Genomic DNA, 57671 nt, shown 5'->3' on the forward strand with positions numbered 1-57671 from the left:
TGCACCTGAACATCGACAAGCTCTACCAAGGACAACTCCACCGCCCCGCAGCCTAAAATCGTGTCCCACATGTATCAAGACAGCACACCCGGCCCCGGAGTCCTTACGACCAACTAGGCGAGACCTAAGGTGGGACGCGGTTCACGTCCTTCCGGGCGACCTGTCAGGTGTTCTAGTATCCATATTCTGGGTCAGGACGGGCGTCCATGGATCACCTGCGTGCGAGCGTGGGTTTCGTCGTCAGCCCAGTTCGACCCGATGTCGACGTACAAGGACGGCTCAACATAGCCGTGGACATCTCCTGGTTTGGGAGTGTCCGATTAACGGTGGATCCGACCTCGGCGTCGGTTAGTTACCGTTCGGGGTGATACGTCCTTCGAAGGTGATCGCGAACGCATTGAGCGCCGGCTTCCACCTGATTGCCCATCGTGCCTTACCTTTCCCCGTGGGGTCCAGTGCCCGCGTGGCGAGATACAGCCACTCGAGAGCCGCCTGCTCTGTCGGGAAGTGCCCACGAGCGCGCACGGCACGCCTGTAGCGGGCGTTGACGGACTCGATCGCGTTCGTCGATCAGATCACCCGCCTGATCTCGACGTCGTAGTCCAGGAACGGCACGAACTCGCTCCACGCGGTGTTCCACATCTTGATGATCGCCGGATACTGCTGACCCCACTTCGTCGTGAACTCCGTGAACCGTTCCCTCGCAGCAGACTCCGACGGAGCGCTGTAGACCGGACGCATATCGCGCAACATCTCATCCCAGTACTTCCGGGAAGCGAACCGAAAGGTGTTGCGTATTAGATGAATAATGCATGTCTGGACCACCGCCAACTCCCAGACAGTGTTGATCGCCTCCGGCAGACCCTTTTAGTCCATCGCAGACCACGATGCAGACATCGCCGACACCGCGGTTCTTGATTTCCGTGAGCACCGCACCCTCTCCGCCGTCGCCCGGCCCAGATCCGAGAATGTCGCGTTCACCATTGACGGTGACACCGATCGCGACATACATCGGCCGGTGCGCGGGCCTGTCCGTCCCGGACTTTCACGTGCACCGCGTCGATGAACATCACCGGGTACACCCGCCCGAGTGGCCGGTTCTGCCACTCGGTCATCTCCCCAACAACTTGTCGGTGATACGGGAGATGGTGTCCTCTCGATACTGTCACCCCTGGGGGCACCTCCCGCTTGCGGGGGAAGATACCGGCGAAGTGCGCGGACACTTCGCCGGTCGTCAAACCCTTTGCCGTCAAGGACAATACGATTTCGTCGATACCTGTCAGGCGTCGTTGCCGCTTTTTGACTATCTGCGGCGCGAACGAGGAGTCGGTGTCGCGAGGAACGTCGATCTCCACCGGCCCGATCGCGGTGAGCACCGCCTTCGAGCGGGTGCCGTTTCAGGAGTTGCCGCTGCCTCGGCCTGCGGCATCGTGCTTGTCGTAGCCGAGGTGCTCGGTCATCTCCGCGTCCAACGCGGCCTCGAGGACATTCTTGGTGGGCTGATTGAGCAGCCCGTTCGGGCCCATCAACTCGATTCCTTGTTCCTTGGCCTGAGCCAGGAGCTGCTCGGCCAATTGCTTCTGATCCACCGCATCCGCCATGGGATCCAGTGTTTCGGTCATCATCGATCCTCCCCGCCAAGCACAGCTCGGCGTGTCGAACCAAGGACCAGATCCACCGTTATTCAGACAGTCCCCCTGGTTTGCCCGTCCTGGTCGAGTCGCTTTTGCCCATGCCACTGATGCGGCGTCGCAGCCGTACATGCACTTCCGCGACCATGGCAGTAGACGATTGCTTTGGACGGTAAGCCCCGAGCAAGCCGCGCAGTCGACTGCTGAAACCGACACTTGGGCTGTGAGATTCGGGGTACGACCGCACTATGCCGGATGCGCAGTGCTCGGGAGCCCGTCGCACCGGTGTAGAACACCAGCCTGTACGTGCTCGAGGCCTCGTTGTCCAAACGATGACGATGCGGGCGGTGGGCTAATTCACGTTGGGGAAGAAGGGGTCGACAGGGATGCACGGCACGGGTGTCGTGTGGGTGGGGTCGAGGGCATTGAGGACGTGGTACCAGACGCGCCGACTGAAGAGCGTGGAGAGATGTTCGGAGCGGTCCAGCTCGCAGTCTTGTTGCAGGAGAATGTTCCTCACGTCGGGTCCGTCTAGATATTGCTGGGTGAAAGGGGTGACGATCTCGTCGTATTTCGTGATGAGTGTGGTGTAGGTGGGGCCGGGTCTGGTGTCGCCGTGGGCGTAGGTTTCTTGGACGAGATCTGATCCGATGGCTTGCTGGGTGAAGGCCGGAGCCAAGGCGGCGAGAGTGTCATAGATCGCTCGCCCTACAGGCGGGATCAGGCTGCGCCCGTACACGACTTCGCTTGCGGTGGTGCCATGATGGCTCGGTGAGATACCTACGAATTTGTCGACTTTGTCGGCACCGTCAAGGACGTTGATGTAATAGCTGGGTAGTAGTCCGCCGCCCTGCGAATGACCGACCAGGTCCACCTTGTGCGCTCCGGTCGAGGCGAGGACACGAGCCACTGTCGCGGACAGTGTTCGTGCGGACGATCGGATGTCGTCGGTGGCTTGAATCGGTGATGTCGAAGCCCAGGCTGGGTTCCCATAATTGAAGGTGAACACGCAGTAGCCGTTGTTCGCCAGGAACGGGGCACCGGTCTGCCAAGCGATGGCCTGGGTGGTGGCCGTGGGGTTGATCAGAACCACCGGGTTGGGGTGCTCGGGGCTGGGCGTGCACTGCGGATCGTTCGCGCCCGGCGGCGCAACGTTCGGAAACAGCGCTGCCGGAACAGCGTTCAGGTCGAACGGGACCGGTAGCGGGCCCTCGACAGGTTCTGCGTCAGCGATGCCCGTAACGGCAAGGATAGCGGCAATAGTTACTGTGATCGTCGCTGCTGCTCGGGTGAGTGTTCTCGGCACAAGGTGCTCGCTTTCTCGATGTGATGTCCCGTATGGACATTGCCGGGTAGGCGTCGTGGGTACGTTCACCGGGTGGTTGCGTATCGCAGGAGTCGCCGATACAAGGTGGGATCAAGGTCGAGTGCGCTCTGACGAGTCAGTGCGCTTTGCAGTCGTGCCCGGTATTGGTCCACGCTGAGTCCAAAGCACACCAGGATTTCAGAGGCATCGGCACCGCCGTAGGGCTCCCACTTGCGGGCGAACTCCAGAACAATCTGGTCTTCTGTATGTCGTTGCATCGTCAGGTCGGCCTCTGTTCGTGAGATGTGGAGTTGTGTTGCGGTCCGGTTGTTTTGGAGGCATACATGAGCAGATCGGCACGCGCGACCAGATCGGCATCAGCCTCTCCCGAGTGTCGGGTGACGGTCCCGACGCTCACCGACAGTGGCAGCAGATGCCCGTGCCACGGCACCGGTTCGCGGCACGGGATCGGTGAGCTCGAACGTCGTCTGGGTGAATGCCGCGACCTCGACCTTCGAGAGCGCGAACGACACACTCTGCCCGGGCTTGAGTGCGTTCTTGAGGACGGGTGAAATTCTGCTCGCCGGGTAATGAGCAGATACCGAGCGAACCTCTCACTTCCGCTGTCACGCAACCCCAGGAGAATACGTTTACGCTGCTGAACAGTGCTTTCCAGGTGGTTTACGACCCGCCCGACGAGGTCACGACTCGTAGCCACCACGTAGATGTGATGTACCTCACAAGTACGTTGATTCGGCCCCCGAACCCGTAGAGCGCCAAGGTTCGCGGCTTTACAGCTCGTCCCACCCTCCGATGGCCGCTGAAGCCGACTCCACTCGAGCACCGATCTCGCGACTGGCGGCTGGTTCCACGGCGCGCGGCCGGACGCTGCCGACCGCACTTGCCGTACGGGAGTCAAGCCGGGCGGGGAGCCTACTTCACGGGGAGCAAACGTACCGGGACCGGCCACTGAAGGCGTCGCTAGCGGGAGGATGTGACCGTCAATGCCGCTAACACCGACGCAGTGAGGACCGTGAGTGCGATCATCGCCGCCGCGACATCGGGTGTCGGGGATTTGCTCAACACGATTGCGGCCGATACCAATGCCGTGACCGCTGCCACCGCGGTCACCACTGCGATGGTCTCGCGGGGATCGAGCCACCCACGACGAACGAGAACCCGCTCTCGCACACTCGACGGCAATCGATGCCTTTCACCCGGAGCGAATATCGCGCCAAACCACCGTACCGAATCACGTCCGAGGCTGCAGTGAACCAACTTGGTAGCGATTTCGGTCCGTCGCGGTAATATTCGAGGTCCCGTGCGCCGAGAATGACGGTGTGGCCCTGATCGATCAGTCGTCGGGCCGTTTCGTAGCCAAGGCCCTTGCCATGAGGATGGCTCCGGGATCGGCGGTGATGCGTTTCTCGATCTGCCGGGACCGCGGTACCGACGAGATGTTGTTCGTCGACCCCAACACGCCTTCGCGTAACTCACCGAACCAGACTTCTCGCAACGTAGTTCGCAAATCTGCGCGGTCTGCGAAATTCTCGGATCCCGTGGTTACCACCGCCGGTCGCCAACTGCCGGGCCACGCGGTCACCCCCCCCCCCCCGGCTACAGCGCGGAGTTCTGACGGGCGCGCCGTAGTTCGATGAATCAGGCAGAGCTGGTGAATGCCTTCACTTCGGTCGAGATCACCGGAGGCGACCAGCCACGTCAGAGCAACGCGACGAGTCGAGGACGTGGCACCCAGATTCGAGACCATATCGGCCACCGACCCCGTGACGGATGGACACCGAGCAAGACATTCGAGATCGCAGACCGCGCCGTCAACCGACGGATCCGCACCGAGTACTCACCCACCGACCGATCCCAACTGCGCGCCCCGCCCACATCGAGGTTCGGACTAGGACGACTCCGGTCGGGGCACGTCGTACTGCGTCACTTCAGGATCGGGCAGGAGCCGGGCGATCAATGATCGCCCGGCAGCTGCGACAAGATCCCTGTGATGGGTCAGCGCGTACTCGAAATGCCCGGGCATGCGGTGTAATTCGCGCACTATCAAAGCCGTTGCCTGTTCGGTGCCGATGATGACCAACGACCACTCGGCGGGGCCGTCGCTGCTGCGTTCCGGCACCGCCGAGCGCAGGCCCGGAATGGTCGCTGCGGCCGTGGTCCCCAGCACTGCAACGAACGGATGCACGGCGGCCATCGCCGTGAACCGTGCAGCAGCTTCTGAAGTGAAGAATTCGTCGCTGTGAAAATCGGCCAACACCGTCACCGGATTCGCCGACTCGATCGCAGCCGACTCCAGCATCAGAGCCAATGCGGTGACCACTCCACGATGAACCGTGCGAGGCCGAAGAACATCTCCCAGGAGCACCGACGGACGCTCAGGCACGATCGCATCGACGAGAAATGGTATCGGGCAGGGCACCCTCGACTTCAGTTCTGATCGTGGCCGAGCTCGTCCGGTGGCCGCCTACAATCGAACTGCGGCTCGTCGCATGCTCGACCGTAGGCAGTGCAGCAGGTCGCCCACAGTGCCAGCCTTGCCCCAGAGCCGCGCCAAAGGACAATGCGCGATGCACATGGTCGGTGCTCTCGATGCCCTCGGCGAGAATCACGGCTCCGGAGTGTTCAGCATGCGCCACACTGCAGCGAGTGTTCTGGCCGCGTCTCGGGTGAGATCATCTTGAACGAGCGCAGCATCGAGTTTGATGACGTCGGGGTAGACGAACGGGAGCAGCGCGACGGTGTTCGGGTTCGCCCCGACATCGTCGAGCGCAATACCGCAACCATGCCTGCGGGCCCAGGACACCGTCGCCAACAGCGCAGCGGGGTTCTCGAGCAGCGCTCGTTCGGTTATCTCGATCACCACACGCAGTTCGGTCGACGCGCGGTGCAGGATACTGGTGATCAGTGGAGGTGGCGGCCAGCCGAGGCTCACACTGGCAGGTTCGACGTTGACAAACAACGTCGCCTGGGTCCCCAGTGCTGCGTCGAGAGCCCCCATGAGTGCCGCGCTGCGGCATGCCCATTCGACTTCCATCAACGTCCCCATTGACTTCGCGGCGGCGAACACTGCTCCCACGTCGACGCCCAACGCTGCCAGCCACCGCGCGAGCGCCTCGAACCCTACGGCAAATCCTGTGGCGAGTTCCACGATCGGCTGATACACCGCCTCGACAGCGTCCACGTCACGTAGCGCCGCATCCACCAACGCGACCAACGAGCCCTTGCCACTCATTACGCCACCCTATCCACCTCACACCGAAATGCCCGATTGGTCCAAATCGAGGGTCTCTGAGGCGTCGATGACCCGGCGACGACACTTCCGGACCTCCGCTCCCCTTCACCGGCCATCGGGTGCACGTGGACCTAACGCCTCACAACCTCTGCCAACCGGCTGCAAGCGAAGCCCCGCATCGAACAGAGTCGAGCCTCGGAGCCAACGGTTCCCCGATCCGTCGTGCAGGGAGTCCTCGCGGAACACCCCATCCAGTTGTGCTGCAGTTTGCCAGGGTACGTCCAGCATTCTCGGAGCGTTTGCGGAGGATTCCTGGATAAGGTACCCAGCATGACGATCGACAACTTCGCCACCAAGTCCCCCAGCAGACGTGATCGCACGCGGACCGCAATCGTGTCCGCACTGCTGGCAGGCGGCCTGGTTCTGAGCGGATGCACAAGCGCGGCAACCCCATCGAGCTCGACGGCGACCACGTCGGCGCTGACCACCTCGAGCACTGCGTCGGCATCGACCGCCGATGCGACCACTACCGCTCAGACGATCTCCGATTCAGCGCAGGCCGCCGCCGCCTTCCTCGCGACTCTGTCGGACGAGCAACGCGAACAGCTCACCTACGCCTACGACGACGAAACCAAGACCACGTCGTGGTCGAACTTCCCAGTGACCTTCGTCGACCGGGCCGGGTTGAATCTCGCAGACCTGACCGAAGAACAACAGACTGCCGCTCTAGCGGTGCTCAGCGCCCTGCTCAGCGACGAAGGCTACGAAACCGTCACCGGCATCATGGGCGGCGATGAGTACCTGCACGAGAACAGCAGTTCGACCGAAGAGTCGTTGGGGCAGTACTACATTGCCTTCTTCGGCGACCCCTCCGATACGACCGCATGGGAGATCCAGTTCGGTGGACACCACCTCGGAATCAACGCGACCCTCGACGGCTCACAGGACGCGATCACGTTCGCCCCGACACACCTCGGTATTCAACCCGCCGCCTACACCGGCTCCGACGGCAACGAAGTGCAACCCTTCGACGGCATCTACACATCGGCATTTGCGTTCTACGACAGCCTGACCGACGAACAAAAGGCAACGCTGTACCAGGGAGAAACAGTGGCGAACATGGTGTGCGCTCCTGGTTCGACCTGCGACTTTCCCACAGGTAACGGCATTTCCGGAGCCGACCTCACCGACGAACAGAAACAACTCCTCCTCGACGTGATCGCGAACTGGGCAGGATTGGCGGACGAGCAGACAACTTCCGACGCACTGGCGAAGATCGAGGCGACCCTCGACTCCACTTACGTCAACTGGTCCGGCGCAACCACGTACGACATGACCCAGGGCGACGGAATCTACTTCCAGATCTCCGGACCGAACGCGTACGTCGAGTTCGCAGCACAACAGGGATCCGCCGGTGCCGACGTCGAAGGGGTCACGACCTCCGGATGGGGACACGTGCACACCATCTACCGCGACCCGACGAACGACTACGCCGGGAGTGCAACCCAACAAGCAGCCACCGGCGGCATGGGCGGCGCGGCCCCGAGCGGATCAGACGGACCCGGCGCTACCGAGACACCCTCCAGCACCACCCCCGCCGGTAGCTGACTATCAACAACCTTCCAACCCCGAAACGGAGCCCGCCCTGCCCGCCGTCACACCCGGCCGGGCACGGCAGCCATCAGTAACCGCGCCGAGGTCGTGCGACTATTGACGCCGAACGCTGCCACCTCACGCTGTCACCTCACTCAGTAAACGAAGTCCTGGCTCCGGCTTCGGCTTCGTCGTCGACAACATGCATGTCCACTTCCGGAGCATGCAATGGGCGACTATTTGCCACTACTCGAATTACCGACACCGTGACAGATCAATCAATCGATTTAAACGACCACGGTGTCGACCGGTGGAGTGTCCGTCGAACCCACCAAGCCTGCACCGTCGTTGTCGAGTCTTGACAGCTGCGAGGTCCGAACCGGAGGCCGCAACCCCCTACGGAGTGCAGCGAGCGCTTCGGACCGGCCACGTTTGCTGGTCTCGGCTGTTGTGATCATGGCTGATCCGTGGAATGTCCCCGGGAAGGAATGCAACTCGACGCTGACGCCCGCCCGGAGCAAGCGAAGCGCGTAGTCGATGCCCTCGTCACGAAGCGGATCCAGCTCCATCGTGCAGACGTACGTCGGAGGTAAACCGGATAGGTCACCCGCGCGAGCAGGAGCCGCATAGATCGACACGTTCGCATCACCGGGGCCCTCATAGTCCCTTCCCAGGAAGCACTGCCATGACAATATTGCATTGGGTCGGTGCCACATCGGTGTATCTACGAAGTTGGTCATCGAGGTGGTAATCAGCCGGTCGTCGAGTGCGGGAATATCCAGAAATTGAAAGGCAACGGGGATCTTGGCCTCGTCACGAGCCTTGAGGACTGTCCCGGCCGCGAGACACCCTCCCGCACTTTGCCCGCCAACTGCGATGCAGCCTGGATCGATACCCAGTTCGTCTGCATGAGTATGAACGTAGGTGAGCGCCGCGACGCAGTCATTCAACGGGCCTGGGAACGGAGTTTCTGGCGCGAGCCTGTACTCCACGCTCGCAACCGAACAACCGAGTTCCCGCACGACGTCCAAGCAGAACGGATCGCTGGATTCGGCAGAGCCGGCCGCGAATCCGCCTCCATGGATCCAGAGTAGACACGGTAGAGGCCCCCCGGCATTTTCAGGTGTGAAGAATCTGAAGGTCACGTCCGGGTCGCCGTCGACTCCCGGCGCAGCCACGACCCGCAGATCCACACCGTCGTACGGTAGGTCGGTCAAGATTGCGCCGAGCATTTCCTCGAAAAGAGCTCGAGTAGCTGCGATATCGCCGAAATCAACCTTTGGGAGCATCGCTGTCGCGGTTGCCAATTCGGGGTCGAGAGTGGGGAATGTGGTCATGAGGTCCATTCTGACTAAGCCTTGCCCTGCGTGACCGGTTGCGTCGAGGGCCACTGTGTATATGTGTCCGACGATTTCTCTAACACACGAAAATGAACATGCGGCCCGGTAGGTCGGCCGGCTCCAGGTAGACCTGGTGGCCGTGGGTGAGTCGGTCCGGTAGGGACCCGAATTCTCTAAGGGCCCGTACGTTGCCGAGGTCTCCTCATAGGGACGCGCGGACGGTCACTCGGATCGAATCTTGAATCGTCGAATCTTTCCCACGCTGGTGCGGGGAAGCTCATCGATGATGTGCCAGTCGCGGGGACGTTCTTTGGGAGAGAGAGCGCGCTCGGCCCACGAGGCCAACGCTGTGATGTTCGGAGGGTTGGCCGGGTCGTTCGGGACTACGTATGCAACGGGGACATGATCGCGGATGGGATCCTCCATGCTCACCACAGCTGCTTCGAGCACGCCGGGAGCTTGCGCAACGGCGGCCTCGACCTCGGTCAGGCTTACGTTTTCACCGGCCACCTTGATGACGTCATCAATCCGACCCACGAACCGCAACGCGCCCAATTCCGTTTTGACCGCCAAATCGCCGGTGCGGAACCAGGTTCGGTCGCCGTCGGCGAAGAACGATCCGGCTGTCACGGAGGGCTCATCGAGATACTCGCTGAACAGATCCTCACCACGGCTGCCGGCGACCACGATCATTCCGACCTCGCCGTCGCCTACATCGGCGTCGGTGACGGGATCGACGAGGCGAACCGCACGACCGTGGACCGGCCGTCCGATGACGTCGTGCGTCGGGAGTGCGTTGTCATCTGCCGTGACGACCGCGACAGTCTCGGTCATACCGTACAGTTGACGTGGTCGGCACTGCACCAGATCGGTGAACCGAGAGTAGTGGTCTTCGCCCAGGCTTTGCGCGAACCAGACGAGCTCGAGTCGATGCGCCACTGCACCTTCCGGGGTTCGAGCCAGAATCATCCGCATCGGCGCGGCGAAGAGCGAGGCATGTGTGGCGTCCAGGACGCGCGCCTGTTCGAGCCATCTGCTTGCAGAAAATTTGGACGTCAGGGCAACGCTCGCTCCGACCGCGATCGCGGATGCGAAACCGTAGAACTGAGCGTTCGCATGAAACAAGGGTAAAACGATCAGCCAACGATGCTCAGAACGCAAGCTGGCGGCCGCAGCCATCGCGCCGGCGACATGTGAGTAGTTGTGCTGAGTGAGAACGACACCTTTGGGTTCGGACGTTGTTCCTGAGGTGAACATGACAGCCAGACGATCGCTGGGCATCACGTGAGAGTCGAAATATGCGACCCTAGCTCCATCGAGGAGTGCGTTGCCGTTAGCCACGCCGGCGATGTTTTCCTCGACTTCGATGACCATGATGTCGAATTTCGATGCCGCGCTCAGGTAGACCGCGTTGCGAGATCGCGCGCAGATCCCCACCGTTGGGTGGGTACGTTCGAGCTGACGGGAGATATCGCGTTCTGTCGATGCCGGATCGACCGGTACGAACCAAGCTCCCAGCTTGCTGGCTGCAAGCCAGATGGCGACGAATGCGGGACTGTTACGCAGACATACGTGTACAACACCGCCGTGGCGAACTCCGTTGGCATACAGACGGTTCGCGAAGCGGTCGACGATGGTGTCGAATTCTGCATAGGTCCACTGCCCTTGCGTTCCATCGTCTTCCTGGAAGAGCAAGAACGTGTTCTCGGGATGCGCGCCTACTGACTGTTCCCACCGACGCAAGAAGGTATCAAAGCTACCCGGCTGCGCTGTAGTCACGACGTCGCCCCGACCGAGTCGGCGACCGTCGGTCCGCTGGAAGTGATCGAAACCTGACTCGCAGCTGCAAACGACGAAAGTCCGGCATCCACTGGCAATACAACGCCGGTGATCCACCTGGCGGTGGATCCAGCAAGGAACAGCACGGCTTCGGCGACATCCCAGGCAGTGCCTTCTGTTCCCAACAGATTAGACGATGCGCGAAGTTTGCGGAGACGATCGTCGATGCCCTTGACTGCGACCATGGGTGTATAGACGAGTCCTGGCGCGACTGCGTTGACACGTATGCCGTCGGCTCCGTGCTGGCTGGCCATAGCGTGCGTCAGGCTCACCACGGCACCCTTGGTGGTCGAGTAGGCAATTGCCGCGTGTCCGCCGCGAATACCGGCGATGGACGACATGTTCACTATCGCCCCGCCTCCGGATGCCTTCATTTTGGGTATCGCGTATCGCGACATGAGGACCATCGAGGTGACATTGATGTCCAGGCATCGATGCCAAGCATCCATGTCGACGTCGATTACTGTTCCCGCTGGTCCGGCAACCCCGACATTGTTAACGAGGATGTCCAGCCGGCCCCACCGGTCGTAGGTCTCCTCGACTGCGCGCGATGTGGACACCGGATCGGTGACATCGCACCGAAGAACCTCACATCGCCCACCCCGTTCCTCGATCATCGCCTTGGTCTCCAAGCTGGAGTCGGTGACATCGAGCAAAGCGACCATTGCACCCTCGTCGGCGAGCCGGATGGCACTTGCGCGACCATTGCCGATCCCGTGCCCGGCCGACCCGGCTCCCGTCACGATCGCTACTGATTCGTCGAGCTTACCCATGTGGTCTCCTGTAGAAATCTACGAACCGGTGCCGAATATGTCCCGCTAACCGATTGAACGAATCACAGCCACTGCTGGACTGCGGTGTGACTCAGCGCACTGCGAATGCTTCGAGTGTGCACTTAGCGCTGATGCACCGCAATGTCGAATATCGCACCCCTAATGTGCAAGCATGCACATATGACACCCAGGAGAAGGCTCAATCCTGATGACCTGTTGGTGCTTCTGGAAGTGGGACGCAGCGGTCGGTTTACCCGCGCTGCAGAGGTGCTGGGCCTAGCTCACACGACCGTCTCGCGGCGCATCGCAGCCCTGGAACGCGATGTAGGCGGCCGTCTGCTGTCTCGGGTGGCAGGCGGGTGGGAGCTGACCTCCCTCGGTGAGCAGGCATTGAGCACGGCGTCGAAGATCGACTCGATGCTCCGCGAGCTGTCTCCTGACAATTCGGCAGGTCCACCGGTCATGGAAGACGTGGTGCGGGTGTCCTGTCCGGATGGCTTCAGCGTGTACGTCGCGGCGCCCGCTGCGGCCCGTCTGCATCGGCGGCACCCAGGTGTGTCGGTAGAGATCGTGTCCTTGACGCGACGCGCGGTGCAGCATCGTTCTGGCGTCGACGTCGAAATCGTTGTCGGCAAGCCTCGCGTCAAGGCCGATTCGACGTACCTGGCCTCGTACTCGCTAGGCCTCTATGGGGCGCGTTTCTACCTGGACGACCATGAACCCATCGTGACTGTTGCTCAGACATCCGATCACAGCCTTGTGTACTTCATCGATTCCATGTTGCAGGTCGATTACGTCGACCTTGGCCGACAGACGCTGCCTCCCACTCGTGACGCTGTGACGTCGACCAACGTCTTGGCGCACGTCGAAGCAACCCGATCGGGCGCTGGCTTGGGCTTGCTACCCACCTTTATCGCGGACCGACACGACGATTTGGTCCGCGTACTGGCAGCGGAAGTATCGCCGTCGTTCGAGTATTGGATGGTCACGCGGGTGGAAACTGTGCGGTGGGCAGCCGTCGCGGCGTTCATCTCCGAGATGAGGGCCACCATATCGGCTATGAAGGACTTGCAATCATGACCGGACTTTGCGAGACGTCCGCAACATCATTGCCGGCTGATAGGGCGCGACCGATGCCAGGCATCTGACGTCCTCGTCGACCATCGAGACAGGTAAATCATCAACCCGGCTGTGAGGATTCCGATGTATGCAGATGGGGCACGGTTGCAGTGGCTGGTCGAGAGACTCGACCGCGTCGACGACCAACTGGAACCGACGGTGGCCGAAGTGCGCCGCGAGGTTCCGGTGTACGACTCAGTTCCACGCGATTCGCTGGCAGAGAGTGTTGAGAGAAATCTGCACCTGGCTGCTCGGGTCCTCCGCGAGGGTCGCGTACCCCCTGCTCGAGACGTGTGGGAGGCGGAGGTGTCCACACGTGAACGGCTCCGGCAAGGGGTCAGAATCGACGAGATCATGGGTGCGTTCCGTGTTCAGATGGCTCGCATTCAACGCAGAGTTGTCGAGCTCGCACCTGAATGCGATATCACTCCTGCCGAGGCGCTGGCGCTGTCGTCGTTGTTGTGGGAGCTGGGCGACGCGTTCTCTACCAAGGCCGCCACGGTCTATCGGGATCACGACATCACGGTCGCCGTCGCCGAACAGCAAGCCAGGACGGAGTGGGTGCTCGGAGTGCTCCGCGGGACGCTGTCTACGGCCGACACTCATCGGGGTGTCCAGCGGTACCGCGTCCCGGCGGATGCGCCGTTGTACGCAGTGTGTGCATCCCCCCTGCACGACGGGCGTTTCGATCAGGTCTTCCGCGGCTTGAACTCGGTTGGGACGGGATTTGCCCTGGTTGTTCCGTCGGAAGGCCGATGCGTGGGCATCGTCTCTCAGCTGCCTCCCGACAGTGCCGGAGTTGTGGCGATCGGTTCGCTCAGCGTTCTCGAGGAGATGACTTCCTCGTTCGACCTCGCCACTCGTGTGTTCGCGGCAGCGCAGCGATTAGGCCTACCTGGTGTTTTCTCCCTCGAAAAGCTGACCTGGCGGGTAGCGATACCGCAACAGCCCGAGCTCTCGGCATTTCTACGCGAGAAGTACCTCGGGCCGCTGGAAAGCGAGCGTGGCTTCGGAGCCCTGGTCGTCGAAGCGCTGAGGGCGTATTTACTACAAGGGCGAAGTATCCCGAAGGCCGCGGCGAGCATCCCGGTGCACGTCAATACCCTCCGGTATCGGCTGGCCAGGTTCGAAATGCTCACCGGTTGCTCGCTCGACGACTCAGACGCTGTGGTGGAGTTGTCCTGGATGCTCTTCGATTATGACTCCCGCTAACAGTTAGTAGATATTTACCACACGGGAAGCTGAGCGTTAGCTGCGGAGACATGGATAAGTGACCGCGTTCGCCGCAGGATGATTGTGACGGACTCACCGTTTCGCGCATGTAGAGGCCGGCACCACAACGCCGCCGTGGAGGCCCCACACAATGACCCAAAACGCTACAGAAACTTCGTCCGGACAGGATCAACGTTCCGTCCGCCGCCGACAGCTCTCGGCGGCGTTCGTCGGCAACGTTGTCGAGTGGTTCGACTGGTACGTCTACTCAATCCTTGCCGTGTACTTCTCGACCCAGTTCTTTCCGAAAACAACCGGATCCAGCCTGGTTCCGCTCTTGGCGACGCTCGCCATCTTCGCGGCCGGTTTCTTCGCCCGCCCACTCGGTGGTCTACTCTTCGGCGCGCTCGCCGACCGATTCGGCCGCAAGCGCGTATTGAGCGCGACGATCGTCGGAATGGGAGCGGGCAGCCTGATGATCGGGCTGGCACCGACGTACGCTCAAGCCGGCCTGCTCGCCCCCGCCATCCTGTTGCTCGCTCGAATCGTCCAAGGGCTCTCGGCCGGTGGAGAATACGCGGCAGGATCCGCCTTTCTCGTCGAGGCCGCACCGGATCGTCGTCGCGGCCTGTACTCCAGTTTCTTTTACGTCAGCGCTACGACAGCAAATCTAGCCGCGATCGGGCTCAGCGCTCTGCTCAGTAACGTGCTCAGCGATGAGAGCATGAGCAGCTGGGGTTGGCGCATACCGTTCCTCGTGGGTTCGGTCGGGGCCGTGGTGGGGCTCTGGGTGCGCAAGCATGCAGAAGAGACTCTGACCGATGCATCCACCGAAAAGCGCCGTCGCAGAGGTTACTTCGACTTCCTGCGACAACATCCTCGCGAATCCTTCCTGGTATTCGGGCTCACGGCAGGACCAGTGTTGGTCTTCTACACCTTCACCTCCTACCTCCCCACGTACGCAAACATCACTGTCGGCTTCGACCTGAAGTACGGGCTCGTCACGGGTGCCGTTGCGCTGGCGTGGTTCCTGGCCCTCCAGCCGATCTTTGGAATGTTGTCCGACCGGATCGGGCGCAAACCGATGCTGTTCGCGTTCGGCGTCTTCTTCATCGTCGGCACGGTGCCGCTGCTAGGAAGCTTGCGGTCCTCCTTCGTCAGTGTCCTTCTCGTCCAGATGCTGGGGCTGACGTTCATCGCGTGCTGGTCGTCCATTTCCAGCGCCGTAGTGGCCGAATTGTTCCCCGCTCATATTCGCGGCTCGGGCATCGGTTTCCCGTACGCCCTTGCCGTTGCGGTGTTCGGCGGAACCGGGCCGTACATAGCCACGTGGCTCGTCGGACAGGATCAGACCCAGATGTTCGGTTGGTACATCAGCGTGGTGGTTCTGTTCAGCACCGTGGCGTTCTTCTTTCTTCCAGAGACAGCGCGCTCACCACTTCGATGACGTTGAAAGCAGGGTATTTGTCGTGAGTCAGTCAGTGTGGATCGCCGGCATCGGAATGACGCCATTCGGTATCCATCAGAATTCCACGGTCCGCGAACTTACCTCCCGCGCAGTCGGTGATGCGCTGACCGATAGCGGTGGTCGGCTATCCGAAGTGGACGTTGCGTTCTTCGGCAACACGACACAGGGCATGTTGGAGGGGCAGGCCATGGTTCCAGGTCAGATCGCCCTGCGCAGCATGGGACTCGAGGGTATTCCGGTCTTCAACGTCGAAAATGCCTGCGCTACCGGTTCGTCGGCGCTTTCGCTCGCGGTGAATCAGATCCGTGCGGGAGCGGCCGAGATCGCTCTGGCAGTCGGGGTGGAGAAGATGAACGTCGGAAACACAGCACGCACGATGGCGGTGTTCGACAGCGCATACGATGTCTCGGATCCGGATGCACTCGCCCGCACGCTGATCGACCTCGGCGGTGAGATCGACGAGCCCGACGTCGGACGCCGTTCGGTCTTCATGGATATTTACGCCGCTATGGCCCGAAGCCATATGCGACAGTACGGGACCACCCAGGAACAGATCGCGGCTGTCGCTGCCAAAAACCATCTCCATGCGGTGTCCAACGAACGTGCTCACTACCGCAAACCGATGACGGTCAACGAAGTCCTTGCAGGCCGGCCGCTGTCCTACCCTCTTACTGTCCCGATGTGCGCGCCGGTCACCGACGGTGCCGCTGCCGTCATCCTGTGCAGCGATCGCGCACTCCGTCGGCTGAATTCGGTCGGACCGGTGAGAGTTCGTGCAGCGGTGGTCGGGACTGGACGCGATCGAGATATCTCGACGTTCGCAGGACATCTCAGCAAAGCAGTTGCGGAGCGCGCCTACGAAGCGGCAGGCCTCGGACCAGAGGATATCGACGTCGCGGAAGTTCACGACGCCACAGCCTTCGCCGAAATCCTCCAGACCGAGATGGTCGGTCTCGTACCCGAGGGCCACGGCGGACCAGCAGCGCTCAGAGGCGAGACGTCATTGGGCGGACGTATCCCCGTCAATCCGTCGGGCGGACTCGAGTCCAAAGGCCACCCCCTTGCTGCCAGCGGCCTCGGCCAAATCTTCGAGCTGACGGAACAACTGCGGGGAGCTTCCGGCAGCAGACAGGTCGAAGGCGCTCGCATCGCACTCGCCGAGAACGGCGGCGGCTTCCATCGCGGCGAGGAGGCCGTCACGAGCATCATCGTCCTGGAAAGTAGTGAACCTCGCAGCCGCCGATAAATGGACGACCGATATAAATCCATTCGATCTCACCGGCGTATATCGGTCTGCGCCCGTAACCGCACGATGCAGCCGCCAGGTGAAGTCGATGTCAGAAATTTCAGAAGAATCGAACGGCTGTGTACCTCGAAAGAGGTTTCCGCCGTGAAGATCCGAGTGCGTGAACACTACAGGGCAGCCCTCTTCAACTCCACTGAGAGCAGAGCGAAGGAAATGGACATGAACAAGAACAGCGATTCAATGAACGGGTTCCGTGTTCTGAAAGACGTCATGGTTTCCATGACCGATGGGACCGGGCTCGCCACCGATGTCTGGATACCGAACGGCGGACCAGCACCGACATTGGTGGTTCGACTCCCCTACGGGAAAGACGTGATCCAGAACTACGCAGTCGGGATCTACCCCGGCGTGTTCGACCTGCTCGAAGCCGGCTACGCCGTCGTTTATCAGGACTGTCGAGGCCGTTACCGATCCGACGGGGAGTTCGCTGCGTTCGTCGACGAGAAGTCCGACGGACTCGACACCACGAATTGGGTCACCGAGCAACCATGGTGCGATGGAAACGTCGGCGGGTTCGGTGCGTCGTATCTCGGTGCCACACAATGGGCGACCGCGTCACAATCGCCCGCCTCCCTCAAAGCAATCGCCCCCTCGGTCGCCAGCGCAGACCAATACAGAGCCCCCATACATTCTGACGGCGGAGCCCTCTCCTGGCATTTGGTGTTGTGGTGGGGCATCACGATGGCTGTGACGAAAGCGCAGAACGACCTTGTCAACGGCGACGGTAACCTCGATACGATCACGGCACTCGCAACGATGGCGGCAGATCCCAAATCGGGACTGAGCAAACTCCCCACCAGCGACCAGCAAATCCTCACCGATTACATCCCCTGGTGGAGGGAATTCCTCGACCACGCCGACCGGGACGACTACTGGCAAAGCATTTCGGTGTCGGACGACTACGGAACTGTCACCGCTCCGGCGCTCAATGTCGGAGGCTGGTTCGACATCTTCGCGAGCGCGAACACCCGCGCCTACACCCGCATGAAAACTGCAGGCGGTAGCAGCGAGGCACGAGAAGGTCAGCGTCTGATCATGGGCCCCTGGGACCATTTGAGCTACGACGGTGTCTACCACGACCGCCAATTCGGCATCACCGCCAGTGCGGCCGCGTCGAATCTCCCCAGTGCGTACATCGGATTTTTCGACAGATGGCTGCGTGGAAATCAAAATGCGCCCGCCCCATTCGCTCCGGTCCGAATCTTCGTCATGGGAATCGACCAGTGGCGAGACGAACAGGACTGGCCGCTACCGGACACCAGGTATGTCGAGTACTTCCTCAGCAGTGGGGGCCACGCGAACACCGCGGCCGGGAACGGCCGGCTCGATACCGTGCCCGTATCAGCGGACCTGTCCGACACTTTCACATACGACCCCCTCGATCCAGTGCCGAGCGTCGGAGGCAGGTTGCTGCTGCCCGTAGCGTTGAATGCCGCAGGTCCTGTGGATCAGCAATCCGTCGAGGCACGAGACGACGTGCTGTGCTACACCACCGGCGTGTTGGACAAGCCAGTGGAAGTCACCGGCGAGATCTCACTCGTGCTCCATATCGCCTCCTCCGCTGTGGACACCGACTTCACCGGCAAGCTGGTCGATGTCTTCCCCGATGGGCGCGCGATCTATCTCACGGACGGCATTCTGCGGACCCGATACCGGACTTCCCTTTCCGATCCGGAAATGCTCGAGCCCGGTCAGGTATACGAAGTGACACTTGATCTATCGGTGACATCGAATGTTTTCCTGCCAGGCCACCAGATCAGACTCGAGGTATCCAGCAGCAACTTCCCCCGCTACGACCGCAACACCAACAGCGGCGGCGTGATATCTCAGGACAGTGCCGAGAACATCGTCGTCGCAACCAATCGGGTACTGCATGGGCCGAAGCACCCAAGCCGGATGATTCTTCCTATCATCGAACGCTGACCACAATGTCGGAGGCGACGTGCCCATGATGTCGTGGCCGACAACCACGTTAGGTCCGGACGCGCGACTACGGAACTCCCCCACGTTCGCACGCACAAAATTCAGTAGTATGACTCGCCTGATTGATCACCCGTGTAGAGCGACTCTTCTTTGATGCTGGCGGCCTCAAGGAGGTACGCGCTCTCCATGGTCATTCGGGGATGAAAAATGCGGAACGGAGCGGTGGTCGCAAAGTGTCTGTCCTCGAACGGTGCGATGGTTCACCAGGCTTTCCCCGTCAGGTACCGACCGATGAGCCTTTGCCGGTGCGAGGGTAATTGTGTGATGGGCAAGGCCGCGGCTCTTGCGTTCGACCAGCGAGAGCCGCGTCTGGTACCGAGTTCACGAGCGTGGTGGAGTGCCGCGGCAGACGACACCACCACCGACGGGTCCTTTCCGTCGCTCGTACAACGGAGTGTCATCGCCATCGGTATCGGGTTGTCGGCTGCGCACGCGACCGCGGCGTCCCTGGGCCGTGCTGCGTCGACACACCCCGAATATACGAGCGCCATGGAAATTTCGGACGTTCATACAAGCCGCATTACGCGGAGCGTAGGCACCCATCAGGTAACCAAAACCCGAAAAAGGCCAGCTGGAGCCAGGCACTGTCGTTCCATACACAGGTGCCTGGCCCTTCTCGGGTTCGACTGATCGAACCATTTCGGTATCGCGGACCGGTTCTCCCAGGTCGGTTGTCAGGGTCCAGAACCGACTCGTTTTCCGGGCGCATGTGGATACGGTGACGTCGATGTGCTCGCTGGCCGTCCGATCTCGGATTGAATCAGACTGAGTGGCAACAGGCCTCGAGTCAATCACTTGTTCGCCGGGGCCGGGCACGCACGGTATGCGACGGGACGATAAGCACGGCGAGCACCGAACCCACGATCAACAGACCCGCCGCGACTGCCAACCCAGTGCTGTAGCCGTCTCCTGCCTTCAGCGCCTCGGACGCCGCGGAGGACGACGCAGTAGCCGTGGCCGCGATCGAGACCAACACAGCCAGTCCGAGAGTGCCCCCCAACTGCCGCGCCGCATTGAGCACACCCGACGCGATTCCCGCGTCACCGGGCTGCACCCCGGCGATGGCAGCCGCGCCCTGGACCACCATCGAACCACCGATGCCGATACCTCCCAGAGCCGACGGAAGCACGACCCCGGTCCAGAAAGCGACCTGGGGCGGCATCAAAGCGAAACACCCGAGTCCCGCAGCACCGACGAAACCGAACACTCCGAGCGTGATACGTGGGCCGATCGCAGCCGACATCTTGCTCGCCAAAGCGATCCCGACCACTACGAAGAAGCAGAAGGGAAGGAACATGAACCCGGCGACGTCGGACGCCACGCCCCAGACATTCTGTATGTACAACGACACGAAATAGAACGCGGCGAGTTGCCCGGCGCACAGCATGAACCCGAAGACGTTCGCTCCCACGACACTGCGAACCCGAAACAGTCGCAGCGGCATCAACGGCTGTGCCACACGCGATTCGACGACGACAAACAAAGCAAGAAGCACTGCAGCGCAGACGAATCCCGCGACCACCGACCCGGCGCCCCACCCTGAATCGGCGGGCGTCGAAGCGGCGTACACGAGCGACCCGACCCCCAACGTCGCCAGACACGCACCAGCAAAATCGAGCCGTCGATCAACCGAAGCACGCCTGTGGTTCGGAAGCCGATACGCAGCGACAAGACCGACGATCACGATCGGTACATTGACGAACATCACTGCGCGCCAACCGAACGCGTGGGTGAGCAGCCCGCTGAGTACCACGCCGACTGCCCCTCCGCCGGCTCCCGCAGCGCTCCACAGCCCCAACGCGCGGCGACGATGCCCACCCTCCGGCACCTCGGTCACCAACGCCAGAGCAGCCGGGGCGAGCAGAGCACCGGCAAGTCCCTGCACTGCGCGTGCAAGCAACAACAACGGCGCGTTCCACGCGAGGCCGCCCAAGACACTCGCCGCCGCGAACAGCATCGAGCCCACAAGGACGACTCGTCGTCGGCCGACGACGTCGCCGAGGCGGCCTCCCAACAGCATGAACCCGGCGAACGTCAGCAAATAGGCGCTGACCACCCACTGCAACGCGGAATCACCGAACCCCAGGTCGTCCGCGATGTCGGGTAGTGCGATATTCACCAGCGACACGTCGAGCGCGACCAGGAACTGAAGCACGAAGATGGTGGTCGACAGAGCGCCCACCCGAATCACGGTGCCCGCAGCCACCTCGGGATCGGTCATGATCACGCCTTTCGATGTCGTACGCGTACGAAGGTTCGTACGCGTACGAGACCGTAGTAGGCTCGCTCTCGGACTACAAGAGCTACGAAATGCAGAGGAACCGATGCCGTCGAACAGCACCGTCGACCGGGCAGCCATCGTCTCCGCCGCGCGCAGGATGCTCGAACGCGACGGTGTCGCAGGGCTGAGCATGCGCCGACTCGCCGACGAACTCGGATCGAAGCCGATGACGCTCTACCACCACGTGGCCAACAAGTCCGAGCTCCTGTCGTTGGTGCTCACCGACATCGCGGCCGAGATCGAATGGGCCACACCCACCGGGTCGCCACGAGAACGCATGGTCGAGATAGGCATGGACATGCATCACCGACTCTCATCCATCGCCTGGATCGTTCCGGTCCTCCGGACCGGAACAACAGTTGGCACACCGGCTCTCGCGCTGGCCGACCGCTTCCTCTCTGCGGCCCTCGAGACGGGCATGACCGAGCTACGAGCGCTTTCGCTGTGGCGGTCGACGTGGTACCTCGCCACCTCCGAACTGATGTGGCAGGCCGAGCTCGCCGAACGCCCCGACAACGAACAATCGTGGTTCGACAAGATCGACCCCACGGTCGTTGCGCAGGTTGCACCCACCGTCGCCGGCCTGTTGCCGCGATGGCCGCAGCATTCCGCAGCTTTCGACCTCCGAGCGGCCATCACCGCTCAGATCGACGGAACCATCTCCACCCCCGGGTTCGCGCACTGAGCCGCAGCCTGTCGCGATGACTGCCCTCGGCCACTTCCGATTCCGAGCCTCGTACTGGCCTCCCGGCACCGGATCGCGCGCCCACATGAAAGCCCGGGGACGGATCAGTCACCGCACAGGTGCCAAGTGGCTGCGGTGAACAACGTTGCGTCACCACGCGCCTACGCCCATAACCTCCTCGACTCGGACCGTGGAAGCCGACATCAGTCTTCGGTGCTTCTCCATACACTCGATGCAAATCGGTTGGCGCGGGTTCACGGGCTACGTCGGACGTCCGGCGACAACGCCGTGTTAGAGGCGTACTTCGTTCTTCTGCAACATAATTCCTCGACGATCAGTGGCAGTCGACCAGTTCCGCATACGCAGCCCAAAACCTGAATGCCCTACGAGGCACTTGAACTGGTGGCAGTCCCATACTGGCGTCGGGTTTGCCTACTGCTCACCAGTCACGCGCAGCTTCGATCAACCGCTCACGCACCCTGACAGTGCTCGGATTCGCCAGCGCACCCGGACGTTCGACAAGGAAAAGGGTATTGAGCGGTGCCTCAGCCGGTTCTACCAGCACAACCAAACGGCCGTCGTGGAGTTGATCGCGGCACAGTGACCGCGGGAGAACACTGAACCCGGCACCTGCCACCACTGCCGACAGCACAGCGTACAAATTCGGCACTGTCACCGCAGGAGACCTGTCCAATCGCTTAGAGAATACCTCGCGCCAATACCGGCGCAAAATCGGCAAATCGTCTGCGAATGCGATGAGCGGTGTCTCTCGAAGAGCGCTCGGTCCGTTCACCGCCAGCAACTCACGCGTACCCCACCATAGGGGCGAGGCCACCAGAACATACTCCTCGTCAGCAAGCGGAGTCGCTGCTACCGCACGACCCCGCGGGCGACGCGTCGCGACGATCATATCGTGTCGACCGATCCGCATCTCCTCGAGCGCATCATCGGTCTGCACCTGCGCGAGGCGCAGCTCGACTCCTTCTGCAACGAGTGACGCGAGCGCCGGCAAAACGCGGGTGCACAGCAATTCGGACGGGCCGGCTATACGCACCGGAGACGGCGGTGAGAATGCGTCGCTCGATCCCACTGCGGCGACAAGATCATCGAGCGCACGCCCAGCCTTCGACGCCAGACGGTGCGCGTGCTGAGTAGGCTCGGCACCCCTGGGGAGTCGACGGAAAAGCTCATGACCGAAGTGCAGTTCGAGAGCCCGTATCTGCGCAGTGACCGTGGGTTGTGACAGCCCAACTCGTGGGCCGGCCGCGGTGAACGAGCCTGCGCGATACACCTCGAGAAACGTCTTGATCAGATTAAGATCTGTGCGCGCGGATGCCGCAGTGTCGACATCCCTAGCGTACTGGCGTGGGCGACTCACGCAATCACTGTACAGCGCCCATCCATCAGAAAGCCGATGACAAGTATCGCTGTATCTATTGGTCAGCCAATTTGTCGCTCGCTAAGGTCATCCCCACAACGTCTACGAAAGGCACCACTGATGACCACTCAGAACGCGATCTCCTGGCCCCCCGAATACCTACCGGGCACGACCGACAACTACGTATCCAACGAAGTCGTCGTCGCCGAACTCAACGCCGCCGCGGTGTGGCCCCTACTGACCGACACCTCCCGATGGACGTCGTACTACTACAACGTCTCCGACATTTCATTCTCGGCAGGAGAAGGCCCCTTGCTCAGCGGTAACGTCGACTTCGCCTTCAGCACCTTCGGTTTTCCTCCAATGGCCGCACACGTCGTCGAGTTCACGCCGCCGACCGACGGGACCCCAGGAAGGCTGTCGTGGACGGCAGTACAAGAAGGCGGGCCAGATAAAAGACTCGACGTTCTGCACGCCTGGTTGATAGAGGACCTACCCGGCAACCGCGTCCGAGTACTGACACAGGAGTCCCAGATCGGCAAGCCTGCGGCCGCTTTGGCCGTCGAACGCCCGAACCCCATGCTCAACGGCCACCAGGCATGGCTCGACGGTCTGATATCAGCGGCATCAGCCTGGCCGAGGCGCTGACACGTCGCGCTTTCTAGACCCGCCATTGGTGAACCATTCTCGATCCGTTCAACGGATGTCGCGCCTGCGGGGCCACGTTTGCCGGAAGCTTTGCAATTTGCCAGGGTACGTCCAGCATTCTCGGAGCGTTTGCGGAGGATTCCTGGATAAGGTACCCAGCATGACGATCGACAACTTCGCCACCAAGTCCCCCAGCAGACGTGATCGCACGCGGACCGCAATCGTGTCCGCACTGCTGGCAGGCGGCCTGGTTCTGAGCGGATGCACAAGCGCGGCAACCCCATCGAGCTCGACGGCGACCACGTCGGCGCTGACCACCTCGAGCACTGCGTCGGCATCGACCGCCGATGCGACCACTACCGCTCAGACGATCTCCGATTCAGCGCAGGCCGCCGCCGCCTTCCTCGCGACTCTGTCGGACGAGCAACGCGAACAGCTCACCTACGCCTACGACGACGAAACCAAGACCACGTCGTGGTCGAACTTCCCAGTGACCTTCGTCGACCGGGCCGGGTTGAATCTCGCAGACCTGACCGAAGAACAACAGACTGCCGCTCTAGCGGTGCTCAGCGCCCTGCTCAGCGACGAAGGCTACGAAACCGTCACCGGCATCATGGGCGGCGATGAGTACCTGCACGAGAACAGCAGTTCGACCGAAGAGTCGTTGGGGCAGTACTACATTGCCTTCTTCGGCGACCCCTCCGATACGACCGCATGGGAGATCCAGTTCGGTGGACACCACCTCGGAATCAACGCGACCCTCGACGGCTCACAGGACGCGATCACGTTCGCCCCGACACACCTCGGTATTCAACCCGCCGCCTACACCGGCTCCGACGGCAACGAAGTGCAACCCTTCGACGGCATCTACACATCGGCATTTGCGTTCTACGACAGCCTGACCGACGAACAAAAGGCAACGCTGTACCAGGGAGAAACAGTGGCGAACATGGTGTGCGCTCCTGGTTCGACCTGCGACTTTCCCACAGGTAACGGCATTTCCGGAGCCGACCTCACCGACGAACAGAAACAACTCCTCCTCGACGTGATCGCGAACTGGGCAGGATTGGCGGACGAGCAGACAACTTCCGACGCACTGGCGAAGATCGAGGCGACCCTCGACTCCACTTACGTCAACTGGTCCGGCGCAACCACGTACGACATGACCCAGGGCGACGGAATCTACTTCCAGATCTCCGGACCGAACGCGTACGTCGAGTTCGCAGCACAACAGGGATCCGCCGGTGCCGACGTCGAAGGGGTCACGACCTCCGGATGGGGACACGTGCACACCATCTACCGCGACCCGACGAACGACTACGCCGGGAGTGCAACCCAACAAGCAGCCACCGGCGGCATGGGCGGCGCGGCCCCGAGCGGATCAGACGGACCCGGCGCTACCGAGACACCCTCCAGCACCACCCCCGCCGGTAGCTGATCCCGCCGCGATCACGGCCGTGACAGCGGCGGTGCGGAAATCCGCCCCAATTGGGAAACGGGTTGCGCTGCAGGCGTTCTGACAGCAGCCGCGCAGAGTGTCAGCGCTCGGAGTACTGCAGGACCGTGTTCCACCAGACCAATATTGGCGCTGGCTCGAAATCAGTGGCGTCGTTGGGGGCAATGCCGATCCGGTATCAGCCCCTCGATCCACACGCTGACGCCGTCAGTGGCGATGTCTGTGCGATCGAGTTCTGCAATAGCCCTGCAGGACAGACCCGCCGCGGCGGGAACGAGAAGTACACTGTCGCGGGGTTTGAACAGTTCGGGACGCGTACGCGGGACTGACCGAAGACAAGGTAACCGAACTCGGAGCAATTCCCTGCCGGCAGGGGTTTTCGTGGCTACTTACCACTCAAGTCGACGAAGCGCTAGCGCACCCCTGACAGTGCGCGGATTCGCCAACGCACCACGACGTTCTACAAAGAAGAAGAGTGTAGAGCGATCGGTACGGGTTGCAATGTCTGTGGCAGGTCCCCGCTAGCCAGCGCTTCTACGCCGTGAAGGCCTCCTGACAATGCGAGCTCGATCGAGCCCGTGCTGCTCAGTGGCGTCCGGCTCCGATTGCTTAGTCGCTGACAGTAGCGCTGCCACGCAGTCGGTAAGAGCATCGCCGATGAGCGGCCAGTCGGCCGGGTGCCCACTATCGGCTGCGGCGCGTTCCTGTTCAGCGCATGTATGGATGACTGCGACACGTGCGGCTTGCTGCCGAATCGCGGCGACCTCGGCGGTGAGGTTAGGCGACCAGGCGTCGACTGTTGCTTGATATTCGGCGATCAACGGAAGGACGTCCGGTGTCCAGACAGGCTCTGTGCCGAAAACCGGGTCGGGGGCGAGCTGGGCCGAAAATCTTGCGTACCAGCTCGGATTGCCGAGTGCGGCGAGGTGCTCGGTGTATGGCAGCACCATACAGGCTAGGAGTTCTCGTGGGTTGTCCGTGCCGCGCGCAGCCTCGAGCATCTCCTTCGTTCGCAGCGAGATCGCACGCACATGCTCGGCTCTGATCGCGTGGATGAGATCCGTTCGAGTACCGATGTGATAGACCAGGGCCGACTTGTTCGCCTGGCCCGCGGCCGCCACGATCTGACGGTTCGAGACCTCCGCCAGACCCCTTTCTGCGTAGAGTCGTTCGGCGGTCCGCAACAGAAGCCCTCGAGTCGCGTCGCCGCGATCTCCTTTCCCTGTCGACCTGCGTCGCTGACGACGCAGGTCGAGGTCTTCCTCGACTAAATTGGGTCCCATAGCATCCATTGTCGTCGATTCAACCGTGAACCGGAACCTCTTCGAGTCCGCCCACCAGAACCGCTCGCGTTGTCTGCGGGTCGGCGGACTTTACTGTTCCGATCGAGTCCGAGGTACCGGTGCCGAGGTGGGTGCGCCCGGCATCGGTGGTAGCGCAATCTGCAGGGCATTGCGCGCAGTTTCGTGTCGGCTGAGCATCACTGCGTCCTCAACTGCTACCGAGCCCCGCTCGTGTCGCTAAGCCCATCCGTCCGGTGCGTCGAGGGCCCACGGATACCACAGCTGAACGGAGAGAGCGTCTGCCGCACAAGCAATCCGAGTCCGAAATCAGTTTCGGACTCAGTCATTGGCAGATTGCCTAGGAAATATGTGCGGCTAGTCACAGGGCGACCTTCAGCAGGCATGTGCATTAAAGAGTGGCGTACGCTTTAAGGCAAGCGCCTTAACTTGGAAGCGCGGCAGCGAGAGGAAGCAATGAACGTCACGGGCGATGAAGATGCATTGGAGCCGTCCAGAGCGTTGTGGCTGCGCCATGTGTTCGATCAACGCGAAGATGACGGCGTCGCCGCGATCTCCACGGCCGCGCCACCGGAGATTCAGTTCGCTACTACCAGTGATGTTGCGGCGCTGTGGCCCGGTGCCGGCGATCACCGTGCGCCAATCCTGAACCACACCCTTGCAACCAGAAAGGAACGCTGCCAAGATGTCGACCAAATCCAGTGAGACGACCGCCCACGCGCACTACGATATGGACATTGACGCACTGCGTGTGAAATACGCCCGCGAACGCGACCGGCGCATCCGGCCAGACGGTGCCAGTCAATATCGTTCTACAACAGGACAATTTGGATACTACGCGACAGATCCCTACACGCAGCGGACTGAGCGGGACCCGCTCACCGATACCGTCGAAGTATTGGTGACCGGCGGTGGTTTCGGCGGATTGGTGACCGCGGCCCGATTGCGAGAGGCCGGAATCGAATCGATTCGCATGGTGGACGAAGCCGGGGACTTCGGTGGTACCTGGTACTGGAACCGATATCCAGGTATTCATTGCGATATCGAATCCTATTCGTACATGCCACTTCTCGAAGAGGTGGGAACCGTGCCCAACTGGCGTTACGCCCCCGGTGAGGAGATTCGCCTGCACTCGGTTGCCATTGCCGAGAAATATGACCTGTACCGCGACACCGCGTTCCACACCCGCGTTAACGAGTTACGGTGGGACGAGGGCGCTCGCAATTGGATTGTCAAGACGGACCGCGGCGATAGCATGCGGGCCCGCTTCGTCATTACGTCGTCGGGCACGTTAACTGCGCCGAAACTGCCGGGCATACCCGGTATCGAGACGTTCCGCGGCCATACATTCCACACTAGCCGTTGGGATTACGGCTACACCGGTGGCACCCCCGACGGCGGCCTCACTGGCCTACGTGACAAGCGGGTGGCCGTGGTTGGTACCGGTGCTACCGGGGTGCAGGTAGTCCCGCACCTGGGTCGAGACGCGCTTGAGCTTTTGGTTTTTCAGCGGACCCCGTCGTCAGTCGACGTACGTGATCAGCGACCGACCGATCCGAGGTGGGCCGAGTCGCTGCGGCCGGGCTGGCAGCGCGAGCGCATGGACAACTTTCTTCAAATCGTCTCCGGCGAACGCGTGGAAGTCGATCTCACCGATGACGGCTGGACGTCGACTGCGCTCCTGCACCGCGCCGTCATTTCCGGAGCGATAGAAGAGTCACTTTCCGCGGAGGAGCGCAGCCGCATCGATGAATTGGTCGACGCGCGGAAAATGACCGAGATCCGTCGCCGTGTGGAGTCCGTCGTAGAAGATCCGTCGACAGCCGAGCTGCTCAAGCCCTGGTACCGCTACATGTGCAAGCGGCCGACGTTCAGCGACCAGTATCTGCAAACCTTCAACCGCTCCAACGTCACCCTCGTCGACACTGCGGACCACGGCGGCATCACCCGAATCACCGAGAAAGCAATCGTTGTAGGCGATACCGAATACGAAGTCGACTGTATTGTCTTCGCGACCGGATTCGAGGTGGGAAAGTCGGGGGTCCTGTCCGGTGCGTTACCGGTTCACGGCCGAGACGAAACTTTGAGTCAGGCCTGGGATCCTCAGCCCCGCACGCTCCACGGGTTCATGAGCCACGGGTTCCCGAACCTCTTGCATCTAGGCGCACTGCAGAATGCGAACGCCGTGAACTTTGCCCATATCCTCACCGAACAGGCCGAGCACATCGCCGCCATCCTGTCTGTGGCCTATTCGCGCGGCATCGGTGTCGTCGAGCCTACTTCGGAGGCGGAGGCAGACTGGCTGGTCACCCTGCGTGACACCGCCCGCGACAACACCGCCTACCTTCGAGACTGCACCCCCGGCTATTACAACAATGAAGGCAAGCCCATCGTGCGTGCTCAGTCGTACAGCCCAGGGCCGATCGCATTCCACAAAGTGTTGACGGACTGGCGTGCCACGCGCATGACCGAGGTCCTTGAGGCGTCGTCGTGAAGCAAGTCACGCGTGTCGTTCTTGCGCTGGTCGTAACTGGGGCGCTTATCGGGTGCACAAATCCCGAACCGCTCGCCGACGTCGACAAGCAGACGGCCAAGCGTCTGGTTCAAGTCACCGCTGGGCACGGATCAGCGGGCAACGCCCTTCTCGAAGGACCGACCTTCGGACCGGACGGGAAACTTTATCTCGTCGACGTCACCGCGCCGGCAGGAGCGCCGAAAGTGATGCGTGTGAACGTCGACACGAAGACAGTCGAAACGATCTTCACCGACGCCACCAGCGCATACACATCCGCACAGTTCAGCCCCATCGACGGCAGGCTGTACCTCACCAATGTCGCCGGCGGTCGCATCGACAGCATCACCGCGGACGGGAGCGATCACCGCACAGTCTTCTCCGGTGACGTCGAGGGCGAGCAAATGATGCCCGATGACCTGACGTTCGACAACAACGGCACGATGTTCGTCACCGACATCATAGGCTTCCTCGACCCTGTGAACCCGAACCGTGGCCGACTCGTCAGGATCGACAGTGCCACCGGTGCGGTGAGTGTCATTGCTGATCAACTGGAATCACCCAATGGGATCTCCTTCGACACCGATGTAAGCAACCTTTGGGTCAGTCAATACGGGGCCAATCGCATCGACTACGTCGAGTTGAATGACGACCGGACCGCCGTTGCTGTCCGGCGTCCTGCCGTCTATCACGACGGCGGTATTAGCCAAATCGACTCCAACGCTGTTGATTCCGACGGCAACGTTTACCAGGCCCTACACCGTCGGCCCGCGATCGTGGTCTACGACAAGTTCGGCAACTACCTCACCACCATCGAGATCCCCGTCGGCGATGCCTCCGGGCTCGATACCGCCACCAACATCGCTGTTCTACCCGGAACCACCACGGCATACATGACCGTCAGCGGCGATGACGGCGGATACCTCTACACCTTCGAGGCGCTGGCTCAGGGCATTCGACAGACCAACGGAGGATGAGGCGGCTGGCAGAACGGTGGTTACGTTCTGCCAGCTCCCCGCTTTCGGGAAGTGATCGATTCCAGGCGTCTGCTCAGAGCGCGGCATACGACCGCGATAAGGTCTGTCTTTACTGGGCCACTCCCGCGGCGGCCACCGGTGTGGAGGCGTTGAACGTTCCGGGGTAAAGAAACGAACTCGGTCGGGACATTCGCCTGTGCAAGGTGCGGGGCAAACCGGTCAAATTCTATCTGCGCAACTGGACGTTGTACGAAACTCGTTGACAAGGCAGACTCTCGCGTTCGACCTACCGGCCCCAGCTGACTTCAACGCGCGGGGCGATTAACAGCGGGGTGGAGAGACGGGTCTCCATGGACTGTGTAGTGCCCGTCGCCAAGTTCTCGGACGGCAAGGGAATGAAAGCACGGTGTTGGCCCCGCTTCGCGTGGGGGCCGATAAAGTCAACGCCGCGGCCAGATCCTTCCACCGCCGCCCGCCTCGGCAGGCGGCGATCCGCGACAGATCAATGCCGTGCTCGAGGCAGATGCCGTGTCCCCAGTGAACGGGGCCATCTCGTTTTTAAGTCTTGTTGCCCCATGAGCTGGGCGGAAAGGACAATGTAAAACACGGCTGGACGGAAGCGCAAATCTGCCGAGGACATCATGCGCAAACTGCGCCGTGCGGACGAGCTCACTGCTGCAGGCAAAACGCAGGAGGAGATCGCGGCGGCGTCCCGTTCTCCTCGCCCCACGACCGTTCGAGCAACTCGGCATGAGTCTCTTCTGAGGCAGACTGCCAGCGCTCCACCGGGCATGTGCGGCCGGACATTTCGGCGGACTTCAGCGCGCGGTTGACCGCCACATGTCACGGGGCAGCCGAATATGTGAACGGTCGAGCCGAATCGCGGACCTCCCAGATCCCGCGATCGGGAAGGCTCCACACCTCGATGGCGGACTCGGTGAGGTCGGTGAGTACCTCCCACAGGCGATCGTCGATCCTGCCGCCCGCGCGGGCCCACTGGTCATGCTGTGTCTAGCCGGCGGCTCCGTTGCCCCACGGCACCGGAGCGGAACCGCTCCACCCCTCCGAATCGGGATCCTCGGTCTCCTCGCCGGGTTGACCGCCGACCAAGGTGTACATGATGGAGGGCTTGCCATCTCGTTCGGCGCAGGTGAGTGTCCAGCGAAGGAACGCGTCCGCCTCGCTTAACAGGCCGATCCCTCGCAGGACATAGGTCGAGAATGCCGCATCACGCACCCAGGTGTAGCGGTAGTCCCAATTACGCACTCCACCTACGTGTTCGGGCAGAGAGGATGTGGCCACGGCCACGATCGCACCGGTGGTGGAATGGTCGAGCAGCTTGAGTCTCAGCGCAGACCGGCGTACCAGATGGCGGGCGGGGTCATCGTAGTGGACTTCGTCATCCAGCGTCGCCACACCTCGGCCGTCCAATCGGTCACCGTGGCCGGGCCCTTTCGGGTGCTGAGCGCCTTATACGGCGACCACACCAACGCGGCGGAGAACACCTCGCCGGCCGCCAGCGAGACGGTCACGCCGAGCGAGCCGTCATCGGAAACGGTCAGATCATGAGATGTCCACAGCCACAATGACAATTTGCGATGATCCGGAGAGTTCCGCGTCCAGATACCGCCCTCGCGGCCTAGCTGCTGACACTTGCGCGGTGCGATCCGAACGTCGAGTTCGACTGTGCTGGTGCGACCCGTGCGATTAGGATGAGCTCCCGGCGACTCGCGTCGGTGATCTCTGTCAGCTTCAGAGGACGACTGCACAGATTCAGAAGACGAATGCAATCGCCATACGCGGGCGCACCGGTCGATAGCATTCACACGGCCTAGCTACGCGCACATCGATCATGTTACGTGCCTTCTGCGATCGAGGTGCCCTCGACCAACCAGTGATATCGCCCGCCTGGTCGGCGTCCCGACAGGTCGATTGCGTTCCTGCGAGTCTTCGGCTGTAGCGCAGGTGCTTTTGGTGGCCGGGTGCTCACGCGCCGCATTTTATGCCCTCGATTTGATTCAATGTATTCCGAGTTGCTCGGAATCTACCGCAAAGGCGGATAAATTGTGTTGCCTCAATGGTTCGACCGCCACGATGCCCGCTGTCGGTGCGCCGCGGGCGATGACCTCGGTTCCGAGTCCGGTGCCCGCCCCGAGTTCTACGATTGCGCTGTATTCGACGAGATTATCCGGCGTTGAGAAGGTCGAGGTGGTAGGCAGATCGGGCGTACGGATCTACGTATGCGGCCATGGGGGATCCTTCCAGTTGTCCGATTCGATCTAGTGCGGGCAGGTGGCCCGTTGCCGGGGCCGGTGGTCGAATGTCGACTTGCTTTCTGTGGGGCCGCCTGTCCGCGAGTCCGGGGCTCATCGACTGTTCGAGTGGAGTTGTGAGCTGACGGCTCGTAGCGAGGACAGGTACGCGAACAGGGCGTTGGCCGCAATGACGCCGACTGCCAGCGACAGCGTTGCGGGTAGGCCGATCGGACCCACGAGGGCTCCGGCGAGGCCGGCACCGATGGGTTGTCCGCCCCACGCCAGCATTCGGGCCGTGGTGTTGACGCGGCCCTGAAGTTCGTCCGGGGTCACCAGGTGGCGGACGGTGATGCCGTTGATGATCACCGTCGATGCTGCTGCTTGGAAGACGACCAACGCGCACACTCCCAGCACCGGTACAGTGGCCAGAATCCACACGCTGATCGCGCCTGCTTGTGCGAGCAAACCGGCGATGGCGATCGTCCCAGCTGTGAACTTTCGGGACAGGCGCGGTAGTAATGCTGTCGAGATCAGGGTTCCAACTCCGAGGGCTGCGAAGAACAGACCCAACTCGCCGCCGTCCTCGTCGACACCGTACCGCTCGACGGCGGTGACGACGAGGAGGCCGGTCATGATGCCGCCGGCCACACTGTTGCCGGTCCCGATCAGGGTGAGCAGGCGGACAAGTGGGTGACCGTAGATGAAGCGCACTCCGTTGCCGATATCGCGCCACAAGTGGGGTTGTTCCGTCCGCGGAGCGGATGTGGGTTCACGTACCCACAGGAGCAGGATCGCGGTCACTGCGAACGTGGCCGCGTTGAGGGCCAGCGCGGCGAACGGCGAGGATGCGGCGATGAGCACACCACCGAGCGCGGGCCCGGCCATAGTGATGACCGTTGCCATCGCAGTTTGTCGCCCGACGGCGTCGGCCAGTCGAGCGCGTGGCACCAGGGAGGGCAGCAAACCGAAGCCGGCGGCGTCGAAGAACACCATAGCGGCGGCGCTGACGAACGCTGCAACGAACACGTGTGCCGTCGACAGAGTCGCCATCCAATGCGCCGCCGGTATGGATGCCGTTGCAGCGCATGCGGCGAGCGAGGTGACGACCATCGTCGGGCGACGCCGCCAGCGGTCGGCAACGGCACCGGCGAACAGCCCGAACAGCAGGTACGGTGCCGATTCGACAGCGGTGAGAAGCGCAGTGGCCGCGGCACTTCCGGTGGTGCGGTAGATGACGAGCGGGAAGGCTACCAACGCGACGGCAGTTCCGAACCAGGCGACGGTGCGCGCGAGCACCATCAGCCGGAACGCGGCCCCCAGCGACGTCCGAGCGTTCGTCGTGCTCACTTGCCGAACACGTTGTCCGCGGTGTTCTCGATGGCGTCGACGATGCGGACTCCGGCAGCCTGGAAGTCGGCTTCGTTCTGCGGGTACACCCGGGAGTTCCGCACCGCTGGTGAGTTCGCGAGCAGAGCCGATATATCTGTCACGGCGGCCGCGGCGTCCGCTTCCGATCCGGCGTACTGCACCAGGACGACGTCGGGTGCAGCGCTCAAGGCTGCCTCGGGGGTGATTTCGGCGAAATTGCCGTCGATGTCAGCGAATTCGTTGGTCATGCCGAGTGCGTCGACCACTGCGCTGTAGTAAGACCCACTCAAGGCGTAGAGCTTGCCGTCGAAGCTCTGGACAACTGCTGCCGACAGCGGCGCACTGTCGGTGTTCTTCGCTCGTGCTGCGGTGACGCGATCGCGCAGCGAGGTCACGACCTCTGCGGCTTTGTCCGGGACGCCGTAGATGGTGCCGAGGTTGTCCACGTCGGTGTAGACCGCGTCGATTGTCGTGGGCGCGGGCGTGTTCTGGCAGTATTCCCCGAGGACGTAAAGGTTGCCGCCTGCAGTGGTCAGGTCATCGGAGCTCGCCGATCCTTGGCCGCCGAGTTGCCCTTGGTCGTTGGACAGGAACAGATCCGGTGAGGCCCCGATAAGGAATTCGCGTGAGGGTGCATAGTCGTCGGTGTTGGAGGTCAGGCCCGAGAATCGGTCGAGTCCGTCGAATGCGTAACTGCCGTTGGTGTATCCGATCGCGCTGTCGGCGACGCCGAGTGCATCGAGTGTGGCGATGACTCCCGGAGCTCCGAGGAGTACCCGCTCGGGTGGGGCGTCGTAGGTGTAGTCGACACCGCAGCTGGCCACGGTCACCGGGTATGCCGAGGTGCCGCTGTCGGTCTCGGTGCCTGCGGCAGTGGGTTCGGCCTGTCCGCTCGCGCAGGCGGACAATAGGAGAATGGTTGCGGCGGCGCAAGTTCCGGTTCGTACGGCGATCTTCATGGTTGGCTACTTTCGGTGCGGGTGTCGAAATTGGGTTGAGTAGCGGTGCAGCTCGCGGTGGATGGGCGGTGCGAGGTGGCGGGTCCGAAATGGACGCACGGTCGGCCGGTGATCGGGTTGACGGCGATGACCGAATCGACGCCGTAGACCTCGCGAAGCATGTCCGTTGTCAAGACGTCGGTGGGAGTTCCATGGGTGACGAGGGCACCGGATTTCATGACGAACAGGCTGTCGCAGTAGGCCGCAGCGAGGTCGATGTCGTGTAGTGCGACGACAACGGTGGCATCGGTTGCGGTGAGCAGTTCGAGGAGGTCGATCTGCGCCGAGATGTCGAGGTGGTTGGTGGGTTCGTCGAGGATCAGTATCGGAGCTTGTTGCGCGAGGGCCCGAGCTACGAAAACGCGTTGCCGCTCGCCGCCGGACAGGGTCGAGATCTGACGGTCGACGAGGTGCGCGATCCCGGCGGCCATCACGGCGGCGTCCACTGCGGCGACATCGACCGCGCCGAAGCGTCGCAGACCGGTGTTGTGCGGGATGCGTCCGAGTTCGATGATCTCCCCCGCGGTGAACTCGAATTCTGGTGAATCGTCCTGCAGGACAACCGCGGTCCTGGTCGCCGATTCACGAGCGCTGAGGCGGCGAAGGTCGTCCTCGCCCAGCACGATCGTTCCGCCTGAGGGTATGAGGGCCCGGTAGAGTGTGCGCAGCAGCGTCGACTTTCCGCTGCCGTTCGGTCCGAGAAGCCCTACAACCGAGCCTGATTCGGCGTGTATTACCCCGTCGGTGAGAATCTTGGCACCGTCGATAGCGACGGCGACGCCCTGTGCGTCGAGTTTCATCGAGCCCTCGCCGTCCGCCCGGAGGAGACCAGCAGGTACAGGAAGAACGGAGCGCCGATGGCCGAGGTGACCACCCCGATCGGAAGTTCGGCGGGGGCGCGGAGCACGCGGGCCGCGATGTCCGAAAGCGGTAGGAAGCATGCGCCGAGCAGTGTTGCGGTGACGACGACGCGGCGGTGATCGGCACCGACGAGCAGACGCGCAATGTGCGGGATGACCAGGCCGACGAACCCGATACCGCCGACTTCGGCAACGATGACGCCGGTCAGGACCGACACCACGACCATCAGCGTCAGCTGGAATCGCGCGACGTCGATGCCGAGGGAGTAGCCGAGGTCGGTGCCGGACGCCAGGGCGTTCAGGCGGGCACTGTTCCACATCAGCCACGTCGTGGCCGCCGCGGTGACGACCGCGGGCAGCAGCAGGCTCGCCCACGATGCCCCGGCGATCGAACCGAGACTCCAGAACAGCACGCGCTGAGATTGATTGGGAGTGGCGATGGTTTGAAAGAAGAACGTGAACGAGGAGACGAGGTACCCGACGGCGACCCCTGCCAGCACGAGCCGGGTCGGTGGCCATTGCCCTCCGCGGCGGGCGAGGACGAACACCAGCGCGAACGCCAGGAGGCCGCCGATGAAGGCTGCCGCGGACAGCGATACGCCGCCGAGTACCCCGGCGCCGAAGACGATGACGATAACTGCGCCCAGGCTCGCGCCCGGCACGATCCCGATCAGGTAGGGGTCGCCCAGCGGGTTACGTACAACGACTTGGATGACCACGCCCGCTATCGCCAGACCCGCGCCGACGACGATGGCGAGAATGGTGCGCGGGACGCGGACCTGCCAGACGATCTGATCGTTGACCGGTGTCGAGGTGTGCGTGCCCGCCATGCCGAGGTGTTGGGCGACCGAACCCCAGATGTCTCCGAGTCCGATGGTGACAGCTCCGATGCTGACCGACGCCACCGCGATGACCACGATGGCGAAGCCCGAGATCGCCAGCAACACGCGAAAGCGTTGGGGCGAGGCGAAGGGCGGTGCGCCCGTGCTGCGCACCGCAGTGGCCGGCGATCGTTTCATCAGGTCTACATCCCGACAGCTAGTTGTTAATGACAATCAGTGTCGATACAGTAGCGAATGCAGTGCGGAGACGACACCTCGGGCTGCACGTACTGGTGAAGGAGCCGACCCTGATGCACACGGAGATCGCCTCTCTCAGAGAGATTCACGATCGGCTCAACGGCGCAGTCGATCCTGCGCCGACTCAGAGACCCATGAATCGAAACGGTGCCTCGATTCACCTCCCGAAGCCACGCACACTCGACTCGCCGTTCACAGCGCTGGTCCACGCCCGGCGTTCGCGGTACGACTTCGACCCGAGTGGCGAACTGAGCGTGGATTCGGTAGGAACCCTGCTCGGCACCGCGCTCGGACTCGGACGCCGGATCGAGGCCTACGGCGACCGCGAATACCCGCTGAGCGTGGCACCGACCGCAGGCGGCCTCCGCACCCGCGACACGTTCCTGTTCGCAACCCGCATCGCCGGCATCCGGCCGGGGATCTACCGATACGACATGGCCGATCACTCTTTGCAGCTCGTGTCCGAGGTGGACCCTGCCGTTGCATTGGCCGAGCTGTACGCCCAGACCGAGTTCGCGGCGTTGCCGGCGGCGAGCCTCGCTCTGACTGCAAGGCTGGATGTCGCGCTGGCCAAATACCCACCGCGCCACTACCGCACAGTGCACGTCGATGCCGGCATCGGGGTCCAGAATCTGTATTTGACCGCCACAGCGATGGGCATGGCGTGCTGCGCAGTCTCGGGTTTTTCCGATCCGGCGGCGGAATCGGTGCTCGGACTCGATGCTGCGGCGATAGTGACGATGCTGGTGGCTGTTGGGCCACCGCGCATCACCGGGCTGGAAGAATCGTCAGTGTAGGAGTTGGTCTCAGTGTGGGAGGGGCGTAGTCGGCAGCGTGGTGCCCGCGGCGGCTGCGGCGGCGACAGCAGCGGGCATACGGCTCCCGCCGAGGAACGGAAGGCCGATCGGCGAGCTCGAATACAGCCCGGTGGCAACGACCCGAACTACGTGTAGTCCGGCCGCTCTCACGTCCGCGGTGGTGACATCGACTTCGACGACACGGTGCCCAGCGCTGTTCAAGACCTTGACCAATGCCGCGATTCGGTCGGTTGTCGGTGCGGCGTCGGCCGTGTCGAGGTCCGACAGGTCGACCGAACCGAGTGTGGCGGCGGCAAGTTCACGACGGAACTGTTCTTGCACTTCGGGATCGAGGTGTATTTGGAGGTGGCAGACGTAGTCGACCAGATCGCGCCGATCGCTTCGATAGGACATTCCGTAGGCGCGGTCCTCGCGCCAGGGTTTGAGCGGGCTGGTCGGTGACTGCGCGGCCTGCATATAAGCCGAGGTCGGGTCGTCGTATTCGGAGACGAACAGTTGGAGTTGCAGGGCTTCGGCGTATGCCTTTTCCGCAGCGCGCACCGCGTCTGTTCCCACACCCATCCCGAGCGTCAGAAATCCCGTCGAGCGGTCGTGCACCAAAGACCCGAGTACCGGAATACCGAATTCGGTGGTGAACGAATAGAAACGAGTGCCGAGCCGCCGCTGTGGCCCCCTCGCGAACTGGCGTAGCCACGTCGGTACGGACACTTCGTGAACGCCTTGTCCGCCGTACCAGGACAGTGTCATCGCATCACGTTCGAGTATTTCGCACAGTGCGCCCCAGCAGGCGAATTCACTGCTGGGGCCCGCGGCGAGACCTGCTTGAATGATCGGATTCGTCAGCGGGCGGTCCTCGCCCACCGGGCGTGTGTGCGATCCGAAGTACGAGGGCCACACCAGTGACGCCGGCACCCACACCGAGCTGCCGCTCGAGAGGTCGGTGCCTTCGATCCATTCGACGTCGAGGCTCCCGGTGAACTCGGACGCTGGGAAGCGCGGTGCCGCATGCTGTTCGGCGGAGTACAGGCACACCGTGGCGGGATCGAGAGCGTCGACACCCTCGGCGGTCAGAGAGAGGTAACTGCCGCGGCGGAGGCCATCCGGAACAAGGTTGCCGCAGTATCGTTCGACGCCTTCGCCGATTGCTGCGCCCAGCACACGGTCCGGGGAGCCGAAGCCGTATCCGGCTCCAGAATTGTCCGCCGGCCAGTCGCTGAATCGGCTGATGTCGCTGATACGGGAATGGGTCAGGGCGAAGGAGGAGGGAAAGTGCTCGGGAATGCAGCGGGGGTCCAGTCGGGTGAGAACTCCGAACCGGGGGTCGACCAACGCGTCGTACATGTCTTCCTTCTCCTTGCAGTCGGCCACAGGGCAAGCAATACTAGGCAAGCGGTAGGGGGACTCTGACAAGGTCAGAGCTGTTGCGCGGGTGCACGTTCCACCCGAGAGCGGTGGGTACCTCGAGTAGACGCGGTGACCCGTGGAGCGGGAATGCCGGCGGGCCGTTGCCGACCAGTTGGGGTGTCAGCACTCGAACCACCGTCAGACCGGATTGCGCGATATCGTCGGTGGTGAGATCGACGACGACCGCGTCGATGCCGTGGCGTGCGAGTGCGGCGAGGTAGGTTTCCCGCACCGAGCCCGTGACCGCGGGGATCTCGTCCATCGCGACCAGGTCGCGAGGTTCGAGGCGAAGGAGCGCGGTGCCGGCCTGCATGCGCCGGTCCTGGTAGAGCTGTGCGACGGCGGGGAGGTCGACCAGGTTGCGGAAGTTCTTTCCGGCCGCGTCGAGGTAGTTGCGATCCGCGCGGTACGGAAGGAAGACGTGGTCTGGCAGCGCGCCGATACGGACGGACTGCCAGGTCTCGCTGTCCGGGTCGGCAAGTTGACGGGAGAGTTGCATCGATCCCAGCGCTTCGACGAGCGCTTTCGTCGCAGCGGCATGCGGGGTGGCGCGGCAGGCGCTGCCGAAGGCGACGAGTTCGCAGGCACGGTCGCGGACCAGTGCCCCGACGACGGGCACACCGAATTGCGACGGGATGTGAATCAAAGTCACGTCGAGGTCGAATCCTTCAGCGGGACAGCCCATCTGGCCTATGACCCGTCCCCCGTCGTCGAGTCGGTGAGCGTCGGCACCGCTGGCCCACCAGATCGTTGTGGCATCGCGCTCGAGCAGCTCCTCGATGGCGGATTGCTCGGCCCGCTGCCGGCTCGTGCCGGTGGCGATACCGGAGTACATCAACGAGTGCAGCGGCGGCTCCGACGTGCGGGAGCCACGAATGTAGTTGAGATAGACCGATCCTGCCGGGGCTCGTACGGCCCGGCCATCGTGCATGTCAACGCCTTCGACCCATTCGACAGGGGTATCGGCAGTGAACGGTACGAACGGGAAACCACGGCTTGCGTATTGCTCGGGCGAGTACAACGCGAAGGTGCCGGGATCGAGCGCGTCGATTCCGCGGGCGCGCAGTTCCCGGTAGCTCGCACGGTCGAGATGCGGGGCAACAGCATTGCCGCAATACCGTTCGACGGCCTCCCCGATCGCGGCACCACGCGCCGCTCCGTGATCTCCGAACGAGGCACCGAAGCCGATCGGGTCGGCGACCCAGTCGACGACCCGATCCATGCATGCGACATGGGCGCGGTAGCCCACCCACGCACTGGGCAGCTCGACATCTCGTTCGAGCGGACCCACACCGGTGAGGACGCCGAGCCGGGATCCATGAAGGCTCGATCCGTGAACGCTCACTGCTTTTCCTGTCGGATAGGGAGACGGACGAGGGTACGGGCGGCACCGACATACACTGTTTGCGTTGCCTTCTCGATTGTCGTGCCGGTGTAGCGGTTGCCGCTGTTCAAGTTGCGCGTGAGGGCGGGGAAGTCGCTGCCGGTGATGTGCAGGATCAGCTCCGACCCGCGTTCGAGATGTACAGCCGTGCGAGAGAGAGGAACGCGCACGGCGTCGGCGCTGGCACCGGTCACCGCGACGCCGTAGCCGATTTGGTGCAGCGAACCGCCGGCGCTGCGGTGGAGCAGCCGCACGATCCAGTCGGCTTCCGGTGCTGTGGTCGATGCGGTCAGGTGTGCTTCTGGGATGCCGTCGATGTGCAGGTCGGCTGCCAGCGGGCCGGTCGTGAAATCGACGAAGTCACTGCGGACGACAGCGCTGCGGTCGTGGTGGGTGGGGATGGTGGGGTACGGGTCGGCGGGGTTGTACTCGAAAGACAGTGCTACCGAGCCGGACTGGGGCGCGGTTTCGAGACGGCGAGGTTCGTGTGCATACAGCAGGATCGACGATTCCGGTTCTTCACGTGTCTCGTTGTCGATCCACGTATCGACCCCCCGGTGAAAGATCGACACGGACGCCAATTTGGATTCGGCGGCGCGGTGGCCGAGGACCGAATGCAGCCACTGCACGCATATCTTCCCCCACTCGATCGACGCGACCGGGCCGTGGCGGCCGGAAGGATCGACGAACAGCTCGTGGGTCCACGGCCCGATCATCAGCCGCCGGGCCGGGCGGGGTTCGACGTTGGAACCGACAAAGTCGAAATGGGCGATCGACGTCTCGGTCACCAGGTCGTACCACCCTCCGACGTGAAACGAAGGCACCGTCAATTCGGCCAGTTCGTTGTCGGTGATGCGTTGGTCGTCGAGATGGTCCGGGCCTCGATCGAGTACCCCGCCCCACGTCGGGAGGTGCACCCCGGTGGTGTCGGGTAGCTGGGTGACCGGAAGTGCGAGATACGACTCGAGGTCGGGTAAAGCATTGCCCGGCATGTCCGTTCGGCTCACCCGGGCGTCGCCGTGCTGCAGCCACCACCCCAGGTGCTCGTACAGGCGCAGAATGCCGGACGGGTCGAATTTGGTGCGAGCGAGTTCCATCGAGGGACACAGGCTCACCACCGCCCGGACCGCGATCGGGCGTTCTACGGCCATCGCCCATGCGGTGTAGGCGGAATAGGAGCCGCCGTATGCGACGACGCCGCCGTTCGACCATGGTTGACCGCATACGAAGTCGACCAGTGCTGCGCCGTCGTCTCGTTCCGAGTGGTAGGGAGTGAAGGTTCCGTCGGAGTCGTACCGTCCGCGTACGTCGGCGACGACGTAGGCGAAGCCGTTGCGCGCCCAGCCGAGGCCTTCGGAGCGGTGGTGCGATCGTCCGTACATCGTGCGTGTGATGACAGCGGTGGCCGGGAAACATCCTGGCTCGGGAAGGTAGATGTCTGCGACGCAACACGTTCCGTCGCCGTTCGACACGCGCAGGTTGTGCTGCGATCGTGGACTGTTCGTCACAGCGTAGCGGTGCTGCGCCGAAACGGGATGGGCAGAACGGGATGATGAACGATGTGCGCCGATGCCGGGTCGACGTCGAGTTGCACCGAGCCGATCGCAGTGTCGCCCGTTGCGAGGTATGCGCGCACCTCGGCGGCGATGACACCGGCGACGACGGCGATACCGCTGCGGTGGGGCCACCGAACGGGAGGCAGGATCGAGTGGGGATCGTCGAGGTAGCGCCAATGATCGAGGAGTTGGTCGGCGACACCGGACGCGGCGAGACGGCGACCCCGGACGTCGTGGTAGTCGGCATTGTTCGATGCCGGTGACCACAGCGGACCGATGAAGAAGCGTTCGCCTTCGGCGTGGCAGCGGTGCCATGCCGTTCGGTGGGCAGTGCACCAGTTCTGCAATTGCGACCAGCGGGCGTCGGGCAGCCATGTAGCGCAGCTGACCACGACGTCCGCCGTCGACACCGAGCCCTCGTCTGCAATCCCCACCGTCACATCGCCGCAGTCCTCGAGCAGAGAAGCCACCGCCTCGGCGATCGGAGTGTCTCCGTCGACGAGAACAGACGACGCCGTCGATACAGATGAAGCTGTCGACTCCTCCGCAAGAATGCCGCGCTCATCCAGTAGTGCGATGAGCTGCCGAGTCAGGTCGGCATCGTCGCCGAGCGAGTCGAAATCGATTTCCCTCCCCATGTGAGCCGACCCCTGCAGGAGTTTCACCACATGAGGTGGCCCGCTGAGGCGAACGAAGCGATCTCCCGGTCTCGAGCACAACCAGGTGCCGTCGACAGCCGGATACAGATGATGTCCGGCGGCAATACTTGGCATGACAAGCTCCGTCAGAGTGGGCCCGCGATCACAGGCGTGAGTAGTTCGGTGTCAGTTCAGTTGTCCACGAACGTGTGTCAGTCCTCGAAGGCGAACGGATTGTGCACGATCGAATTGGTGGTCGGGCTCTGCGGGGCGCTCTGCGCAGCCGACGACTCGATCTCCTCGAAGACGAACGGATTGTGCACGATCGAGTTCGTGGTCGCACCCTGCAGTGCGCTCGTCGTGGGAGCGCCGGCGATATCGGTTGCGGTGAAGTTGGACATTGCGCATACCTTCTTCCATTGTTGAATATGATTGTCGTTGTCGATCGACCTACGCATCATCCGGCGGCGACCGGCGGTTGTCAAGGATGGGGCACCCGTACTCAATGACGGGCCTACGTCCCTTCGGTCAACCCGGCAAGTCGAATCGGTCCGCCGTCTGCGCCGGCCTTCTCGGCCGATCAAGCGCTCGGCCTCATGGGCGGCGGGCAGCGATCGTCGACGATGATTGCCGATCGCCGTAGAATCTGGCGGGTGGCCACGTTGATCAGCTCGTCGAGCTCGGCGATGTAGGCGGGGGGCGGTGGCCCCGTGCGGGCTGGCGTACAGGTGCCCATGGACTTAAATAAAATGTCCGGTTTGACCACAGGTGCTGCCGAGCATGCAAATGAACCCCTTCGACTGTAAGGCTGAGCAACCTGTGCCAAACCGGTCGATAGACGCGGCGTCGTGGTTTCACTCGAATACCGATCGAGCACATCACGTGCGCTGAGATTCACCCCGAGAAGTGGACAGTGGTTACGCCCTGTCTCACCTTGTGCCCACTACTTCCCGCCTGTCGGTGTCGCGTCGGATTTTCCCGGCGAAAGCAAGACGCATCTTGAGAGATATGAAGATATCGGTGGAAGTCGCCCATTTTCGGTGCGGTAACGAAAAACCGGAAGGCCGTTTCAGCTCGTAAAAGTCCACCGATCGGCTTACACCTGCGCCCGAAATTAGCTACTCTGTCCTAGAAATCAATGGTGACCGGGGCCGGAGACGAGCGAAGAGCGTCTCGCTACCCGCGCGGGTTCGATTCCGTTCCGAAAACGCGGGGAGCAATTCGATAATTATGTCGAAACTGTTCTGCGCGTTGACTGTCCGGTCTCGTCGGAAGAGATGGAAGTGCTCTGATGGACGTGATCGACACGCGGTGGGGTATCAGTAGTTCGGCGGACCCCGCTGGCCGGAAGCGAGCCAGAACTGCACGCGATATTCTCTTGCATGCAACCGAGTCGCACGCCGGTCACTACCGAGGTGTAGTGGACGAATTCCCGGCGCAGATTCGACATATCGCGGGATATCACATCGGGTGGTGGGACCTCGAAGGCGCGCCACGCCGCGACACTGGCAAGTCCGTGCGCCCAGCTCTAGTCTTCGCATGTCACCGGTCTCTGCGATCGGGTACGGCGGGTTCGACGGACAGCCCGCTCGCCGTCGCTGCGGCCACCTCGGTCGAGCTGGTCCATGACTTCTCGTTACTGCACGACGACATCATGGATCGAAGTCGGGTTCGTCGACATCGGACCACTGCATGGACGCATTTCGGAATACCCAAAGCCGTACTGACTGGAGACATGATGCTGTCGGCGGCGTTCTCCGTACTCACATCACCGGAAACCCTGCCCACCAACCGTATGCGGACGGCCTTGTCGGACTCGGTCTACAAACTGTGCGCTGGACAAGCCCTGGACATGACATTCGAGACCGAGCCAGTGGTCAGCCTCGATCAAGCGCTGCAGATGGTGCACGGCAAGACAGCTTCGCTGATAGCGTGCGCCTGCGAATTGGGGGCAATCACAGCCGGCGCCTCCCCAGAGCTGAGCGCACAAGCGCACGACTTCGGATTGCATGTGGGTATGGCATTCCAACTCGTCGACGACCTACTGGGGATCTGGGGAGACCCCTCGGTGACAGGTAAGCCTGTCGGGGCCGACCTGGCCGCACGCAAGAAGAGCCTGCCGGTGGTGGCTGCTATGGCTACGAAGAGTCGCGCTGCTCGCCATCTGATCGAGATGTACGCAAACCCCACCGAGCCCGCTGACTCTGATGTAGCCGACGTCGCCGACCTCGTCGATGAGGCAGGTGGGCGCGTATGGGCCGAGGAGCGAATACAGCTCGAACTCAGCCAAGCCCATCAATGCTTGAAGGGCATGGCAGCACCGTCCGAACACACATCCGAGTTATTCTCACTGGTCGGGTTTCTCACCGACCGTGCCGCCTGAGTGCGAGCACTCTCGATCACCGCACTGCTCAACGACGACCCCACCCCCTCTTCTTCGGGAGAAGAGGGCTTCCCGGAAAGTTGTAAGTTGAACCAACGCAGCGGCATTCATGAACGAGCAATGGCATCGACAGTTCACTTTCTCGACGGCGCACGCAGGATCGTGGCGAAGGAACTCAGGATTGCGTATCGGTTGAATCTTCACAATGTCTGGGTCGCGGCACTGCCGCCGCTTCTGTTGGCAGCTGCGTCGTGGGTCGTCGACCCACCGGACCGACCCGGTCCAACACTTATGACAGTGGTGATCTGGTCGTACCTGTTCGTTTACATCTTCGATGCTGCGAATCAAGCTGCCGGCATCGAGGAGGACAGGATCAACAAACCTCAGCGCCCCGCGCCCATGGGTTTGGTCGACGCGCACGGATTGAGGACCCGCTGCGCTGTCGGATCGGTATTGTTCGTGTCGATCGGCTTTGCGGCCAGCGTGTGGACCGGGACCATTTCTGCGGTGTGGGTCGCGACAATCGTTTTCGTGCACATGTTCATGCCTGCGAGTATGTATTTTGCATGGAAGCCATTGTCGAACCTCAGTGGCGCTGTAACTCAGCTCATCGGAGGGTGGGCGATCGTCGGCCCGCTGAACACGACCGCGGTAACATGGGCCTTGACGTTGTCGATCATGGTCGTGATAGCGATGCCCATCGAAGACGTGCGCGACGTCGACGGGGACATCGCAGCCGGACGACGTTCCTATCCGATGATGTTCGGTGCCAGCTCTGTCTCGAGAACGTTCGCGGTTCTGATGGCCGTGTGGCCGTTCGTAGGATGGGCACTGATACTCCGCACCGTGGAATTGACGACCTGCGAATTCTGCACACTCGCAATCGTCTTCACTCTGTCGTACTCAGCTGGCCTATCGGCATTGAACACCCGTTCTATGCCGTCTCAAAAACGCGCCTACATCTTGTACAGTCTCGTCCACGTCGCGCTGACCGCACTGCCCCTGGCCACGGTGATCACGTAGGGCCGACCTGCGGTCCGAGCCCCCGCGAGCACGTACCCAGGGGAACATAGACTGCCGGGCAAACATCCGACACGTACTCTGTGGGTTGCAGAACAGCGTTAGATTGTGAGGTCTGCATGAAGGTTGCGATTATCGGTGCGGGTGTCGCCGGACTGACCACCGCCAAAATTTTGCAGCAGACAGGACATGACATCACGATTCTGGACCGTACTCCCGACGTCGGAGGTGTTTGGAGCCGGACACGTCGCTACCCAGGCGTCACTACTCAAAGTCCCATGCGGCAGTATTCGTTCTCTGATTTCGCCGCTTCAGCAAACTTGCCCGAATGGCCGACCGGAGAGCAGGTTCAAAGCTATCTCGCCCACTATGCGACCGCAAACGACCTCGAACATCTCTTGCACCTGCGTACCGAGGTCACCCGGGTGCACCGCTCCGAGAGCGGAGAGTGGCATGTCGATGTTCACGATCTCGACCGCACCGTCGAATACAGGATCGACGTCGCGGCTGTTGTCGTGGCCAACGGAATCTTCAGCGAACCCAACATTCCCGAATATCCGGGCCATGAGGTTTTCAAGGCCGCCGGAGGACGCATCCTGGCGGGTAATCAGTTGAACGATGAGGAGCAGGCACGCGGCAAGCATGTCGTGGTCGTCGGGTACGGGAAATCGGCATGCGATGTGAGCGTCGCTTTGAGCCGTGTCGCCGAGACTACCGATATTGTTGCCCGACAACTACTATGGAAGGTACCGCGGAAGATTGCGGGGGTAGTGAACTTCAAAATTCCTCTCCTCACTCGACTAGGCGAGGCGCTCTTCCCTTACCACACCCTACACGGGTTCGAGCGACTCCTGAACGGCCCAGGCAACGGATTGCGCCGCAGCTTACTCAACTTAATTGGAACAATATCGATCAAACAGTACGACCTCGAGACCCACGGGCTTGTGCCGCGCGGTCGGATGATAGATATCATCACAGGCGCAATTGGCCTGGGGACGGAGGGTTTCTTCGAGCAAGTCTCCAACGGAACTATCAAGGTTCACCGCGATCAGATAATTGATCGAATGTTCGAGAAGGACTCTCGCCCCATGGTAGAGCTTCGAGACGGAACCCAACTCAAAGCGGATCTCGTGTTGTGCGCTACAGGTTTTCGTCAAGGCACGCCATTCCTCGACGACGCAATACAAACGCGGATACTCGACAGGGACGGAAACTTTCTACTCTACCGCAATATTCGCCCCGCGGATGTGCCCAATCTGTACTTCAACGGATACAACTCCTCGTTCTTCTGCCCACTGAACGCCGAAATTGCCGCGTTGTGGATCGCAGCCGACCTTCAGAACGCGCTAGATTTGCCGAGCGAGGACGAAATGCGACGTTCGGCGCAGAAACAGGTAGAATTCTTTGACACCATTACCAATGGGCATCATTCGTGCGGAGGAAACATTATACCGTTCTCTATGCACAACGTTGACGACGTGCTGCAAGATATCGGTACGAACATCTCGAAATTCGCTCGCGCTTCACAATGGTTCAGACCAATCGATCCTGCTGCATACGCGAAACTTACAGCGCGAGTTGTCGCAGACCTCACCAGTAGGAAAGTCGCTGAGGGCCGCAATCATTCCGGTTCGAGCTAGAATCGAATCACCGCCGTTATCTTCTAGTGGTCCGCGTTTGAAGTTGTTGGACGGTTGGCTTTCTTGAGGATTTGCTCCGCGGTTTTGGTCCAGACGAACGGCTGGATACGCGGGTTCCACCCTTGATGAACGCACGAATCTTGGCAGTGAGGTCGCGGACGTTGCGGAGGGACCCGCGGTGCCGATCTTCCCGCCTGTGCTTGGCTGTCGGAGACCGGTCTCGCAAAGTCATCCGAAACTTGCCCGGGGGCAGAATCTACCCGCCTGACGCATCGATTCTTGGGCTCTTGCCAACTGCCATCCGAAGTCACCCATGTCCGCCCCATCGAACCAACTGTGGAATCGGGGCGTGGCCTACATCTTTTAGGTCTGCATTGCGCATACCACGCGGGACTATCTTGGTGCTTCGGATCGGAAGCGAGTCAGGTTTGCGGTCGTCCACCCGCGCCCTGGCGTGCCGCAGCGTTACTTCATTGCCTGGCGGAGGCTGTAGGGGCGCATGTCAGTCCAGTTTTCTTCGACGTACTCCAAGCACGCCGCGCGGCTATCTTCGCCGAATACAACACGCCAACCCCGCGGGACGTCGGAGAACGCCGGCCACAACGAGTGCTGTTCTTCGTCGTTGACCAGTACAAAGAAGCGGCCATTTTCGTCATCGAATGGGTTGGTACTCATCTCGCCTCACTCATCGCATGTGTACATATTGCAGCGCTCATTTTTAAGCGCTTCTTGAAGGAGCTGCATGGTTGCACCCGAAATGGGGCGTCGGAGTTAGGATACCCTACATTAGGCTCCGCTGTAGGGGCGTCCGGAGGACGACGCAAGATGTGTAGCTCGCCTCTGCGTTATGCGCGCTCTTGATGGTGTCTTTGCTCACCGCGGCTACTTCCCGTGAACGGGCGGCGGTGCCGCGCCCTCCCACGCCGCCCAGAGCTCTGCGTAACGGCCATTGGCCGCGACGAGTTCATCGTGACCACCCTGCTCGAGGATCCGTCCGTGTTCGAGCACCACGACACGATCAGCAGCGGCGGCCTGCGTCAGGCGGTGGGCGACGACGAGTGTGCTGCGACCACGAGTCGCGGCCTGCGCCGCTGCCTCGAGATTACGCGCACCTGCACTTCCTGCCTCTGCCGTCGCTTCGTCCAGGACCGCGACGGAAGGGTCGGCCAGCACGAGCCTCGCCAGGGCGAGCTGCTGTGATTGCGCCGATGTCAGCTCGTGGCCACCCTCTCCGACATGGGTGTCGACACCGTCGGCGAGCGCGTCGACCCACGCGCCGGCCCCAACCGTCATCAGAGCAGCGTCGATGTCGGCGCGCGTGGCATCGGGCGCGGCCAACAGCAGATCCTCGGCAAGGGTGCCGGAGAAGACGTGCACTTCCTGGCTGACGATCGCGATGTGCCGACGTAACCCGTCGGTGCCGAGATCGTCCAGGCTCGCACCGCCGATCCGCACCTGCCCGTCCGTCGCGTCGATGGAACCGGCCGCGATGGCCGCGATCGTCGACTTGCCCGCGCCCGTGGAACCCACCAGCGCAACGGTTTCCCCAGTACGGACGGTCAGGTCGATGCCATGCAGCACCTCGTGCCCTCCGTCGTAGGAATGACGCAACCCGGTGACCTCGAGGGTGGCGTCGACGGGCACCGCGCCGGTCCCGCGTGGCCGCTGATCGGGAATGTCCATGACGCCGACGAGTCGGGCGAGAGATGCTCCCGCCGACTGCACATCGTCGAAGGAGAACATCAGCATGCCGATGGGATTGAACAGCCGATGGAACAGCAATGCGGCCGCAGTGACTTGGCCGACCGTGACGTGGTCGTCCTGGATGAACAGGAAGCCGGCTGCCAGGATCACGGACAGGCCGACGCATTCGGCGCGGTTGCTTCGTGACCCGAAGCGGGTGAACAGGCGAAAGACGTCGATTCCGATGTCCCGCGCTTTGCCCGACGCCTTGTCGATCTCACCCAGGTGCGATTCTTCGAGTTGATATGCCCGGACGGTGCGGGCTCCCTGCATGCTGGAGATCAGTGCCTGCGACCGTTCGCCCATCGCGACGCGTTCGGCGGCGTACAGCGGCGCGGATCTAGGCAGATACCAGCGAAGCGCGAGCACGTACATCGGAATGGCGACCATGCCTGCAAGCCCGAGCCGCCAGTCGAGGCTGAGCATGGCCACGACACTGAGCGTTACCAGCAGCAGAGCGGAGACGATGTTGGGGATCACTTCGCCGATGGATTTCGCCATGACGGCCACGTCATCGCCGACGCGAGAGAGTAAGTCTCCCTTACCTACTCGTTCAAGGGTTCCGACCGGAAGGTGCAGCGCGCGGCCGAGTACACGTTCACGCAGCGACGCCAGGATGCCCTCGCCGAGCTTGCTGATCATGTACGAACTCCACGCCGTGAACACTCCGCCGACCACAGCGGCGACGGTGATGATAGCGACGACGGAAACGATGGTGGATGTCGGCGCACCAGCGGTGACCCGGTCGACCAGCACTCCGAATACATAGACGGGAACGAGTGACATCGCCGCTGCGACAGCGGAAATCAGCAACGTGATAGCCCCGAGGCCGCGTCGCCCCTGCAGTTCGCTTCGCAGGAATGCCCACGATCGTCGGGACGTCGCGATGGGCAGCAGTTCGGGTGTCGTGGTCATCGCAGCACCGTGTCCTTGTAACGATCGTTGTGGGCGGCGAGTTCGTGATGGGTTCCCTCGGCGACTACCCGTCCGTCGTCGACGACGATCACCCGATCAGTAACCGCGAGCAGCGCGGGACTGGTCGTGATCAGCATGGTGGTCTGGGCCGTGTTACCGGCGTGCCGAAGGTCCTTGATCCCCGCCGCGATGGTGTGTTCGGTGACCGCATCGACAGCCGTCGTCGGATCGTGCAACACCAGCACTGGAGCCGATACCGTCAGTGCGCGGGCGAGTGCGACGCGCTGCCGCTGACCACCGGACAAGGAAGCGCCCCTGTCGGTCACGGAATGATCAAGTCCGTTCTCGTACAGTGCCACCACGTCCTCGACGGCCGAGGCCGCCAACACAGGTGCCAGCTCATCGTCCGCGCGTGCGGCCCCGGCGGTGATATTGGACCGCAACGTCCCGGCAAACAGGTCTGTGTTGTGTGGCTCCACGAGTACCGTGCGTCGTACCTCCGTCAATCCCAGCGTGGCGACCGCGGCACCGCCGATGGTGATGTCACCGATGTAGTCGTTGGGCGCTATCTGCCCGGACAGCACAGCAGCCAGTGCCTCCCCGTCCGGTGCGTGCAGAGCGACGACTCCCAGCAGCTCACCCGGTGCGACCGATAGCTCCAGGCCGTTCAGAGATCGATATTCGACGCCGTGGATGCCCAGAGCTGTCGATGATGGTGCGTCCGAGCCGCTCTCGGGAAGTACGTGGTCGGCGCCGAGAACGAGGGCGAGCCGGTCCGCGGAACCGCGCACCATTGCCGCCACGCCCGGTAGCCGTGACATGGTCGTCAACGGCTCGATCAGAAACTGCGACAATCCGACGACGGTGATCAATTCGCCCACCGAGATTCGACCTTGCAGGGCATAGTACCCGGCGGTGGCGGCTATGCCGACCGACAGAAGCGCGGTGACCGTCGTCGAGAATCCGAGGTAGACGCTGTTGGCTTTCGCCATCTTCATCGTCGCGCCCAGCGCCGTGCGGCTCGACGCGTGGAACCGCGCCGAAGCGGCGTTCTCGGCACCTATTCCGCGCAACGGCCGCACCCCGCTGACCAGGTCGGTGGCCATGCCGGACACGCGAGCCACCTCGGCCTGCTGCGTCGTCGCGACCCTCGTGAGCAGCGGCGCTGCGCGCTGGAGTAGGTACATGATGACGGGAGTGCCCACCAGCACGGCGATTCCGAGCGGAATGTCCACGACGAGCAGCACCACCGCGCATACGACTGTCGCGGCGATCGCGGCCACCGTCCGCGCGATGATGTCGAGAATCCAAGACGTCTTCTCCACGTCGGACGTGGCCACCGTCAGTAGTTCACCGGACACCAGATCGGTGCGAACACCGCGGGGATCGAGGACTCGTCCTGCGATCTCGACGCGCATCATGTGCGCCTCACGTTCGATCGCGACGACGATGATCCGCGCCCCGAAGCGGTACGCGAAAGACAGCACCACAAACAGCCCGGCCAGGCCGAACAACGAGATGATCATCGCCCGACCGTCACGGGTGTCGATTGCGCGGCCGACGATCAAGCCTATCGCGACGGGAACCATGGTCTCGCAGAACTGGTGCACGCAAAAGAACAGTGAGGAAACGATCATTCGGGCTCGTTGGCGCATGACAGTTCGTCTAAGAATCGCACTGCCCGTTACAGGAGTGGAGCCTGCGCCATGACCGAGGTTGGAGAGTTTAGCGAGAGTGGTGGTAGCCATCACGCGGCCACAAGAAGACAAGGCATTACCTGATGCTAGTTCATCGAGTGCGTGTGTTGGGGTGCGCGAGAGTGCCTAAAGAGGATTGTTTTCTCATAGAGATCAGGACGCCACCCGAAAGGAATGGAGAACACCATGGCCGCCGACGCCACCACCCGAGTACAACATGTCGAGGCCGATGTGTAGGCCCCAGCAGACTTGACCGCCAGCCAATTCGGGTTCGTTTCGGCTTGTTACGCGACCGGTGCGACATGCTGTCCCCGATACTGGCTGAAGCTCCCACCGCTGAAGTTGTCTGAATGTGCGCAACATTGCAGTGATCATTTATCGCGGATTTCGATCGGCAGCGATTCGGGGCCCCGAGGGAGCAGCGGAGATCGGGCTCGATTCTGCACGGCAGAATGAACTCTTCGGAATAACGCGCATCCACGGCCCTTCCTAGGGTCTAGTGCTCACGACTCATGCAATCACGTTGCGAGTTTTCGCTGGCCGACCTCCAGGCCTATTCCGCCGCGCGTGAGAGTCGGTTCCCCACTTCACGAAAGTACATCGTCACTGTCTTGCAAATTCTCCAACAACTCGATCCAGTGACCCAACCGTGAGTCCTCTGCGAGGGAGATGAAGTCGACTTGGTCGACTCCGGCGCTGCGCCATCGGTCCACCAGCTCCATCAGCCCGACCGAGTCCATTCCCTGATCGAGGAGGCTCATCTCGTAGCTGACCGCGTCTTTTTCCAGATGCAGCACGTCGGCGACGTCGGCGACTATCTGTTCAGCGCTCAATTTCATTGTGAATTCCTCACTATTCGACATTGTTAGTCAGAGCGGCCGTTCACATCTCCGGTCCGAATGAATGACTGTATACGGCGACAAGTCACCGATAGGACTTTGATTATCGTGACGAAATCTGGTCGACTGCGCCCGGCACCGGCTCCGCCGGATCAGCGCCCAAGGCCACGATCCTGTTATTGGAATCGACGTGCACCACCTTAGGGCGGTGGGCTATCCTCTCTGCCTCGTCTAATTGAAGGAAAGACATGATTATCACTAGGTCATCTGGGTTGATCAGATGTGCTGCGGCACCGTTGATGCAGATCACACCCGAATTGGCGGCACCGGTGATTACATAGGTTTCCAAGCGCGCTCCGTTGGTGACGTCGACGATCTGTACCTTTTCGCCCTCCACCAGATCAGCTGCTCGCATGAGGGTTTCATCGATCGTCACAGAACCGACATAGTGCAGGTCGGCTTGGGTGACAGTGGCTCGATGGATTTTTCCGTTCACCAGACTTCGAAACATTTTCTTCCCATCCATTGTGGCTTGGTATCTGACCGATAATGCTGTGAGCGAGCGACTTGAGAGCGACTAGCCGATGGATTTGTCGGCAACGTTGCCCGGTGGACAGTGGGACTTCGCTTTGACCATCGAGCTCACCAGCTCGCCTGATCTCACAGCTAGGTTCGACAACAGCGTCGAACTCAGACCATGAGTCTGTTCGGTGTCGCCTTGTACGTAAATCGGGCCGAGGAGTCCGTCGCTGGCCGCTACCCTGTAGTCGCGCCCGATCACAGGACGACCGTTGGCGTCGACATCACACCCAGCGGTCAGCGGCCCCAACAGGTCGATGAGCCGAGTCGGCCGGAATCCCGTTGCCAGGACCACGGCATCGCAGTCCAGCGATACCGATTCTCGAGATGGGCCATGCTTGACCGTCACCGCAACCCCGGCCTCGGTTTCGGCAACTTTTTCGACCGTAGACGCGCCCTGGACGAACAGCCGGCGGCGTTCGCTTACTCGTTCCTCATACTCGCGTCGATAGAGGTCATTGATCAAGTCCAGGTCTACTGCCGAGTAGTTTGTGCCCCGGTGATAGTCGAGCAGCTGTTGCCTCAGATCGGTGGAGGCGGAGTGAAACTCGTCGACTGCCTCTGGATCGAAGATTCGGTTTGCATATGGACTGTCGTCGGCGGGGGTGTAACCGTATTTGCGGAGTACTGCATGGATTTCGGCACGCGGGTAGTTCTCGTGCAGGTGCGCCGCGACCTCGGCAGCACTCTGTCCGGAACCCACGACGACGAAGCGTTGATGTTGCAGCGGCGGCAATGACTGCAAACGTTCGAGGAGGCGGTGATTGTGAAACACACGACGACCCGGATTGATACCGGAGGGGATTTTGGCCGTCAAACCCCCCGCGAGCACGAGCATCCGACCACGAACCAGCTCGCCTTGGCCCGTCCTGGCCTCAAAAACGCCGTCCGAACACTCGACGCTCGTTACTTCGGAACCGTAGGCGACAGGGACTTGCACCTTCGCAGCTGCCCATGTCAGATAATCGTGAAACTCCAGCCGGGTCGGAAAGAAGCTCTGCCGATTGATGAAGTGCGTCAAGCGTCCACGACTGGCTAGGTAGTTGAGGAAAGAGTACGGGCTACTGGCGTTGCGCTGAGTAGCCAGATCTTTCAGAAATGAGACCTGCATAGTGGTGCCGGGCAACAACATTCCCCGATGCCAACCGAACCGAGATTGTTTCTCCAGAAACTGTGCGGTGATGTGTTCAGCTGGACTTACTTGTTGGTTGTACTCTTCGATTGCAATTGCCAGGGCCAGGTTGGACGGACCGAACCCTATGCCCACGACGTCTACGAGACTGCCGCCGTCGTTACTCACTCAGTAGCTCCTTACCGGCCCGGCGCGCAGATGGACGATGTACGCATTTGTATAGGCTACCCTTACAGCCAGCCGTGTGGTCAACCTTGTACCAACTTGGCAATCCGATCCGGCAGTCTCTGTTGGCGCGCCGAAGGAGTGGGGTCGACCAACCCGGCTCCGGAACTACAGCGCTGGCATCTCGTTTCTTGCACCGGTGCAAGCAGCCTGCAGTCAAGGCTGAGCAGGCGGTGTGCCGAGCGGAAGCTGAAGGAAGTTCGCCGGCGAGACCGACATACTTAACATCAAGTGATGAAGTATCTCGCCGGGAAAAGAATTGGTGGACCGCTTCCAGTTGGTCGAAACTCAGTGACTTCGAGGTGGGTGCACTGAATCGAGCTGGCGGAAAGCTGCAAACCAATGATGATGGGACGCAATAGACATAGGGCGGGATGCATGACGTTGAACGAGGGTGGTCGGTTGCCCGCTGCGTCTGCTCACGGTGCAAGCACTCGCAACGTGGTGCCCCATCCGACGAGCGACGTTTCGACCACCTTCAGGCCCGCAGCACTTATGACCGCCTCGAGTTCCTCCTCGGTACGGTAACCGGACCCGTGAAGAGTCAGTTGCATGATGTCCAGCTCCGCGTCATGCTCATCCAGCTCATCGGGATCGAGAGTTTCCTCTACCAACAACACACGACCGCCGGGGGCTAAGCTCCCTGCCGCCCGTTGGAGAATCAGCCGCGCCTCCGCGTCACGGTGCTGTCCGAGCGTGTAGTTGATCAGCACGGCGTCGGCCGGTTCGGTCTTTTCGAACACTGACTGCTCGACGACCTGAATCCGGTCGCGTCTGCCCTCATCGGCAATGGTGATCGGTATGTCTTTGCGGAACCAATCCGCGGCGGTAGGGAGCGCGACAATGGTGATCCTGGCCTCGGGGTGCGCCGCCGTGAGGTAGTCGGCATGGACTGCGGCACCTGCTCCGTGAACAACTACTACGCCGACGCCTTCGAGAGCAGGCGACTTCGCAAGCGGCTCGGCAAGTACTTGCACGAAACGGGATTTGTTCTCCAGGCGTTGATGCTCGAACGTCGCATCACTGCGGAGGGCGTCCCAGTCTTTGCCGGTGACCGATTCCAAGACCGGGCGATCGTGCCGCACTGCCTCCTCGAGGCCGTAGAGAGCCTGGGACATGCGGTGCTCGACTCCACCAGCAAGCAGGTGTTCGAGCACGAACTCGTTCGTCAGGAACTCGCCGGTCTCAGTGAGTTGATATTCATCGCCTTTTCGTTCCAACAGGTCAATGGCCTGGAGGTACCGTAGGAACTTCGCGAGGGAGCGTTCTTCGGCACCAGTGTTCTGTGCCAGCGCCGCTACTGTGCGCGCGCCGCGGCTGATGCAGTCGGCTATACCTAGATTCGCAGCGGCTCGAATAGCCAGCGGCGGAAGCAGTTCGGACATCTCATGGAACTTCTCGAAGGCCTCTTCGTTACGTTCCGGGTCGGGCACAGCGGGATCGTCATCCAACGCCACGACAACCGCGCGCCGCCAGTAGCCAGTGAAGTCGATATCGGATTTGTCGACACCGCGCTCCTCGATGAGATACCGCCGCAGATCGCGCACTGTGGCTTGCTCCCCTGCGAGCCAAGCGAACACCGATCCCTCACGCCAGTCGCTCTCGCGCACTGCCTGTAGCAGTAGTGGTTTGATTCCTGGTGCCAGCCCGTTGCGTACGACCCAAGTCACCTCGACGCCGGGACGTGCCGGGAAATCGATCCGGTGAGTCTCTTCAGCCACCTCGATGTATACCGAGGAATGCACCCCGCCGGGTAACTCCTCGAGTAACCGGTCGATCGCTGGGATGGCTGTGTCGTCACCGACAATGAGGAACCAGTCGTAACCCTCAGGCCGGCTCTGTGAGGCCGAGGGACCTCCGACATGGAGCCGATCGCCGGGGTTGGCGCGGTTTGCCCATGTTGTGCCGACACCGACGCCATGTTTCACGAAGTCGAGGTCGAGTTCGCGGGCCTGCCGGTCGTAGCGGCGTACCGTATAGACGCGCCACAGTGCTGGCGGGCTGGTCGGCCACTTGTACTTGCCGTCTTTATATACCGGAAGTACCGGCTCGCTTTCGCCGGGGTAAGGGAAGATCAACCGGACACTATCGTCGAACCCGCGGCTGGCGAACTCGGGGAACTCCACGCCGTCGTCTCCGGTGAACGATCCCAGCTGGTCGCCGGTCAGGGTTACTCGGCGCAATCCGGGAGTGACATCGACAACCCGTAGGACCTGCAACTCCCGCAACACAATCGGGTGAATGGTAGCGGGGCGGGCGCTACGTGGCAAAGCGACTCCTCATCGAGGGCAAGTGGCGCACCTGAGGGCGCGCCAGTAGTCAGATGTCAGCATCTTAGCATCGCCTAACTCCTAGCTGGCAATGTTGCGCTTGGCGGGTGACTTCGGGCGCAGCCGCCCGTCACACGGTGGCGATCAGCACTTCCTCGCCGCTGTAAGGCCGAAGACCGTCGGGGCGTCCCGAGAAGTAGCGATCGGCCAGGTCGGTTGCCGAGACGTGTTCGACGGCGCTGAAACCTGCTTCTTGCGCCAGCGTGATCATCTGATCGGGTGTGTAGAAGCCGATGAAGGGCGTGCCTGCTCGCCGAGAACCTTCCCTGGAGGCTCGTCGAATCGGGACATCCTCGGGTGCCAAGTCCTCAGTGGGCAGAAAAAAGGTGAGGACCACGGTGGAGCCACGGGGCAAGCCCGCCATCCTGGCGAGGGTGGCGGTCGTAGCTTGTTCGGTCAGATACATGGTGACCCCCAGCCATGACACCACCGCGGGATGGGCGGAATCAAATCCTGCCGCCTGCAATCGGTCCCACCAGTTGTCATTCGCCTCGAAATCGACCGGTACCAGGACCAGCCACTCCGGAATGTCGTATCCGAGCTCGATCAACCGAGTTCGCTTCCACGCCTGGGTTTCCGGTTGGTCGATCTCGAAGATCGTCATAGTCGCTCCAGCGTCGGGATGACGTTGAGCGTACGTATCCAACCCTGCCCCCAGGATCACGTACTGACCCACGCCACGACTTACGGATTGGGTCACCAGGTCCTCGGTCAACCGAGCTCGCGCCACCATCGTCGCGCGCTTTC

46 protein-coding genes and 3 pseudogenes (2 of these 49 cut by a window edge) are annotated in these 57671 nt (G+C 61.9%); 17 read left to right on the top strand and 32 right to left on the bottom strand.

What is annotated here, in order from left to right; all coding sequences use genetic code 11:
- Positions 1-56, top strand: the 3' end of a protein-coding gene (locus CH295_RS26165; RefSeq protein ID WP_252342199.1) for a DDE-type integrase/transposase/recombinase. It extends 1144 nt beyond the left edge of the window; 56 of the gene's 1200 nt are visible here — the last part of the coding sequence; its start codon lies beyond the left edge, outside the window; it ends in the stop codon at positions 54-56.
- 292 nt (positions 57-348) lie between these two features.
- Here the strand turns inward: CH295_RS26165 and CH295_RS26170 are convergent.
- The 6 genes and pseudogenes from CH295_RS26170 to CH295_RS26200 all read right to left on the bottom strand — a co-directional run bounded on the left by CH295_RS26170 (position 349) and on the right by CH295_RS26200 (position 6190).
- Positions 349-1622 (bottom strand): annotated as a pseudogene (locus tag CH295_RS26170) (IS256 family transposase).
- Positions 1623-1983: 361 nt separating this feature from the next.
- A complete protein-coding gene (locus tag CH295_RS26175; RefSeq protein ID WP_094742371.1) occupies positions 1984-2937 on the bottom strand; it encodes an esterase/lipase family protein in 954 nt (317 codons plus the stop codon).
- A 65-nt stretch (positions 2938-3002) separates the two neighbouring features.
- Positions 3003-3215 (bottom strand): DUF3263 domain-containing protein, encoded by a 213-nt coding sequence (locus CH295_RS28550; protein WP_094742372.1) that lies wholly within the window; start codon positions 3213-3215, stop codon positions 3003-3005.
- Positions 3216-3918: 703 nt separating this feature from the next.
- Positions 3919-4140, bottom strand: coding sequence for a hypothetical protein (locus tag CH295_RS26185; protein WP_141217092.1), 222 nt, complete (start codon positions 4138-4140; stop codon positions 3919-3921).
- A gap of 706 nt (positions 4141-4846) precedes the next feature.
- Positions 4847-5341 (bottom strand): DICT sensory domain-containing protein, encoded by a 495-nt coding sequence (locus tag CH295_RS26195; RefSeq protein WP_141217093.1) that lies wholly within the window; start codon positions 5339-5341, stop codon positions 4847-4849.
- Positions 5342-5563: 222 nt separating this feature from the next.
- Positions 5564-6190 (bottom strand): EAL domain-containing protein, encoded by a 627-nt coding sequence (locus CH295_RS26200; protein WP_094742376.1) that lies wholly within the window; start codon positions 6188-6190, stop codon positions 5564-5566.
- Positions 6191-6520: 330 nt separating this feature from the next.
- On the opposite strand from CH295_RS26200, the gene CH295_RS26205 reads away from it, so the two are divergent.
- Positions 6521-7798, top strand: a complete 1278-nt coding sequence (locus tag CH295_RS26205; RefSeq protein ID WP_094742377.1) for a DUF3500 domain-containing protein — start codon at positions 6521-6523, stop codon at positions 7796-7798.
- Positions 7799-8070: 272 nt separating this feature from the next.
- On the opposite strand, the gene CH295_RS26210 is transcribed toward CH295_RS26205, so the two are convergent.
- The 3 genes from CH295_RS26210 to CH295_RS26220 form a co-directional block, all read right to left on the bottom strand.
- The gene (locus CH295_RS26210) at positions 8071-9174 is read right to left on the bottom strand and encodes an alpha/beta hydrolase (protein ID WP_252342200.1); all 1104 of its coding nucleotides are present in this window, start codon (positions 9172-9174) and stop codon (positions 8071-8073) included.
- A gap of 171 nt (positions 9175-9345) precedes the next feature.
- On the bottom strand, positions 9346-10902 hold the full coding sequence (locus tag CH295_RS26215; protein ID WP_252342201.1) for a class I adenylate-forming enzyme family protein: 1557 nt from the start codon (positions 10900-10902) through the stop codon (positions 9346-9348).
- A complete protein-coding gene (locus CH295_RS26220) occupies positions 10899-11735 on the bottom strand; it encodes an SDR family NAD(P)-dependent oxidoreductase (protein WP_094742379.1) in 837 nt (278 codons plus the stop codon). The genes CH295_RS26215 and CH295_RS26220 overlap by 4 nt, the downstream gene beginning before the upstream one ends.
- A gap of 180 nt (positions 11736-11915) precedes the next feature.
- Between CH295_RS26220 and CH295_RS26225 the strand changes: the two genes are divergently transcribed.
- The 5 genes from CH295_RS26225 (at position 11916) to CH295_RS26245 (ending at position 18763) form a co-directional block, all read left to right on the top strand.
- A complete protein-coding gene (locus CH295_RS26225; protein WP_252342202.1) occupies positions 11916-12815 on the top strand; it encodes a LysR family transcriptional regulator in 900 nt (299 codons plus the stop codon).
- Between the two features lie 123 nt (positions 12816-12938).
- Positions 12939-14066 carry a PucR family transcriptional regulator gene (locus CH295_RS26230; RefSeq protein ID WP_141217095.1) on the top strand — a complete coding sequence of 376 codons (1128 nt, stop codon included), beginning with the start codon at positions 12939-12941 and terminating at the stop codon, positions 14064-14066.
- Between the two features lie 151 nt (positions 14067-14217).
- Positions 14218-15513: an MFS transporter gene (locus CH295_RS26235; RefSeq protein ID WP_094742382.1), complete on the top strand. Its 1296-nt coding sequence runs from the start codon at positions 14218-14220 to the stop codon at positions 15511-15513.
- Positions 15514-15535: 22 nt separating this feature from the next.
- A complete protein-coding gene (locus tag CH295_RS26240) occupies positions 15536-16780 on the top strand; it encodes a thiolase family protein (RefSeq protein WP_094742383.1) in 1245 nt (414 codons plus the stop codon).
- Between the two features lie 219 nt (positions 16781-16999).
- Positions 17000-18763 (top strand): CocE/NonD family hydrolase, encoded by a 1764-nt coding sequence (locus tag CH295_RS26245; protein WP_252342203.1) that lies wholly within the window; start codon positions 17000-17002, stop codon positions 18761-18763.
- Between the two features lie 847 nt (positions 18764-19610).
- Here the strand turns inward: CH295_RS26245 and CH295_RS26250 are convergent.
- Positions 19611-21044: an MFS transporter gene (locus CH295_RS26250; protein WP_094742564.1), complete on the bottom strand. Its 1434-nt coding sequence runs from the start codon at positions 21042-21044 to the stop codon at positions 19611-19613.
- Positions 21045-21147: 103 nt separating this feature from the next.
- On the opposite strand from CH295_RS26250, the gene CH295_RS26255 reads away from it, so the two are divergent.
- On the top strand, positions 21148-21789 hold the full coding sequence (locus CH295_RS26255) for a TetR/AcrR family transcriptional regulator (protein WP_094742384.1): 642 nt from the start codon (positions 21148-21150) through the stop codon (positions 21787-21789).
- Between the two features lie 439 nt (positions 21790-22228).
- Here CH295_RS26255 and CH295_RS26260 read toward each other — a convergent pair whose 3' ends face one another.
- Both CH295_RS26260 and CH295_RS28460 read right to left on the bottom strand, forming a co-directional pair.
- Entirely contained in the window at positions 22229-22879 is a 651-nt protein-coding gene (locus CH295_RS26260) for a substrate-binding domain-containing protein (RefSeq protein ID WP_252342237.1), read from the bottom strand.
- 63 nt (positions 22880-22942) lie between these two features.
- Positions 22943-23167 (bottom strand): annotated as a pseudogene (locus tag CH295_RS28460) (helix-turn-helix domain-containing protein); the annotation flags it as partial.
- Positions 23168-23287: 120 nt separating this feature from the next.
- On the opposite strand from CH295_RS28460, the gene CH295_RS26265 reads away from it, so the two are divergent.
- Both CH295_RS26265 and CH295_RS26270 read left to right on the top strand, forming a co-directional pair.
- The gene (locus CH295_RS26265; protein WP_094742386.1) at positions 23288-23815 is read left to right on the top strand and encodes an SRPBCC family protein; all 528 of its coding nucleotides are present in this window, start codon (positions 23288-23290) and stop codon (positions 23813-23815) included.
- Between the two features lie 160 nt (positions 23816-23975).
- On the top strand, positions 23976-25253 hold the full coding sequence (locus tag CH295_RS26270) for a DUF3500 domain-containing protein (RefSeq protein ID WP_094742377.1): 1278 nt from the start codon (positions 23976-23978) through the stop codon (positions 25251-25253).
- 539 nt (positions 25254-25792) lie between these two features.
- Here the strand turns inward: CH295_RS26270 and CH295_RS26275 are convergent.
- Positions 25793-26563 (bottom strand): TetR/AcrR family transcriptional regulator, encoded by a 771-nt coding sequence (locus tag CH295_RS26275; RefSeq protein ID WP_141217096.1) that lies wholly within the window; start codon positions 26561-26563, stop codon positions 25793-25795.
- Positions 26564-27028: 465 nt separating this feature from the next.
- On the opposite strand from CH295_RS26275, the gene CH295_RS27590 reads away from it, so the two are divergent.
- Genes CH295_RS27590 through CH295_RS26290 form a run of 3 tightly spaced genes read left to right on the top strand, consistent with a single transcriptional unit; the run spans position 27029 to position 30061 of the window.
- Positions 27029-27277, top strand: coding sequence for a hypothetical protein (locus CH295_RS27590; RefSeq protein WP_141217097.1), 249 nt, complete (start codon positions 27029-27031; stop codon positions 27275-27277).
- Positions 27258-29066, top strand: a complete 1809-nt coding sequence (locus CH295_RS26285) for a flavin-containing monooxygenase (RefSeq protein ID WP_094742389.1) — start codon at positions 27258-27260, stop codon at positions 29064-29066. Before CH295_RS27590 ends, CH295_RS26285 begins: the two co-directional genes overlap by 20 nt.
- Positions 29063-30061, top strand: coding sequence for an SMP-30/gluconolactonase/LRE family protein (locus CH295_RS26290; RefSeq protein WP_094742390.1), 999 nt, complete (start codon positions 29063-29065; stop codon positions 30059-30061). Before CH295_RS26285 ends, CH295_RS26290 begins: the two co-directional genes overlap by 4 nt.
- An 843-nt stretch (positions 30062-30904) precedes the next feature.
- Here CH295_RS26290 and CH295_RS26295 read toward each other — a convergent pair.
- From CH295_RS26295 to CH295_RS26320, 6 genes and pseudogenes are all read right to left on the bottom strand, one after another.
- Positions 30905-31477, bottom strand: a pseudogene (locus CH295_RS26295) (glycoside hydrolase family 15 protein).
- Positions 31408-31653 carry a hypothetical protein gene (locus tag CH295_RS28005; protein ID WP_170946090.1) on the bottom strand — a complete coding sequence of 82 codons (246 nt, stop codon included), beginning with the start codon at positions 31651-31653 and terminating at the stop codon, positions 31408-31410. The pseudogene CH295_RS26295 and the gene CH295_RS28005 overlap by 70 nt, the downstream one beginning before the upstream one ends.
- Before the next feature lie 774 nt (positions 31654-32427).
- Positions 32428-33663, bottom strand: coding sequence for an MFS transporter (locus CH295_RS26305; RefSeq protein WP_094742393.1), 1236 nt, complete (start codon positions 33661-33663; stop codon positions 32428-32430).
- Positions 33660-34643 carry an ABC transporter substrate-binding protein gene (locus CH295_RS26310; protein WP_094742394.1) on the bottom strand — a complete coding sequence of 328 codons (984 nt, stop codon included), beginning with the start codon at positions 34641-34643 and terminating at the stop codon, positions 33660-33662. The genes CH295_RS26305 and CH295_RS26310 overlap by 4 nt, the downstream gene beginning before the upstream one ends.
- A complete protein-coding gene (locus CH295_RS26315; protein WP_094742395.1) occupies positions 34640-35482 on the bottom strand; it encodes an ABC transporter ATP-binding protein in 843 nt (280 codons plus the stop codon). The genes CH295_RS26310 and CH295_RS26315 overlap by 4 nt, the downstream gene beginning before the upstream one ends.
- Positions 35479-36561 carry a FecCD family ABC transporter permease gene (locus CH295_RS26320; protein ID WP_094742396.1) on the bottom strand — a complete coding sequence of 361 codons (1083 nt, stop codon included), beginning with the start codon at positions 36559-36561 and terminating at the stop codon, positions 35479-35481. The genes CH295_RS26315 and CH295_RS26320 overlap by 4 nt, the downstream gene beginning before the upstream one ends.
- Positions 36562-36623: 62 nt before the next feature.
- On the opposite strand from CH295_RS26320, the gene CH295_RS26325 reads away from it, so the two are divergent.
- Positions 36624-37418 carry a SagB family peptide dehydrogenase gene (locus CH295_RS26325; RefSeq protein WP_170946091.1) on the top strand — a complete coding sequence of 265 codons (795 nt, stop codon included), beginning with the start codon at positions 36624-36626 and terminating at the stop codon, positions 37416-37418.
- 9 nt (positions 37419-37427) lie between these two features.
- Here CH295_RS26325 and CH295_RS26330 read toward each other — a convergent pair whose 3' ends face one another.
- From CH295_RS26330 to CH295_RS26345, 5 genes are all read right to left on the bottom strand, one after another.
- Positions 37428-38807 (bottom strand): YcaO-like family protein, encoded by a 1380-nt coding sequence (locus CH295_RS26330; RefSeq protein ID WP_252342204.1) that lies wholly within the window; start codon positions 38805-38807, stop codon positions 37428-37430.
- 13 nt (positions 38808-38820) lie between these two features.
- Positions 38821-40188 carry a YcaO-like family protein gene (locus CH295_RS26335; protein WP_094742398.1) on the bottom strand — a complete coding sequence of 456 codons (1368 nt, stop codon included), beginning with the start codon at positions 40186-40188 and terminating at the stop codon, positions 38821-38823.
- Positions 40185-41699 (bottom strand): CocE/NonD family hydrolase, encoded by a 1515-nt coding sequence (locus CH295_RS26340; protein ID WP_170946092.1) that lies wholly within the window; start codon positions 41697-41699, stop codon positions 40185-40187. Before CH295_RS26340 ends, CH295_RS26335 begins: the two co-directional genes overlap by 4 nt.
- A gap of 32 nt (positions 41700-41731) precedes the next feature.
- Positions 41732-42556 (bottom strand): hypothetical protein, encoded by an 825-nt coding sequence (locus tag CH295_RS28010; protein WP_170946093.1) that lies wholly within the window; start codon positions 42554-42556, stop codon positions 41732-41734.
- 77 nt (positions 42557-42633) lie between these two features.
- A complete protein-coding gene (locus tag CH295_RS26345; protein ID WP_094742400.1) occupies positions 42634-42822 on the bottom strand; it encodes a streptamidine-related RiPP repeat protein in 189 nt (62 codons plus the stop codon).
- A gap of 890 nt (positions 42823-43712) precedes the next feature.
- Between CH295_RS26345 and CH295_RS26355 the strand changes: the two genes are divergently transcribed.
- The 3 genes from CH295_RS26355 to CH295_RS26365 all read left to right on the top strand — a co-directional run bounded on the left by CH295_RS26355 (position 43713) and on the right by CH295_RS26365 (position 47464).
- On the top strand, positions 43713-44804 hold the full coding sequence (locus tag CH295_RS26355) for a polyprenyl synthetase family protein (protein ID WP_094742402.1): 1092 nt from the start codon (positions 43713-43715) through the stop codon (positions 44802-44804).
- 120 nt (positions 44805-44924) lie between these two features.
- A complete protein-coding gene (locus CH295_RS26360) occupies positions 44925-45827 on the top strand; it encodes a UbiA family prenyltransferase (RefSeq protein ID WP_094742403.1) in 903 nt (300 codons plus the stop codon).
- A gap of 116 nt (positions 45828-45943) precedes the next feature.
- Positions 45944-47464 carry a flavin-containing monooxygenase gene (locus tag CH295_RS26365; RefSeq protein ID WP_094742404.1) on the top strand — a complete coding sequence of 507 codons (1521 nt, stop codon included), beginning with the start codon at positions 45944-45946 and terminating at the stop codon, positions 47462-47464.
- A 465-nt stretch (positions 47465-47929) separates the two neighbouring features.
- Here the strand turns inward: CH295_RS26365 and CH295_RS26375 are convergent, their stop codons facing one another.
- The 8 genes from CH295_RS26375 to CH295_RS26410 all read right to left on the bottom strand — a co-directional run.
- Positions 47930-48139, bottom strand: a complete 210-nt coding sequence (locus CH295_RS26375) for an MbtH family protein (RefSeq protein ID WP_094742405.1) — start codon at positions 48137-48139, stop codon at positions 47930-47932.
- 207 nt (positions 48140-48346) lie between these two features.
- Positions 48347-50122, bottom strand: a complete 1776-nt coding sequence (locus tag CH295_RS26380) for an ABC transporter ATP-binding protein (RefSeq protein WP_094742406.1) — start codon at positions 50120-50122, stop codon at positions 48347-48349.
- Complete coding sequence (locus CH295_RS26385; RefSeq protein ID WP_094742407.1) at positions 50119-51759, bottom strand: ABC transporter ATP-binding protein; 1641 nt, start codon at positions 51757-51759, stop codon at positions 50119-50121. The genes CH295_RS26380 and CH295_RS26385 overlap by 4 nt, the downstream gene beginning before the upstream one ends.
- 647 nt (positions 51760-52406) lie before the next feature.
- Positions 52407-52658, bottom strand: a complete 252-nt coding sequence (locus CH295_RS26390; protein WP_094742408.1) for a phosphopantetheine-binding protein — start codon at positions 52656-52658, stop codon at positions 52407-52409.
- 103 nt (positions 52659-52761) lie between these two features.
- The gene (panD, locus tag CH295_RS26395) at positions 52762-53169 is read right to left on the bottom strand and encodes an aspartate 1-decarboxylase (protein WP_094742566.1); all 408 of its coding nucleotides are present in this window, start codon (positions 53167-53169) and stop codon (positions 52762-52764) included.
- Between the two features lie 66 nt (positions 53170-53235).
- The gene (locus CH295_RS26400; protein ID WP_094742409.1) at positions 53236-54537 is read right to left on the bottom strand and encodes a lysine N(6)-hydroxylase/L-ornithine N(5)-oxygenase family protein; all 1302 of its coding nucleotides are present in this window, start codon (positions 54535-54537) and stop codon (positions 53236-53238) included.
- Between the two features lie 476 nt (positions 54538-55013).
- On the bottom strand, positions 55014-56825 hold the full coding sequence (locus CH295_RS26405) for a siderophore-interacting protein (protein ID WP_252342205.1): 1812 nt from the start codon (positions 56823-56825) through the stop codon (positions 55014-55016).
- A 169-nt stretch (positions 56826-56994) separates the two neighbouring features.
- A protein-coding gene (locus CH295_RS26410) for a class I SAM-dependent methyltransferase (protein ID WP_094742411.1) crosses the window boundary here: on the bottom strand, positions 56995-57671 show its 3' portion. 181 nt of this gene lie beyond the right edge of the window; the window shows 677 of its 858 coding nt (coding positions 182-858); its start codon lies beyond the right edge, outside the window; its stop codon occupies positions 56995-56997.

Origin of the sequence: Rhodococcus sp. 14-2483-1-2 (assembly GCF_002259405.1) — a bacterium.
In the GTDB taxonomy this organism is placed as follows: domain Bacteria; phylum Actinomycetota; class Actinomycetes; order Mycobacteriales; family Mycobacteriaceae; genus Rhodococcoides.

Excerpts from the sequence above, each read along its gene's own strand:
- CH295_RS26355 (WP_094742402.1), top strand. The coding sequence starts at position 43,713 with ATGGACGTGATCGACACGCGGTGGGGTATCAGTAGTTCGGCGGACCCC.
- CH295_RS28010 (WP_170946093.1), bottom strand. The coding sequence starts at position 42,556 with ATGCCAAGTATTGCCGCCGGACATCATCTGTATCCGGCTGTCGACGGC.
- CH295_RS26345 (WP_094742400.1), bottom strand. The coding sequence starts at position 42,822 with ATGTCCAACTTCACCGCAACCGATATCGCCGGCGCTCCCACGACGAGC.
- CH295_RS26360 (WP_094742403.1), top strand. The coding sequence starts at position 44,925 with ATGGCATCGACAGTTCACTTTCTCGACGGCGCACGCAGGATCGTGGCG.
- panD (WP_094742566.1), bottom strand. The coding sequence starts at position 53,169 with ATGTTTCGAAGTCTGGTGAACGGAAAAATCCATCGAGCCACTGTCACC.
- CH295_RS26375 (WP_094742405.1), bottom strand. The coding sequence starts at position 48,139 with ATGAGTACCAACCCATTCGATGACGAAAATGGCCGCTTCTTTGTACTG.
- CH295_RS26390 (WP_094742408.1), bottom strand. The coding sequence starts at position 52,658 with ATGAAATTGAGCGCTGAACAGATAGTCGCCGACGTCGCCGACGTGCTG.
- CH295_RS26320 (WP_094742396.1), bottom strand. The coding sequence starts at position 36,561 with ATGAAACGATCGCCGGCCACTGCGGTGCGCAGCACGGGCGCACCGCCC.
- CH295_RS26365 (WP_094742404.1), top strand. The coding sequence starts at position 45,944 with ATGAAGGTTGCGATTATCGGTGCGGGTGTCGCCGGACTGACCACCGCC.
- CH295_RS26310 (WP_094742394.1), bottom strand. The coding sequence starts at position 34,643 with ATGAAGATCGCCGTACGAACCGGAACTTGCGCCGCCGCAACCATTCTC.
- CH295_RS26230 (WP_141217095.1), top strand. The coding sequence starts at position 12,939 with ATGTATGCAGATGGGGCACGGTTGCAGTGGCTGGTCGAGAGACTCGAC.
- CH295_RS26250 (WP_094742564.1), bottom strand. The coding sequence starts at position 21,044 with ATGACCGATCCCGAGGTGGCTGCGGGCACCGTGATTCGGGTGGGCGCT.
- CH295_RS26245 (WP_252342203.1), top strand. The coding sequence starts at position 17,000 with ATGAACAAGAACAGCGATTCAATGAACGGGTTCCGTGTTCTGAAAGAC.
- CH295_RS26380 (WP_094742406.1), bottom strand. The coding sequence starts at position 50,122 with ATGACCACGACACCCGAACTGCTGCCCATCGCGACGTCCCGACGATCG.
- CH295_RS26265 (WP_094742386.1), top strand. The coding sequence starts at position 23,288 with ATGACCACTCAGAACGCGATCTCCTGGCCCCCCGAATACCTACCGGGC.
- CH295_RS27590 (WP_141217097.1), top strand. The coding sequence starts at position 27,029 with ATGAACGTCACGGGCGATGAAGATGCATTGGAGCCGTCCAGAGCGTTG.
- CH295_RS26385 (WP_094742407.1), bottom strand. The coding sequence starts at position 51,759 with ATGATCGTTTCCTCACTGTTCTTTTGCGTGCACCAGTTCTGCGAGACC.
- CH295_RS28550 (WP_094742372.1), bottom strand. The coding sequence starts at position 3,215 with ATGCAACGACATACAGAAGACCAGATTGTTCTGGAGTTCGCCCGCAAG.
- CH295_RS26225 (WP_252342202.1), top strand. The coding sequence starts at position 11,916 with ATGACACCCAGGAGAAGGCTCAATCCTGATGACCTGTTGGTGCTTCTG.
- CH295_RS26255 (WP_094742384.1), top strand. The coding sequence starts at position 21,148 with ATGCCGTCGAACAGCACCGTCGACCGGGCAGCCATCGTCTCCGCCGCG.
- CH295_RS26275 (WP_141217096.1), bottom strand. The coding sequence starts at position 26,563 with ATGGATGCTATGGGACCCAATTTAGTCGAGGAAGACCTCGACCTGCGT.
- CH295_RS26220 (WP_094742379.1), bottom strand. The coding sequence starts at position 11,735 with ATGGGTAAGCTCGACGAATCAGTAGCGATCGTGACGGGAGCCGGGTCG.
- CH295_RS26205 (WP_094742377.1), top strand. The coding sequence starts at position 6,521 with ATGACGATCGACAACTTCGCCACCAAGTCCCCCAGCAGACGTGATCGC.
- CH295_RS26315 (WP_094742395.1), bottom strand. The coding sequence starts at position 35,482 with ATGAAACTCGACGCACAGGGCGTCGCCGTCGCTATCGACGGTGCCAAG.
- CH295_RS26235 (WP_094742382.1), top strand. The coding sequence starts at position 14,218 with ATGACCCAAAACGCTACAGAAACTTCGTCCGGACAGGATCAACGTTCC.
- CH295_RS26285 (WP_094742389.1), top strand. The coding sequence starts at position 27,258 with ATGTCGACCAAATCCAGTGAGACGACCGCCCACGCGCACTACGATATG.
- CH295_RS26270 (WP_094742377.1), top strand. The coding sequence starts at position 23,976 with ATGACGATCGACAACTTCGCCACCAAGTCCCCCAGCAGACGTGATCGC.
- CH295_RS26200 (WP_094742376.1), bottom strand. The coding sequence starts at position 6,190 with ATGAGTGGCAAGGGCTCGTTGGTCGCGTTGGTGGATGCGGCGCTACGT.